Below are 55851 nucleotides of genomic sequence, written 5' to 3'. Positions count from 1 at the left end.
AGGAGGAAAGAGGGGCTGTCTTTCCTATCTTGTGTTTTTTCAAGTCTGTAATGTTATGGAAGTTGTAAATGCTGACAAGTGAGAGTGAAAAAAGACAAAGATTTGAATCCTTGTCTTTTAGCTTATAAACGTATTAGTGAAACAGATCTACAATGGTATCCCAAACTGTCTGGGCTTTTTCTTTAATCTTAGCATCTGAAATAGCTTTGCCTGCTTCATCGACCAGATTTTGTGCTCGTCCACGAATATCTGCTAATATATCATCCGACTGCGTACTAGTATCACTTGTAGTTTGTTTCCGTGTGTTTTCTGGTTCAATACCATTCAACTTATAGGCATTTTCAACTGTAAAGGTACTACCTGGTGTATAAGGAAGAATTGTTTCCGCCATACTTCTAAAAATGTGAGCAGCACCATTCGAAGTCGAACCTGCCAGATAATGATTTTCGTCCGTAGTCGGGAAACCAAGCCAATGACTTATCACCACATCAGGCGTATATCCGATAACCCACTGGTCACTTGTATATACTGGGTTAAAAGCTGCTTCAGTTGTACCAGTTTTCCCAGCCATAACATAGTCATCTGGCGAGGAGCTTATTCCTGTACCGTTTGTAAAAGTACCTAACATCATACTGGTCATTTTATCGGCTACTGACTTATCTATTATACGTTTTTGAGAATTTTTGTGAGTTGCAATGACTTGGCCACTCGCATTTTCAATACGAGTAATAAAATGCGCTTCAGGTATCAAACCTTCATTTGCAAACGCTGCATAAGCCTGCGCCATTTGTAGCGGACTTGTCTCCACCCCACCACCTAGAGCTACACCTAGCACACGATCAACATTCGTTAAATCAAGTCCGAATCTTTCACCTGATTCAAAAGCCTTATCGATACCAAGTTGCTTAACTGTCGCTACAGCAGGAAGATTTAGAGACTCGGCTAAGGCTTGATACATTGGAACTTCTGGTGATGTTTTGATCCCAGCGTAGTTGTCAACCTTATAGTCTCCATATTCCATGGTATGATTATCCAATTCTTTATTTAAAGCCCAACCCGCTTCGACTGCTGGTGTATAGACTACTAAAGGTTTAATCGTTGAACCTGGACTTCTTTTGGTCTGGGTTGCATAGTTAAAATTTCTGAAACCTGTCTTATCATCCCCTGCCACTCGACCAACAACTCCTCGAACTCCACCCGTTTTTGGCTCCAAAGCGACACTACCAGACTCTGCATGTGTCCCATCTTCAGCTGTCGGAAAGAGCGAAGTATTTTGATAGATAACCTGCATATTTGCTTGGTAATTTTGATCTAGCTCCGTATAAATTCGATAACCGTTATTAACGATTTCTTCCTCTGTTAGATTATACTTTTCAATAGCTTCATTAACAACTGCATCAAAATAGGAAGGATAACGGTAGTCTGATATTTTCCCTTCATAACTATCTTTCAATTGAGAAGCCATATCAACACTTGCTGCTTCTGCTTCCTTATTTTTATCAAGGTAACCTGCAGCCACCATATTTTGCAAGACAGTATCTCTTCGATTAGTTGAATGCTCAATAGAATTCAGAGGATTGTACAACTCTGGGCCTTTAAGCATACCTGCTAAAGTGGCGGCTTCATCAAGAGTTAATTCCGATGCTGAAACACCAAAGTACTTTTTACTAGCATCCTCAACACCCCAAACTCCATTACCAAAGTAGGCATTGTTCAAATACATGGTTAGAATTTCTTTTTTACTGTATTTTTTGGTTAATTCTAAAGCAAGAAAGAATTCTTTAGCCTTTCTCTGAACAGTTTGGTCTTGTGAAAGATAAGCATTTTTCGCTAACTGTTGGGTAATTGTAGAACCACCACCCGAGCGACCAGCTGTTAGGATTGCTAGGAAAAAGCGACCATAGTTAATTCCACTATTTTTATAGAAGCTTCTATCTTCTGTCGCAATAACAGCATTCTGCAAATCTTCACTAATTTCCGAGAGCTCAACATAGGTTCCTTTTTGGCCTGACAAGGCACCAGCCTCATTCTCTTCTCTATCAAAAATCACCGTTCGTGTTTTCAAAGCATTCTGCAAGTCTGTAACATTTGTCGATTTAGCCAAGGCAAATAGATAAACCCCAACAAACAAGCTTGCACTTAGTCCAAGAATTAGAAAGATTTTGGTCAGATGATAGCGACGCCAAAATTTTCGAATGGGTCCGACTTGCCCAACTTTCTTTCGCCCACCTCTTGACCGTCTTAAATTAGTCGAGGTATTTTCTTCATTATCAGCTTCGTCATTAGCTTCGTCGATTTCTATTTCTTCCATTTCAACTTCTTCTTTTTTAAATAAAGAAAGAAACTTTTCAAATAATGTATCTAATTTCATGCGTTTATTTTATCATCTTCCTCATAGGAAGACAAGAATTTAGCTAGTTTCTCTATCCAAATAATCTATTTTTTGTTACAATATCTGTATGAAATTTACCTTTGTTATCCCTGATTCTCTTCCTGAAATGACTGTCAAAGTCTTCTTGGAAGAACAACTACTCATTCCGAGAAAAATACGGCATTTCTTGAGAATTAAAAAGCACATTCTCATCAATCAAGAAGAAGTCCACTGGCATCAAACTGTCAAAGCTGGTGATGAATGCCAACTGATTTTCGATGAGGAGGATTATCCTACAAAAGAAATTGTTTTGGGGAATCCTAATCTTGTCCAAGAAGTCTACCAAGACCAACATTTGATTATCGTTAACAAACCTGAAGGTATGAAGACTCACGGCAATCAACCAGATGAGATTGCTCTTCTCAATCATGTCACCGCCTATGTAGGCCAGACTTGCTATGTCGTTCATAGACTAGACAAAGAAACAAGTGGACTCGTACTATTTGCTAAAAATCCATTTATACTGCCCATCCTCAATCGATTATTGGAGAAAAAAGAAATCTCCCGCGAATACTGGGCTCTGGTTGAGGGAAAAATAGGAACTAAAGAGCTTGTCTTTCGAGACAAAATCGGTCGCGATCGTCACGATCGTAGAAAACGGGTGGTGGATTTCAAAAATGGTCAATATGCTGAAACTCATGTAACTCGATTGAAACAATTTCAAAACAAAACTAGTCTCGTTCGTTGTCGATTAAAAACAGGACGTACTCATCAGATTCGAGTTCATCTATCTCACCACGTTCATCCAATCCTAGGAGACCCGCTCTACAACCCACACTCAAAAACTAAGAGACTAATGCTTCATGCATTTAAACTTTCCTTTGTCCATCCTCTGACCTTAAACAAATTAAGCTTTACTGCGCTATCAGATACATTTGAAAGAGAATTAAACCAAAATGGATGACACTTTCATCCATTTTTTCTTATAGATACCAAAAAAGCAAGACCAGTTGGCCTTGCTTTTATCAACTCAAGAATTATTTAGCGATTTTAGCGAAGTATTCAAGAGTACGTACAAGTTGTGCAGTGTATGACATTTCGTTGTCGTACCATGAAACAACTTTAACCAATTGTTTACCGTCAACGTCAAGAACTTTAGTTTGAGTTGCGTCAAACAATGATCCGTAAGACATACCTACAACATCTGAAGATACGATTGGATCTTCTGTGTAACCGTATGATTCATTGGCTACTGCTTTCATAGCTGCATTCACTTCATCAACAGTAACGTTCTTTTCAAGAACAACTACCAATTCAGTTACTGAACCAGTTGGTGTAGGAACGCGTTGTGCAGCTCCGTCAAGTTTACCGTTCAATTCTGGGATTACAAGACCGATAGCTTTAGCAGCACCAGTTGAGTTAGGTACGATGTTAGCAGCACCAGCGCGAGCACGACGGAGGTCACCTTTACGGTGTGGTCCGTCAAGAATCATTTGGTCACCAGTGTAAGCGTGGATAGTAGTCATCAATCCTTCAACAACACCGAAGTTATCTTGAAGAGCTTTAGCCATTGGAGCCAAGCAGTTTGTAGTACATGAAGCACCTGAGATAACTGTTTCAGTACCGTCAAGAACGTCGTGGTTAGTGTTAAATACAACTGTTTTAACATCTGATCCACCAGGAGCAGTGATAACAACTTTTTTAGCTCCACCTGGGTGCAAGTGTTTTTCAGCAGCTGCTTTAGTAGCAAAGAAACCAGTTGCTTCAAGAACGATTTCTACACCGTCGTTAGCCCAGTCAATTTGTTCTGGATCACGTTCAGCAGAAACTTTAACGAATTTACCGTTAACTTCAAATCCACCTTCTTTAACTTCCACAGTTCCGTCGAAACGACCTTGAGTTGTGTCATATTTCAACAAGTGTGCAAGCATAACTGGATCTGTAAGGTCGTTGATGCGAGTAACTTCAACACCTTCTACGTTTTGGATACGGCGGAAAGCAAGACGACCGATACGTCCGAAACCGTTAATACCAACTTTAACTACCATTAGTGATTTCCTCCTTATGAAAATCATGAAAATTTTATTGTGAAAAGAGTAACTTGAATCACTACAAATCACCTTTCAACATACCTATTATATAACTATTTGAGTTTAATTGCAAGCGCTGGCCTTGTTTTTCTGATAAGCTTTGGTAATATTTTCATTTCTTTACTTAGCCTCGCAGCCTACTCCAATTCTATGCATTTCTTAATAAAAATATATTCTCTAAGCATAAAAAACCGAGGTTTACCCTCGGTTTTGGCTGATAATCAATTATTTACGACGTCCTGGTCTTTCTTTGTAACCATAGTAAGCATCTTCGATGATTTCTTGCATATGGTCAACCATTGGAAGACGTGGGTTTGCAGGTGAACATTGGTCTTCATAAGCAAGGAAGGCTAATTCACGTGAATGTTCTTTCCATTCTTTTTCGTCAATACCTTGTGCTTTGAAGTTCATTTGGATACCTACGCGCTCTCCAAGTTCGTAGACAGCTTTTGCGTAAGATTCCACCCCTTCTTCTGGTGTAGAAGCTGGAAGTCCAAGCATACGAGCGATATCTTGATATTTCTCATCTGCACGGTAGTAGTTGTACTTAGGCCATGTAGCTGCCTTAGCCGGGCGAGTACCATTGTAACGGATAACGTATGGAAGCAAGATTGCATTTGTACGTCCGTGAACTGTGTGGAATTGCGCACCAATCTTGTGAGCCATTGAGTGAGAAATACCTAGGAAGGCATTGGCAAAGGCCATACCAGCGATTGTTGAAGCGTTATGCATTTTCTCACGTGAGTGGAAGTCTGCATTCTTAACTGAGCTTTCAAGGTTTTCGAATACAAGTTTGATTGCTTGAAGAGCAAGACCATCAGTGTAGTCGCTAGCCATTTGTGATACGTAAGCTTCAGTTGCGTGAGTCAATACGTCCATACCAGTATCTGCAGCAACAAATCCAGGAACTGTCAATACCAAAGCAGGGTCTACGATTGCCACAGTTGGTGTCAATGAGTAGTCAGCAATTGGGTATTTACGGTTGTTTGCTTTATCAGAGATAACGGCAAATGGAGTTACTTCAGATCCTGTACCAGATGTAGTTGGGATCGCGATGAATTTAGTTTTCTTACCAAGCAATGGGAATTTGAAGGCACGTTTACGGATATCCATGAATTTTTGTACAAGGTCACGGAAGTCCACTTCTGGTTGCTCGTAGAAGAGCCACATTACTTTTGCAGCATCCATTGGTGATCCACCACCAAGAGCGATGATTGTATCTGGTTTGAAAGAGCGCATAATCTCAGTACCACGTTCAACTGTAGTGATATCTGGATCTGGTTCTACATCTGCAAAGATTTGGTAAACAACCTTATTGCGACGAAGGTCAAGTTGTTCGATGATACGATCAAGGAAACCAAGCTCTACCATAGCGTGGTCAGTAACGATCATGACACGCTCAACGTCACGACATTTTTGAAGGTATTGAATTGAATCACGTTCAAAGTATGTTTTTGAAGGAAGTTTCATCCATTGCATGTTATTTCTCCGTCTTCCGACTTTTTTGATGTTCAAGAGGTTAATGGCGCTAACGTTATCCCCAACTGAGTTACGTCCGTAAGAACCACATCCGAGTGTCAATGATGGCAAGAAGGCATTGTAAACGTCCCCGATACCACCGAAAGTAGAAGGTGAGTTACAGATAACACGAATAGCTTTAACAGCTTTACCAAATTCTTTAGTCAATTCTTCATCAGCAGTATGGATGGCAGCTGAGTGTCCAAGACCGTTAAATTCAACCATTTGACGAGCTTTAGCAATACCATCTTCACGGCTTTCAGATTTCAAAACTGCGATAACTGGTGACAATTTTTCACGAGTCAATGGCTCGTTTTCACCAACTTCTTTACATTCTGCAGCAAGAATGTTTGTTCCTTCTGGAACAGTAAATCCTGCTTGTTCCGCAATCCAAGTTGCCGGTTTACCAACGATGTCAGCATTCAATTTTGCACCAGCACAGTTTTTGCTGTTTGCTTTCACGCCGAAGCAGAACTCTTCAAGAAGTGCTTTTTCTTTTTTGTTTACAAAATAAGTGTGGTAAGATTTGAACTCTGCTACAAATTCATCGTAAATTTCTTTATCAATGATAACCGCTTGTTCAGATGCACAGACCATACCATTATCAAATGATTTAGACATTACGATATCGTGAGCAGCTTGGCGGATGTTAGCTGATTTTTCAACATAAGCTGGAACGTTTCCGGCACCTACCCCAAGAGCTGGTTTACCACATGAATATGCAGCTTTAACCATGGCATTACCACCTGTTGCAAGGATTGTTGCAACACCTTCGTGGTTCATCAATGCGCTAGTTGCTTCCATAGATGGTTCAGTAATCCACTGTACACAGTTTTCAGGAGCACCTGCTTTAATCGCTGCATCACGAACGATTTGAGCTGCGTGAGCTGATGATTCTTGAGCTGATGGGTGGAATGCAAAGACAATAGGATTACGAGTCTTCAATGAAATCAACGCTTTAAAGATTGCTGTTGAAGTAGGGTTTGTTGTTGGAGTGATACCACAAACAACACCAACTGGTTCAGCGATAAGAGTCAATCCTGTTACATCATCTTCTTCGATAACACCAACTGTTTTAGTGTGGCGCATGTTGTTTACTACGTGCTCACAAGCAAATAGGTTTTTAGTTGCTTTATCTTCAAATACTCCACGTCCTGTTTCTTCAAAGGCATGTAAAGCCAATTCTCCGTGAGCATCAAGTGCTGCAACTGAAGCTTTTGCTACGATATAATCAACTTGATCTTGGTCAAGTTTACGCATTTCTTCAAGGGCAACTAAAGCTTTTTGCACCAAACCATCGACATGCTTTTCAGCAGCGAGTTTCTTTTCTTCTGGTGTTACAGTTTTTTTATCAGCCATATTTTCCTCCATAGCTTTCAAGGACTGTAAGTCCTTTGTTAATTTTTTCACAAGTTTATTATAACTCTTTTTTAAACGTTTGTAAACAGTTTCATAGACATTTCACAAACTTTTTTTATTTGTTTGTGAAAACAATTTCAAATATACCCACACATGCACTTTTTCACTTAAAGTTTGTGAATTATTCCATAAAAGTTTTATTTTTCACAAACTTAGTTGTAAAACAGTCTTGTAAGCCGTTTTTATTTCCATGTAAGCGCTTTCTGTTGTTCTGGAAGAATACCTCCTTCTAGGAGGAGGTTATTGTGCTTGTTGAAATAAACCTTGTTTGAAGTCCCCTTCATAGACTACTTCTTGTTCGGTAGTCAGTTTTCCTTTTCCTTCAGCTTGGCCATTTACAAAGTCTCCCTCATATACCCAACCTGCTTTAGCTTGGTAGGTACCTTTGCCATTGAAGGCACCATTGCTAAATTCTCCAGTATAGGTATCACCGTTTGAGAAGGTAACAGTGCCCTGACCATTCATCTTACCACGAACTAGGCTCCCGTCATAAATAATAGCATCGTTATCAAGCTTAAGAACGCCCTGTTTTGGAAGATTGGTCAGAAATACGAGACCTGCACAGACAACAATGACGATCACTGTCGCAATTTCTAAACGGGGACGTGTTAAATAGACACTATATTTTTCATAGAGTTTTTTTAAATTTTCCATGTTCACTCTCATTTTCTAAGCGACTTAACCAAGCCTGACAACCTGTTAAAACTCGGTCATAAGTTTCTTCAAAATCACCTGTATACCAGGGATCTGGAACGCTTTCAGATGCAAAAGGCTGTATCTTGTATTGTTGATCCTGTGGACACATCTGACGCAAATCAGCGAGATTAGACTCATCCATCCCAATGATATAGTCAAAATACTCAAAATCTTTTTTAGAAATTTGTTGGGAAGTTTTTGAAGTATCATAAGGACCGCCATGACTTCGAAAGATTCCTTGCGTTCCTTTGTGGATTGAATTACCGTGTTCCCAGGAAGAAGTCGCTCGACTTTGAATCTCATATTTATCGGTCAGGGATTTCATTACAAATTCCGCCATAGGACTACGACAAATATTGCCAAGGCAAACAAAAACAACTTTTTTCATCATTGTCCCTCATCTTCATAGAAAAAGGGGTATAAGATTAACCCCGTTTTATTCTTCAATAGCACTGCCTTCTTCGATAACTGCACCTTCAGGTGTGACAGCTTCTTTGACTGGCAAAACTGTTCTAATTGCACCTAATTCGAAAGTCAAGTATACTCCGTCTACATCAAGTACAATCGTTTTGTTTTCAGTATCAACTTCGTCAACTGTACCGTAGAGACCACCGATAGTGATGACTTCGTAGCCTTTTTGAAGTTTGTTGAGGCTCTCCATACGTTTTTCAGCTTGTTTTTTTTGAGAACGTTGCATGAAAAACATCAAGCCAAACATCAAAACAAGCATAATCAAGAATGTTAAATTCCCACCCATTATTTTTTCTCCTTTGTAATTCAGATAAAACTACTATATCAAATTTCACTTGTTTTTACAAGATTGCACCTTGATTTTAGGTCAATAAAAAACCAGAGCAAATGCCCTGATTTTTCTTATTTCAAGTTGTTTACAAGTTCTACTAAGTTTTCAACTGTAAATCCATATTCTGCTAAAACTTTTGGTGCTGGTGCAGACGCTCCAAAGGTATCAATACCAAGAACTGCTCCATCAAGACCAACGTATTTATACCAGTTTTGAGTTGCTCCCATTTCGACTGCTACACGGCGACGAACTGCATTTGGTAAGATTTCTTCTTTGTAGGCTGCATCTTGTGCATCAAATACATCTGTAGATGGCATGCTGACTACGCGCACCTTACCACCTTGACTTGCCAATTCTTTAGCGGCTGCAACAGCAAGATTAACCTCTGAACCAGTCGCAATCAAGATAGTGTCGAAGTCTGCTGCATTTTCATAAACGACATAAGCACCTTTCGCAACCTTGTCAAAGTCTGTTCCTTCCTCAACAGTCAAGTTTTGACGAGTCAAGACAAGAACAGTTGGTGTTTTCTCACTTTTGACTGCTTGATACCAAGCTGCTTGTGTTTCACGTGCATCAGCAGGACGGAAAACATTGAGGTTTGGAATCGCACGAAGACCTGCCAAGTGCTCAATCGGTTCATGAGTTGGTCCATCTTCACCAACTGCGATTGAATCGTGAGTGAAGACATAAGTCACTGGAAGACCTTGTAAGGCTGACAAACGAACTGCTGCTTTAAGGTAGTCTGAGAATACGAAGAAAGTTCCACCATAAACTCGAAGTCCCCCGTGAAGAGCCATTCCGTTCAAGACAGTACCCATTGCAAATTCACGAACACCAAATTGGATGTTACGATTTAAGCGATTTGCATCGTCCTGAAGTCCGTCAGTTTTGATGTAAGTCATATTTGAATGAGCAAGGTCAGCTGATCCGCCAAGGAAGGTTGGTAACTTAGCTGCCACTACATTCAAGGCATCTTGGCTTGAATTACGAGTTGCTTGAGAGAAGCCATTTTCTAAAGCTGGGAAGTCTGCTGGAGTCACTTCAACTGGATCATGTCCATCAATAATGGCTTCTACTTCTGCTGCCAGTTCTGGATGAGCTTCTTTATAATCAGCAACTAATTTTACCCAAGCTTCATAAGCTGATGCGCCACGGTCCGCAACATTTTCCTTGAAATCAGCATAAACTTGTTCTGGGATTTCAAATGGCTCATAGTCCCAACCGAGGGCTTGGCGAGTTGCTGCAGTTTCATCTGCTCCAAGAGGGGCACCGTGTACAGCATTAGTTCCTTGTTTGTTTGGAGAACCATATCCAATAACCGTCTTCACTTCAATCAAAGATGGTTTGCCTGAAGCCTTAGCTGTTTCGATAGCAGCATGAATAGCTTCAAGGTCTGTTCCATCCTCAACCAAGGCTGTATGCCAACCGTAGGCATTGTAACGATCGCGAACACTTTCTGTGAAGGAATCTTTTGTCTCACCGTCCAAGTTGATATCATTTGAATCATAGAGAACAACCAATTTGTCAAGTTTCTGCAAACCTGCATAAGAAGCAGCTTCACTTGATACACCTTCCATCAAGTCACCATCTCCACAGATAACATATGTGTAGTGATCAAAGATGTTATAACCTTCGCGGTTATACTTAGCTGCAAGGAAACGTTCTGCTTGTGCAAAACCTGTCGCAGTCGCAATCCCTTGTCCTAGAGGGCCTGTTGTTGCGTCAACCCCTGCTGTATGACCAAATTCTGGGTGACCTGGAGTTTTAGAGCCCCATTGACGGAAGTTCTTTACCTCATCCATGCTCACATCTTCAAAACCAGAAAGGTGAAGAAGGGCATAAAGAAGCATTGATCCGTGACCAGCTGAAAGAATGAAACGGTCGCGGTTAATCCAGTTTGGTTGAGCTGGATTGATACGAAGTTCTTTAGTGAAAAGGCTGTAAGCCATCGGTGCTGCACCCATTACCACCCCTGGGTGACCTGAGTTGGCTTTATTGATAGCGTCAATACCTAGAAAACGAATCGCATTAACAGATAGATTTGACATAGAATTTCCTTTCTCTTTGAGGTGATAGGTCTATCACATATTCTATTTGTACTATTATATGAAAATTATCCGTATCGTGCAACATACGGATAACCTCCAGAAAAAATTTTTATATTAAAGCAAGGCTTTGAATTGGATATTTGAGTCTTGTTCGAAGCAATCATCAAAACCACGTGGGTGATGATATTCTACTAAGTGTTGGTCTTGAGGATAAGTGTATTTACCACCAACTTCCCAGATAAATGGATGGAAATCGTATTGCAAACGATCTTTTCTCATTTTCCAAAGTTCTAGGATTTCATTGGTAGAAGCCATGAAGTTAGACCAGATATCATAGTGAACTGGGATAATGACTTTAGCACGTAGATTTTCTGCCATGCGAAGTAGGTCGATAGAGGTCATTTTATCTTGGATACCTACTGGGTTTTCACCATAGTTATTCAAAGCAACATCAATTTTGAAGTCTTTGCCATGTTTCGCAAAATAGTTTGAGAAGTGAGAATCTGCACCATGATAGATGGTTCCACCTGGTGTTTCAAAGACATAGTTAACAGCCTTTTGAGCCATTTCTTCATCAGTAACAGCTAAACCAGCAAGTTCGCCACCTGTCTCGTCAGCACCGTTCACTGGTAGCGTTACCAAGCAAGTACGGTCAAATGATTCTACCGCATGAATCTTCATGTCTTTTAGTTCAATAGTATCACCTGGTTTGACAACGATGATGCGTTCTTTTGGAACACCCCATCCTTCCCAGATTCGTCCACAATGGTAAGGACCGATAAACTTAACATGCTCTAACTTAGGATTGTTGAGAATTGCTGCAGCTGTGTATGGGTCGATATGGTCACTATGGAAGTGTGAAACCAAGTAGTAGTCGAGTTCATTGATAGCAAATGGATCGATAACCATTGGCTGAACACGTAAGTTTGGTTGCAATTTACGAACACCTGCCATATTTGCCATTTGGTGCCCACGAACCATATCTTTCACTTTTTTGGTTGATTTTCCACGGTTTGACCAAAGGTCCATGACAACGTTAGCACCACCTGGTGTCTTAATCCAAGTACCACAGTTGCCTAGCCACCACATGGCAAAGTTGCCTTCAGGAACGACTTCTTCTTCGATTTCTTCGTTCAACCATGTTCCCCACTCTGGGAAAGTAGCTAAAATCCATGATTCTCTCGTAATTTCTTTTACGTTTGGCATTTGAAATCCTCCATATTTTGTTCAAGTATTTATTTCATACTTAGTATAACACCGACCGATATATTAAAAAAGACCAAGAAAAACACAGGCTTGTGTTCATCATTGGACTGTGATGTTTATGATTCATCTAAAAAAGCTTGGATAACTAATTCTTGGTTGATTAAAAGTTGAATTTCTTCTTGTAATTTTGCCGCTGCATGTTTATCAGATATATAGGTGCCGATAATGGTTGATAGATTATCCTTGAAGGTTCGACCGTCTTTTCTAAGAACCTTATTCTTCATAAAGTCTGTTATGCGTAAAATATCTTCTGCCTCAAGTATAGGATTTACCTTTAGCACTGGGAAGCGACTCTCAAGTTCATCGTTGGTTGTGATCAGTAAATCAACCTGAGTAATATCCTCCACGCTTTTGAACTGCTCAGTTGTAAAGACAGCCCCAATCTGTTCATTTGGAAGATAGAAGCGACATTGTTTGAGTAAGAGTTTAGAAACGCCCACTCCTTCATCACACACAATATAAATCTTCTTGGTATTGTTTTGAATAGATGGAGTATACCTTAAAAAACCTCCAACGTGAATGGTCAAATAGGCAATCTCATCATCCGTCAATCGAATCTGCCAGGTTTCTTCTAGTACTTCAGCACATTTTTTTGTAATTACGAAAAGTTCACTATACTTGGAACGAATCTGCCGAGTTAAAGGATTTTTTGAGAAGATCCCATAATTTTTTCTAAATAGTAGAGCCTTACAATGAATCACAAGATTTCTCAGTAAATCTTCTTTCTGTTCAATCTCCATTCTGGTTTGGGATTCAAAATACCAAATAAACTCTTCTAAAGCCATTCTCAAATGCTGAAAATCTTTACTTTCTGCATGGATGTCTCGATCTTTTCGATAGGATAACAAAAGAATGGCTAACAGAGATCTATCTAATTCTGAAAATGAGATTCCAAATGTTTCAAACAAGCGCTCTCCTAGTTTTTTAGATACCTGATATTCAATTCTCTTTCGAATCAATGAAAACTCTTGCTCAATTTCTTGGTGTTTGTCCTGATTACGAGTAACAGTATCACATCCAAGTAGCAGATAGGGGAGGACCTGTAACATAAAAGTGACTTCGTGATGGTTTATTTTTTTCCCCAAATCCTGCTCAACCAATGGAACCTGTTTTTTAAGAAATTGATTGACCTCATCGGAAAGAAGCATCTCACCGTCTAATCGTTCCTTGATTTTTTCCTCTAAAATAGCAACAAAGGCTGGATTTTCCTCCATAAAGATATGATAGAGAAGGGATTGAAGATACTGGATTTTATTAAGAGGATGTGCATTTAGATAGTAACCGCGAGATTTACTAACTTGAAGCGTTACTTGATACTGCTCTAGTGTCAGCTGGTAACGAATAGTATTTAAATCATTTAGGACCGTATTTCGAGAGACTTCTGTTAATTCCATGAGTTTTTCAAGCGTGATTCTCTCTTTGGAAATACCAATCAGAAGGAGCATCAGCTGCATCCGCTCGTTGGCACTCATGATGTAATCATAAGAATCAACTTCGTCTAATAATTGACGACAAGCTTCTCTTTGTTCATCGGTCAAGTAAATACCAATCCGAGGCAGACTGATGATATGCAACTTCTCATCATTCAAAGCATCATTGATTTTATCAATGTGATAGTAGATTTTTCTTCGAGATTGAGCTAGATCTTTTGAAATCGTCATAATCGTTTTGGACGTTTCTTGATCCATCAAATATTGAAGCAAGTCACAGCTCGCCTTATCTAAAACCATAATTCATACTCCTCTATTTGTCAATCGCTTCCAAAACAACTTTATAATGGTATCACATTCGTACAGACTTTGCAATTATATGCTGTAAACTCTTAACAGTGGATACTGACAACTACAAAAGCGAGGCTTGGATCGAAAGGTCCTAGCCTCTTTTCAATTCAATTTCTTATTTCTTTTGACCGTAATAAGCATTTGGTCCATGTTTACGTTGGTAGTGTTTTTCTAGGATGTACTGAGGAGCAGGTTCAACTCTTGGATTGATTTGCTCTGTAAAGCGATTCATCTTAGATACTTCCTCTAATACAACAGAGTGATAGACAGCATTCTCTGGGTTTTTGCCCCAGGTGAATGGACCGTGATTACGTACGACAATCCCTGGTACTTCAACAGGGTTGAGACCACGACGTTCAAACTCTTCTACGATAACTAGGCCAGTGTCTTTTTCATAGGCTACTTCTACTTCATCCTTAGTCAAACTACGAGCGCAAGGGATTGAACCGTAGAAATAATCCGCATGGGTTGTTCCATAGAAAGGAATATCACGACCTGCCTGAGCCCAACCAACGGCTTCAGTCGAATGGGTATGGACCACACTAGCAATCTCTGGCCAAGCCTTATATAACTGCACATGAGTTGGAAGGTCAGAAGATGGTCTTAAATCTCCTTCTAGAACCTTGCCATCCAGGTCAGTTACCACCATATTTTCAGGTGTCAATTCGTCATAATCTACACCTGATGGTTTGATAACAATGACACCGAGTTCGCGATTGACTTCCGATACATTGCCCCAGGTAAATTTAACAAGTCCATGTTTTGGCAATGATTGATTGGCATCACAGACTCGTTTACGCATATCATTAATTACTTGATTCATCTTACATCAGACCTGCTTTCTTAATAAGTGGGTAGAGAAAAGCTTGCGCTTCTTGAATGGCTGCGCGTGTTTCTTCTACAGTTTCACAATTTTCAGACCACATTTCGATTAGGAAAGGTCCATTATAATTGGTTTGCTTTAAAATATCGAAAGCTTCTTCCCATTTGACACAACCTTGCCCGAAAGGTACATCTCGGAATTGTCCCTTTGAACTTTCTGTCACTGCATAAGTATCCTTGAGATGGAGAGCTGCGATGGCATGATGGCCAAGATAAAATTCACTGTAGACATCATTATGCCAGGCAGACACATTCCCAATATCTGGATATACAAAGAGGTATGGAGAGTCAATTTCTTTCTCTATAGCCAAGTATTTTTCGATGCTATTGATGAAAGGATCATCCATAATTTCGATGGCAAGTACCACCTGAGCTTCTTCTGCCCAGTCACAAGCTTTTCTCAAATTTTTAATAAAACGTTGGTGTGTTTGGGTAGACTTTTCCTCATAGTAAACATCGTAACCAGCTAATTGAATCGTACGAACTCCCAAATCCTGAGCTAATTCGATACATTTTTTCATGAGTTCCAGAGATTTTTCCTCTAGAACTAGATCATTTGATCCCAATGGGTAACGACGATGGCCTGAAAAACAGATAGAGGGAATACGAACACCAGTTTCATAGATCGCTTTGACAACTTCCAAGCGCTCTTCCTTGCTCCAGTCAAGTCTTGCTAAGCGCTCATCACGTTCGTCAATAGACATCTCGACAAAATCAAAGCCTAACTCCTTGGCAAAATTTAAACGTTCTAGCCAAGTAAAGTGAGTCGGGGTTGCCTTTTCATAAATTCCAATTGGACGTGCCATGGTTTACCCCCAAATTCGTTTGATTTCATCCTTGAAGGCACGCGCTGCTCCTGCTGGATCCGCAGCCTCCGTAATTCCACGACCTGCGATAAAGGTAAAGACATCAACGCCTTCAAAGAGTTTGAGAGTATCTACATCTAGACCACCTGTTACAGAAACACGGAAGCCCATGTCAATGAGTTTTTTAACCTTATTAAGGTCTTTTTCACCCCAAGTTTCACCAGCAAGAAGGGCATCACGAGATTGGTGATAGATAGCTTGTGAGATACCTGCATCTAGCCAAAGCTGAGCTTGTTCAAAAGTCCAATCACCATAAAGCTCGATCTGGATTTCGCCTCGGTCCCCACGTTCAGCCTTGATAGCCTTTAGAGCGGCTTCCATAGTAGGGATGGTTGCACAACAGATACAAGTCATCCAATCTGCTCCACGAACGGCATTATTTTTGGCAACTGTTCCACCAGCATCAGCACATTTTGTGTCTGCTACAATAATCTTATCTGGGAAAAGGCTACGTAAGACTTCAACCAGTTCACTTCCAACTTGAAGCAAGCAAACAGTTCCAGCTTCGATAATATCTACTTCCTGACCAACAGAAACAGCTGCTTTAATCGCTCCTTGCAAGTCTGAATGGTCTAATGCAACTTGTAAATTAGGTATTCTTTTTGTCATTTCTTTATTCCTCTTTCTAACTTTCCAAATCCAATCCTTCGAGATAAGGGCTATCCTTAGATTCTTCAATCATCGCCAAGACATCTTCTTTAGTTTGGCAAGCCTGTAAACGTGCAATAGAATCTTCTAATTCAAACAAGGCAATGATTTGTGGAATGGCTACACTTGTGTGAATTTTTGAACTTGTTGCTGCTAATGCAAGCAAAACAGAGACCTCTTTCCCATCTGAAAATACAACAGGATTTTGTAAGGTAATCAATGAAAAGGCATCTCTTTGCACTCCAGCTTCTGGTCTAGCATGGGGCATGGCCATACCTGGCATTAAGATATAGTAAGGGCCATACTCTTCAGTTGATTCGATAATAGCATCGTAATACTCTGGCAAAATTGCCCCACTTTCAATCAAGGGATCTACTGCTACCTTGACTGCTTCTTTCCAATCCTTAGCCTCTAACCCTAGTCGGATCGAGTCATTGTCAATTAAAGCTTGTTTTAAATTCATATCTGCCTCCTTTATTTAAAGAGGGAGAAGGACAGAAACGATAACTCTCAGTTTCTGTCCAGCCCCCTCCAACCTTTTACTGTAGTGCTTGACTGAGTTTTTCAGTGATTTCTTTATCATCCATCAAGTTGTCAAGCCCGATTAACTTCCCATTAGTCCGACCTTCCAATTCTTGGATTAAATGAAGAGAAGCGATTACGATGTCATAGCCTGCTGCTAAACCTTTTGCTTCACCAACACTGCATGAATTGACTGTAAAGTCTGTTTGATTAAGCTTACGGAGGGCATTTTCAACCTTCATCTTGATAACCATAGATGAACCCATTCCATTTCCGCACGCTGCTAATACTTTAACCATTTTATTTTCTCCTTTTCTAGATACTAAGCTTCTTCTTGAACTTCACCGTTATAGTATTTTTCTTTATCTTTTGCTTTGGCAAATTGAAGTTGAGGAATAACAAGCAAGAAGAGACACACAAGTACATAACCAACAATACCGAGGTATTTGAAGATATAGCCAAATCCAAGCCATGGGAATTCAAAGTCGATATTTCCATGGTAACCACCGTAAGATGCTAAGTCGAGAAGGGCCACACAAAGAGCTCCTAGAGCAACTTGAAGGACACCTGAGATGAAAGATAGGATAACGGCTGCTTTCCATCCGCCACGCTTATCAGCATAGACCGCGATGGCGGCATTATCAAAGAACACTGGTACAAATCCTGTAATAATAAGGACAGGGTTTTTAAAGACGATGAGCAAGACAATTGTGATCAATTGACCAATCAAACCAAAGGCAAATCCTGACAAGACCGCATTTGGTGAACCAAATCCATAAGAAGCCGCAACGTCAACCGCTGGGAATGAACCTGGCAACAATTTGTTTGAAATACCTTGGAAGGCATTTGTCAACTCAGATACGAACATGCGGACACCTTGCATCAAAACGAACAAGTAAACTGAGAAGGTGAAGGCTGTTTGGATAATGTACATAAAGAAATCTTGTTTAGCAGGATTGAATAGAGTTCCTGAAGTGATGACTTCTTTATTAGACATAATGTCTGGACCCAAGATTAAAAGAATAGCTCCGAAGAATACGAGCATCAAGGTAGCAGAGGCAACAACTGTATCATGGAAGATTGAGAGGAACTTAGGCAATTTAAGATTGTCTAGACTTTCTTCTTTCTTGCCAAAGCGTCCTGCCACTTTATCTACAAACCAGATTGCAAATTGTTGTTGGTGACCAATCGCAAATCCGCCACCACCAGTCAAACGTTGAGTTGCCTCAACAGTCATATTTGAACTAACTGCCCAGTAAAGGCCACAGATGATACCGATTGCTGCTGTACCATAAGCATTTCGCAATTGTGGGACTAAGAATAGAACCATAAGAGATACAGTCGCAGCTTGTTGTACCATGATGTGACCAGTAATAAAGAGGGTTCTTACTTTCGTAATCTTGCGTAGAGCTACAAGCAGGATATTTACTCCAAAACCGATCAATAGAGCTGTAGTTGCAGTTCCGACGAAATCTGGAAACTCAGCTGCAATTTTGTTGTTTGCTGCAGCCAGTCCAAAGTAAGGGTCAATAACCGCTGCACCAATTTGGAATTTGTAGTTAAGGGCTGCCAAGATTGGACGGAAGGTTGTAACCAAACCACCAGCACCCACGTTGAGCAACATATAGCCTACTGTTGCTTTAACGAAACCTGAGAAAACGTCATGAGCAGGTTTTTTCAAAAGTGCATATCCTATCAACACCAATAAACCTACGAAAAATGCGGGATTCTGCAAAATATTGCTAGAAAACCAATTTAGAACACTTGAAATGACTTCCATAATTGTTCTCCTTTTGAATTGTTTTTGTAAGTTTATTATATAATGTGAAAACGGAAACAAAAAGACCAAGAATTACACAGCGGACTGTTCACTCTTGGACTGTATGATTTATGATATTTTAATAATCGTCCGATTTTCTCGTAGCTAGATAAACGGGAAGAATTGTTTCATAAGATTCCAGTAGGGCTTCTAGGATTTCTTCTTCAGATGAATTTTCTGTCACTGGAACATCTATCTTCACCAAAACTTTTCGGACTTCCTGATGGGATAGTTTTTCTCTTAAAATTTGACGATTTTCCTCAGTAGCCTCAATCTTGTGACTTTCTCCATTTGAGTAAGCTAGATAGTAAATCCCGTCTACCACTGGAACTTCTAAAACCTTGGCTTGTTTGTCTAATGTTCGCTCATCCTTCTTACGTTCAATAAAACTCACTTCTAGTGAAACTCCAAAATCAGAAGGACTTCCATACAAACGAAGGGCTAACATAGGCTCCGTCACTTCCCCTTCACGCTGTAAATAAGCCCAGAAATGTGGTCGCAAACGTTGGGCTTGATTCATCCACTGACTCGTTCCTTGCAGTATCCATTCTGGATGCCTTGCTTGAAAAGCCTTGGCCAGTTCTGTAAAAGCTTTCCTAGCTTCCTGTCCCTTACTCCTCAAATAAAGCATTTTCTCCGCATCTTGTCCTGCCTTCTCTGGTTTTTGATACTGCAAACCAGAGAAAGCTAGATAGTCTCTCATTGTATTCAACATAGGATTAACCTCCCTTAGCTAGCAAAAAATCAGGGAAGCCCTGATTCTCTATTTTATTCTGTATCAACAACGACATAGCGATTTGGTTCATCGCCTTCTGAATAACTAGTGACACCTTCCATACGTGAAATAATACGATGGATAATTTTACGTTCGCTGCTAGACATTGGATCAGTCACCTGACTACGCCCCTCTTCTAGGACACGTGTAGCTAACTTCTGTGCATAACTTTGCAAGACTTCTGCACGGTGTTCTACATAATCATTAACATTGATGGTAATATAGAAGGTTCTTGAATAGCGGTTATAAAGATAATTTTGCGCTAAAAGCTGGAGAGATTTCAAAACCTTACCATGGTAACCGATAATACGGCCCGGTTCATTAGTATCAATTTGCATATTGATAGAACGGCGATTTGAGGTACTTGAAATTGCTCCCTCAACATCCATATCATCAATAATACCTTGAACATAGTTGGTCACTTCTTCGACCACCTGGTCAATATCATAGGTCGGTTCAATCTTCAAACCTAGATTTTCTAAATCATCATTCTGCTCGACTTCTTCCTGCTCTTCCTGCTCTTCCTGCTCTTTAGATTCTTCTGGCAGTAAATCTTTTAGAATGGCAATATGACCAGTCTCCTCTAAAATTGTACTAGCCTCTTTCTCATTTTTTAGAATTTCGGCCTTAACCTCTTCAGAGATCCCTTGTCCTTCTTCCTCGATTCTCTTGATTGCTTCAACAACATGCCCTAAGTCTACGGTTGCCTCACTAACAGTCTTAACTGGTTCATTCTTGGCATTAACTTCCTTAGGAACCCCCTTGACTGCTTGCTGATTTGCCTTAACGACAGTTGTCTCACTAATAGCTTCGATATCCACTTGCGCTGGTTTCTTCCCAAAAAGACCAAAGAATCCTTTTTTCTCCCTTGATACGACCTTAATATGCGCCTTCATTCTCGGAATATTTAATTCCTTCAATCCCGTCTGGATCGCTTCTTCAACCGTTGAACCTGTAAATAATACCATTACAAGATTCCTCCTTACTTTTTCTTTTTCTGTGCTTTCTTGAGAGCTTTTCTCTTCTTGATTTCTAAATCCTTCTTAGCCTGTACTCCCGCCTCACGCTCTGCAATAATCTTGAATGGATTGTTGAGCAGATAGGTTTGGAGCACCTGATAAGCATTGGATACCGCCCAGTATAAGGCAACCCCACTTGGTGAATACATGGCAAAGAAGAAAATCATGACTGGCATTGCATACATCATTCCTATCATGGCGCCATTTTTCTCAACCATGGCCTTATTGGATAACCAGGTGCTAAGGAAAGTAAAGATAGCTGCCAAAATAGGCAAAACAAAAGTCGTATCAACACCACCAAGGTTAATCCATAAGAAATGACCCGTTTTTAGAAATTCTACCCTACTCAAAGCTTGGAACAAGGCCAACAAGACTGGCATTTGGATTAAGATTGGCCAAAGAGAAGCTGACTGTTTGACACCATGTTGCTTGAACAACTGACGCATTTCTTGATCCAACTTGGTACGGCTCTCCATATCCCGTCCCGGATAACGTTCTCGCAACTCCTTAACCAGTGGTTGTACTTCTTGCATCTTTCTAGATGCCACCATTTGTATCTGAAAGACTGGTAAAAGAATGGTTCTGATTAGAAGGGTAAATAAAATAATCCCCAAACCAATACTTGTATCAAATGATAAAAAGCGAATGATTTCAGCAAAAAAATAAACAAATTTACTCCAAAAATCTGTTGATTCAGCTGTAATCTCACTCGGCGTACCACTAGCCGTGCAGGCGCTCATCACAAACAAAGCAAGCACCATTAAGCTAGTCAACTGTAATTTCTTTTTCACTCCCATTTCCTTCCTGGTAAATCTTTGATAACTTTAATACGTGAAGTAGATTTTTTTCCATTTCCGCGTAGTCCAAGATTTCAACACCTTTTCGAGCAATCACAACAAAATCTACGTTTTCAACCAGCTGATTTTTATGTTCAATCAGAATATGTCGAATTCTTCTTTTGATCCGATTCCTCATGACAGCGTTTCCTAATTTTTTACTGACAGATAGACCAACTCGAAAATGCTGTTCATTATTTTCTAATCGATAAATAACAAATTTACGATTAGCAAAACTCTCCCCTTTTTTAAATATTGCACTAAAATCTTTCTCTTTTTTTACACGAAAGCGTTTTTTCAAAACTCAACTCCATCTATTAAAACTACTACTATTATACCATAATTTTTCAAAAAGCCAATCATAGCAAGGTTTTAGCCCATTTTACAGAATGAAAAAACTGGTTTTATCCTTTAAATCATCTTATTTTTGAACAAATTTACAAATTTGAACATGCTATTTTCTTTATTTTCTCTTGAGATAAAACAAAAGTCACCCTTTGGAGTGACTTTTGTAGGAGATTATTATGAAAAAGTTAGGATTTCTATTAAATAAAGTTAGGAGGTCTTTATTTAATGATTATAGTATACCTGTCTATCCTTAAACCCAACTTAAACAGATTCAATTTCTTTTTAATTTTTAAAACTATGGATTGGAGCTGGGATTTGCCCCCCACGTGCAATGAAGTCAACAGACGAGGCACCGTTAACTTTCATGACCGGAGCCGTTCCTAGAAGGCCACCAAATTCAATCATATCGCCTTCTTTTCCTTTTGGAATAATACGTACAGCAGTTGTTTTCATATTGATGACTCCGATAGCAGCTTCATCCGCAATCATTGCTGCAATTGTTTCTGCAGGTGTATCTTCAGGAATGGCAATCATATCCAAACCAACTGAACAGATAGCCGTCATAGCTTCTAGTTTTTCCAAATTAAGGGAGCCATTTTGCACAGCAGCAATCATTCCCTCGTCCTCAGAAACTGGGATAAAGGCACCAGACAAACCACCGACTTGGTTGCAAGCCATAACTCCGCCCTTCTTAACTTGGTCGTTCAAGAGAGCCAAGGCAGCAGTCGTTCCATGAGTTCCAACTGTTTCCAGTCCCATCTCTTCAAGGACACGGGCTACAGAATCACCCACTGCTGGAGTTGGAGCCAAACTCAGATCGACAATTCCAAAATCAACTCCAAGTCGCTCACTAGCCATTTGACCGACTAATTGACCAATGCGGGTAATCTTGAAGGCTGTCTTTTTAACAGTTTCAGCAACAACATCAAAGCTCTGACCACGAACCTTTTCCAAGGCACGTTTAACAACACCTGGACCAGAAACACCGACATTGATGATGACATCTGCTTCTCCTACACCATGAAAAGCGCCTGCCATAAAAGGATTGTCCTCTACCGCGTTGGCAAATACAACCAATTTAGCCGCCCCCATATCAGATAAAGAAGCTGTTTCCTTGATAATGCGCCCCATATCCGCTACTGCAGTCATATTGATGCCCGATTTTGTAGAACCGATATTTACTGATGAACAAACCTTATCCGTTTCTGCTAAGGCACGAGGAATAGAGTTGATGAGAATCTCATCGCCTTTTTGATAACCCTTTTGTACCAAGGCTGAAAAACCACCAATGAAGTCAACACCAATTTTTTTCGCAGCTTTATCTAGTGCTTTAGCTAAGACTACATAATCCGTCGCATCGGTAGCAGCACCAATCAAGGAAATTGGAGTTACTGACACACGTTTATTCACAATAGGAATTCCTAACTCAGCCGCAATTTCATCTCCAACAGCCACTAAATTAGCTGCTTTTGTAGTAATCTTTTCATATATTTTGTCCGCAGCACGATTGATATCTGGATCGATACAGTCCAAAAGGGAAATCCCCATGGTAATGGTTCTAATGTCAAAGTTTTGCTCCTCAATCATTGCGATTGTTTCGGTAACTTGTCTAATATCCATAAATACCTCCTAGATATTGTACATAGCATCAAAAATAGCCGCACTTTGAATATTGATTTTGACATTCAAAGTCTGACCAAAAACCTCAAATTCGTTTCTAAGATGAGTAAAATCTTGTTTTTCATCACTAGATACCACAGCCATCATAGTAAAGAATTCGTCCAAGACTGTTTGTGAGATATCATCAATATTTAAGCCTAATTCAGCAATTTTTGTCGCAACACCTGCAACAATTCCAGATTTATCTTTACCAACAACAGTAATAATAGCTTTCATGATTAAACTCCATTTCTAACACAGAACGATATCCATTTTGGACAAAAATAAAATGAAAAAGGAGGATAGAGTAACTAAATCACTTAATAGTGAATAATTATCCAAGTTGAAACCCTAAAAAAAATCTCTTAGTTGATCTTGTACCAGGCTAATATTTTTTACCAAGTCGCTAGTTTAGAACTTAAAACTGATAATTTATTGGCACATAATCTCTTTATAGAATATTTTTGAAAAAATGAACATTGTTGATTTTCTTTTTCAATAGTATAGCATATTTCTTACTAAAATACTCAAAAACGCCTGCTTACGAAATTGTTCTTAAGTAAAAAACAATTTCGTAAACAAGCGTCTACCTTACCATCTTATGATGAGTGTTCCCGCTAGGACATAAGTCCTAGCGGTAGACCAGAGCTAGACTAAGAGCACAAGACTCCATCATCATAACACTCAACAAAATTGATGATTTTATACTAATTCGATGATCGCCATTGGCGCTGCATCACCACGACGTGGTTCAGTCTTAAGGATACGAGTGTATCCACCGTTACGCTCAGCATAACGAGGTGCGATTTCTGAGAACAATTTTTGAAGTGCTGTAGTAGAAGTGTACTTATCAGTTGCTTCATCATAGTTTTCAGATGCGATTTCATTACGTACGAAAGCAGCTGCTTGACGACGTGCATGCAAATCACCACGTTTACCTAGAGTAATCATTTTTTCAACAGTTTTACGGATTTCTTTAGCACGAGCTTCAGTTGTCACGATTGATTCGTTGATCAAAAGGTCAGTTGTCAAATCGCGAAGCATTGCTTTACGTTGTGAGCTAGTGCGTCCTAGTTTACGGTAAGCCATTTATTCCTCCTTTATTTATCTTTTAATCCAAGACCCAAATCAATGAGTTTGACTTTCACTTCTTCCAAACTCTTGCGTCCAAGATTTCTTACTTTCATCATCTCTGCTTCAGATTTTTCTGTCAAATCATGCACAGTGTTGATACCGGCACGTTTCAAACAGTTGTATGAACGCACAGACAAGTCAAGTTCCTCAATCGTACGTTCCAAAATACGGTCGTCCGATTCAGTATCAGCTTCTTTCATCACTTCTGCTGACTTAGCAATCTCTGTAAGATTTGTAAACAAATCAAGGTGCTCTGTCAAGATACGTGCTGAAAGCCCTAAAGCATCTTCTGGAATAATTGTTCCATTAGTCAAGATTTCAAGGGTTAATTTGTCGAAACCATCATTGCTACCTACACGAGCAGGTTCAACTTGATAGTTGACTTTTGTAACTGGTGTATAAATAGAATCTACAGCAAGTGTTCCAACTGGTGCATTATCTTTTTTGTTTTCATCAGCAGGTACATATCCACGACCACTGTTAACAGTCATTGTCGCTTTTAGAGAAGAACCTTCACCGATTGTAAAGAGATAATGATCTGGATTTACAATTTCAATGTCGCTATCTGTCAAGATATCTCCAGCTGTAATTTCAGCAGGACCTTGCACATCTAGTTCAATGATCTTTTCGTCTTTAACGTAAGATTTTACTGCAATACCTTTGATGTTCAGAATGATTTGCATCACGTCTTCGCGAACACCCGGAACTGTATCAAATTCATGCAATACACCTTCGATATTGATAGATGTTACAGCAGCCCCTGGAAGAGAAGCTAGAAGTACACGACGAAGAGAGTTACCAAGTGTTGTACCGTAACCACGTTCAAGCGGTTCGATTACAAACTTGCCATAATCTTTATTTTCATCAATTTTTGTTATATTTGGTTTTTCAAACTCGATCATTTAGTTACTCCCTCTTAAACGAAAAGCAGTGTAAGGTTATGATTATACACGGCGACGTTTTGGAGGACGAGCACCATTGTGTGGCACTGGAGTCACATCACGAATTGCTGTTACTTCAAGACCAGCGGCAGCAAGAGCACGAATAGCTGACTCACGACCAGAACCTGGACCTTTAACAGTAACTTCAACTGACTTAAGACCGTGTTCTTGTGCAGATTTAGCAGCAGCTTCAGAAGCCATTTGAGCAGCAAATGGTGTAGATTTACGAGAACCTTTGAAACCAAGAGCACCAGCTGATGACCAAGCAATTGCATTACCATGCACATCAGTAATCATAACAATAGTGTTATTAAATGTAGCGTGAATATGAGCAATACCAGATTCGATATTCTTTTTCACACGACGTTTACGTGTTGGTTTAGCCAAGACTTTTACCTCCTATATTATTTTTTCTTACCAGCAATCGCAACAGCTTTACCTTTACGAGTGCGAGCGTTGTTTTTAGTGTTTTGTCCACGGACAGGAAGTCCACGACGGTGACGGATACCACGGTATGAACCGATTTCCATCAAACGTTTGATGTTCAAGTTAACTTCACGACGAAGGTCACCTTCAACTTTGATTGCATCCACTTCACGACGGATAGCATCTTCTTGATCTGGTGTAAGGTCGCGAACACGTACATCTTCTGAAATTCCAGCAGCTGCCAAGATTTTCTTAGATGTTGGAAGTCCGATACCGTACACATAAGTCAATGAAATTACTACGCGTTTGTCATTTGGAATGTCAACTCCAGCAATACGAGCCATGTTTTCTCCTTTCTATCTTATCCTTGACGTTGTTTGTGTTTTGGATTTGCTGGGCAAATTACCATAACACGACCATTACGACGAATTACTTTACAGTATTCGCAAATTGGTTTGACCGATGGTCTTACTTTCATTTCTTATCCCTCCAAGTTTTTCGATTATTTAAAGCGGTAAGTGATACGTCCACGTGTCAAGTCATATGGACTCATTTCGACAGTAACACGATCTCCCGCTAAAATACGAATATAGTTTTTACGAATTTTACCAGAAACTGTTGCTAAAATCTGATGTCCATTTTCAAGTTCAACCGTAAACATTGCATTCGGCATAGTATCAACTACTTTACCTTCAACTTCAATCACATCGTCTTTTGCCACGCAAAAGTACCTCCATAAATTTCGATTTGATGCCTCTAGACACAGAGACAACAATTATAAGTCAGACTAATTCAGTATAACATTTGTAGAGACATTTTGCAAGCATGAAAAACGCTTTTATTTCAATTTTGTCAATACTTTTTCGATATCTGCAAAGACATCATTGATATCTTGGTTTCCCTCGATATCATGTACTAAACCTTTTGCACGATAGTGGGCAATAATTGGTTCACCTTGGGCAATATTAACATCCAAACGACGTTTTACTGTTTCAGGTTTGTCATCTTCACGTTGATAGTAGTCTTCTTCTTTGTAATCAACTGGTGGGTTGAAAACTTTGTGGAAAGTTTCGCCAGTTTCACGGTGAATGATACGACCACTCAAACGCTCCAAAAGACAATCTGGATTTACTTCGATGTTAATAACACCTTCAAGCTCAATCCCTAATTCAGCTAAAGTTTTATCCAAGGCATGAGCTTGTTCAATTGTACGTGGGTACCCGTCCAACAAGAAACCAGTTTCTTTAATATCATCTTGTGAGAGACGCTCTTTCACGATACCATTTGTAACTTCATCTGGAACCAACTCGCCTTTGTCGATATAAGACTTAGCTAAGACACCCATTTCAGTTTGGTTAGCCATTGCCGCACGGAACATATCACCTGTTGAGATATGAGCAACATGGAATTGTTCAACAATTTTTGCTGCTTGTGTACCCTTACCTGCACCAGGTAAGCCCATAATCAAAAGATTCATGATTCAAACTCCTTTTTTGTTTTTAAATAGAAGCAAAAATTCATTTCAACTCCTATTTAAAAACAAAATAGAAGAGAGGAGATAAAAATCTGACAAGGTCTTTGATTTTTAAACTCCACTCTCTGAGCAATAGTGAATTTTCTTTTCTATTACAATTATTCTGTTGTATTCATGAAACCAACATACTTACGTTTCAATAAATAACCTTCCAACTGTTTAATTCCTTCAATACCTGTTGAGATAATGATCAAAAGACTTGTTCCCCCAAAAGCAACGACTTCTGAAAGACCGAATAAATCCTTAGCTACAATAGGTAAAATAGAAATAACACCTAGGAATAGGGAACCGACTGTTGCGAGACGACGAAGAAGTTTTGACATATACTCTTCTGTCCCTTTACCAGGACGGACACCGTGGATATAAGCACCGCTCTTTTGCAAATTTTCTGCTGCCTTCTCTGGATTAATCTGTACAAATGTATAGAAGAATGTAAAGAGGATAATCAACAGAGCGTACAGAGCGATACCTGTAGGGGCTGTTGTAGATAGCAACTCCTGAGCACTACGTACCCAGGCCCAATCAAGACCAGATGCACTTACAAATTGTAAAATTGCCGCTGGTGCTGCAGTAATCGAGCTAGCAAAGATAACTGGAATAACTCCTGCAGGGTTAATCTTCAATGGAAGATAGGAACTTGACGGTGCTCCTTGTGCTACCTTAGTATACTGAATTGGTATCTTATATTCAGCTTGTTGAACATAAGTTGTAAAGTAAACAATCAATAAGACTGCTATGATTAAGATAGCAACAAAAATGAGGGATGAAGTCAAGCGACTGCTTGGTACATTGACAAAGTAGTCAACATAAATTCCCTTGATCATATCAGGAATTGAAGCAACAATCCCCGCAAAGATGATCATGGAAACACCATTTCCATAACCCTTATCAGTAATTTGCTCTCCCAACCAAGTTACAATCATACTACCCGCTGTTAGGATTGCTCCAATCACAAGGAAAACTTGTGGTGTTAAAGGAACAGTCAAAAGTTTGGCTCCAGATAAAGCATTAAAACCAGCAGTAATTCCGATAGATTGCACGAATGCAAGAACAAGGGCAATATATCGAGTTGCCTGGTTCAACTTTCTACGACCAACTTCCCCTTGTTTGCCCCACTCTACAAACTTCGGTAATAAATCCATTTGTAAGAGTTGGACAACGATAGAAGCAGTAATGTATGGACTAACACCAAGTGCAAAAACTGAAAAGTTTTTCATGGCATTACCAGACACCAAACTTAACATATTTAGAAAAGATAGACCACTCAAAGCATTCAAGCTATTGGCATTCACCCATGGAACCGTAATGCTAGTCCCGATACGGAAGACAAAGACGATAAAAATTGTAAAAAGAATTTTTGATCGAACTTGCTTGACTTTGAAGGCTTCTCTCAATAATTTAAAAAACATAGGTCACCTCTCTTAGATGACTTCTACTGAACCACCTTTAGCAGTGATAGCTTCTTCAGCTGATTTAGAGAATTTAGCTGCTTTTACAGACAATTTCTTAGTCAACTCACCGTTACCAAGAATTTTGATACCTGATTTTTCAGCTTTAACAATTCCTGATTCGATAAGAACAACTGGAGTTACTTCTGCACCATCTTCAAAGACGTTCAATTGGTCAAGGTTAACAATTGCGTATTCTTTAGCGTTGATGTTAGTGAATCCACGTTTTGGAAGACGACGGAACAATGGAGTTTGTCCACCTTCAAAACCAAGACGTACTCCGCCACCGCTACGAGCTTTTTGACCTTTTTGACCACGACCAGATGTTTTACCGTTACCTGATGAAGTACCACGACCAACACGGTTACGAGTTTTACGAGAACCTTCTGCAGGTTTCAATTCATGAAGTTTCATTATATATTTTCTCCTCTTTTGTAAAATGCTAGCGCCGATAAGAGAGAAAAGGTTGTCTCTCCTATCAACTCGCCTATACGTTTGTCATCAAAGATGACTATATCTAGTTTTAGGGGATGGTATACTGCACATCCCCTAAAATTTAATTAGTTTACTTCTTCAACTGTTACCAAGTGAGATACTGCAGTGATCATACCACGTACTGCTGGGTTATCTTCTTTAATAACAGAGCTGTTCAATTTGCCAAGTCCAAGTGCTACAACAGTTTTACGTTGTGATGGAATGCGTCCGATTGGAGACTTAGTCAAAGTAATTTTAATTTGAGCCATTTTATCCCCTTTCTTATGCCAAATCAGAAACTGAAATACCACGAAGGGCAGCAACTTCTTCAGCGCGTTTCAATTGTTTCAAACCTTCAACAGTTGCGCGAACAATGTTGATTGGAGTATTTGAGCCAAGAGATTTAGATGTAACATCAGCTACACCTGCCAACTCGATAACGGCACGAACAGCACCACCAGCGGCAACTCCAGAACCTTCTACAGCTGGTTTCAACAATACTTTAGCTCCACCGAATTCTGAAATAACTTCGTGTGGGATTGTTGTTCCAACCATAGGAACTTCGATCAAGTTTTTCTTAGCATCTTCTACTGCTTTGCGGATTGCTTCTGGAACTTCTTGAGCTTTACCAGTACCAAATCCTACGCGACCGTTGTGGTCACCAACGACTACAAGAGCTGCAAAACGAAGACGACGTCCACCTTTAACAACTTTAGTAACACGGTTAACAGCAACTACGCGTTCTTCTAATTCAACTGCATTGTCTTTAAATGCCATTTTCTAGTGTCCTCCTATTAGAATTTCAATCCGTTTTCACGAGCTGCATCAGCCAAAGCTTTCACACGTCCGTGATATAGATATCCACCGCGGTCGAACACCACTTCTGAAATACCTTTAGCGTTTGCACGTTCTGCAACGAGTTTACCGACAGCAACGGCTTGTTCAGTTTTTGTTCCTTTTGAAACTTCTTTGTCAAGAGTTGAAGCACTTGCGAGCGTTACACCCGCTACGTCATCAATAACTTGAGCGTAGATGCCTGTATTAGAACGGAATACGTTCAAACGTGGGCGATCAGCAGTTCCAGAGAGCTTTCCGCGAACGCGACGGTGGCGTTTTTGGCGGAGTTTGTTTTTATCTGGTTTAGAAATCACAGTTTTCACCTCTTTAGTTTTAAATCGTGTGCTATGCACAAAGTTGGAAATGATATTGGTGGCTGAAAATCAACCACTCAATATTATTTACCTGTTTTACCTTCTTTAAGACGAACATATTCGCCAACGTAACGGATACCTTTACCTTTGTATGGTTCTGGTGAACGAAGGCTACGTACGTAAGCAGCTGTTTGACCAACTACTTCTTTTGAAATTCCGCTAACAACGATTGTTGTTGGGTTTGGAAGTTCAAAAGTAATTCCTTCTGGAGCTTCAACTTCGTCTGGATGTGATTTACCAACAGCCAAAACAAGTTTTGATCCTTGAAGTTGTGCACGGTAACCAACCCCACGCATTTCAAGTTGTTTCTTGAATCCTTCTGATACACCAATAACCATGTTGTTCAAAAGAGCACGAGTAGTTCCGTGGATAGTTTTCATTTCTTTTGAATCGTTTGGACGGTGAAGAGTTACTTCAGTACCTTCCACACGAATTTCAATATCTTTTGAGAACTCACGAGTAAGTTCTCCTTTAGGTCCTTTTACAGTTACAACGTTGTCATTGTTAGTGATTTCAACACCAGCAGGCAACACAATAACTTTATTACCAATACGTGACATGTTTTTATTCTCCTGTTAAATTGTCAGGCCAGAACGGCCAGTTTTCACGGGGTTAAATCGATTTCTCGATTTAAAGGAACATTTAGGTTTCAATTTCAAAGTGAATCTAGGCATCGTCTCGCAGGCATAACTTTGGGTTAGGCTAGAGACGATAACGAAGAGTCACAAAGAAATTGGGAGCTAAATATTACCAAACGTAAGCGATAACTTCTCCACCAACGTTCTTTTGGCGTGCTTCTTTATCAGTAAGCAAACCTTCAGAAGTTGAAAGGATAGCAATTCCAAGACCGTTAAGTACTTTTGGAAGGTCTTCACGTTTTTTGTAGACACGAAGTCCTGGTTTAGAAACACGTTTCAAGTTTGTGATAACTTTTTCACCGTTTGGTCCGTATTTAAGGAATACACGGATGATGCCTTGTTTGTCATCTTCGATGATTTCTACGTTCTTAACAAAACCTTCGCGTTTAAGGATTTCAGCAATCCCTTTTTTGATGTTTGATGCAGGTACTTCAAGTACTTCGTGTTTTGCTTGGTTAGCGTTACGAATACGAGTTAGGAAGTCTGCGATTGGGTCAGTCATAACCATTTTATTTTTCTCCTCTTACTAGTAGTTTGCAAGTTGCACTTGCTAGTTAATACATGATACAAAGAGCGTAACAGCAAGAGCAAAAATAGGCAATTTGATGCAGGAGCGATGCTCCAAAGCAAATTGATCTTTTTTGCCAAAGCTGTAGCTCGTGTTCAAATTGGCAAGCCCAACTGAACCCGGGCTAAACTCTGTGTGAAAAAGATAAACTTTTCTAGAAACTAAAGTTTCTTCGTCAAGTTTCCTATTTCACTTGGAGTTTTGACGCCCTTGATATCTTAAATTACCAAGATGCTTTTGTTACACCAGGGATTTGACCTTTATATGCCAATTCACGGAAGCAAACACGGCAAAGTTTAAACTTGCGGTAAACTGAGTGTGGACGTCCACAACGTTCACAGCGAGTGTATGCTTGAGTAGAGAACTTCGCTGGGCGTTTGTTCTTAGCAATCATAGATTTTTTAGCCATTAGTTATACCTCCTATATTATTTTGCAAAAGGCATTCCAAGGCCTGTAAGCAATGCACGTGACTCTTCGTCAGTGTTAGCAGTAGTTACGATAACGATGTCAAGACCACGAGTTTTGTCAACGTCATCAAAGTTGATTTCTGGGAAGATCAATTGTTCTTTCACACCAAGTGTGTAGTTTCCGCGTCCATCAAATGATTTTGTTGGAACACCGTGGAAGTCACGCACACGTGGAAGTGAAACTGAAACCAATTTATCCAAGAATTCGTACATACGTTCACCACGAAGGGTAACTTTTGCACCGATCGCTACACCTTCACGAAGACGGAAGCCGGCGATTGATTTTTTAGCTTTAGTGATAAGTGGTTTTTGACCTGAGATAAGTGCCAATTCTTCAGCAGCTTTTTCAAGGCTTTTAGCGTTTGATACAGCTTCACCAACACCCATGTTCAAAACGATCTTATCTACTTTAGGCACAGCCATCACTGATGAGTAGTTGAATTGTTCTGTCAAAGCAGGAACTACTTCATTAAGATATTTTTCTTTTAAACGATTTGCCATTATACTTCTCCTTTCCTTCGTGATTAATCAAGCACTTCGCCTGATTTTTTGTTGTAGCGAACTTTTTTACCGTCTACAAATTTGTAACCAACACGACCAGCTACACCGTTTTTGTCCAAAACTTGAACGTTTGATACGTGGATAGCTGCTTCCTTCTCGATGATACCACCTTGAGGAAGTTCGTTAGTTGGACGTTGGTGTTTCTTAACGATGTTAACACCTTCAACGATAACTTTGTTTACTTTTGGAAGGGCAGTAAGGACAACAGCTTCTGTTCCCTTATCTTTACCAGCGATTACGCGAACTTTGTCGCCTTTTTTTACAAACATTTTTTTCTCCTTTTATTCTTACGCCCAATGGGCACCCTGGCTAAGCCAGGGGACTGTATTTGTTTGTTTTTGCTCTGTGAAAATTAAAGTACTTCTGGAGCAAGTGACACGATCTTCATGAAGCCACCTTCACGCAATTCACGTGCAACTGGGCCAAAGATACGTGTTCCGCGAGGAGTTTTATCTTCACGGATGATAACTGCTGCGTTTTCGTCAAATTTGATGTATGAACCATCAGCACGACGAGCACCTGATTTAGTACGAACGATAACTGCTTTAACAACGTCACCTTTTTTAACCGCACCACCAGGAGTAGCTTGTTTTACAGATGCCACAATAACATCACCGATGTTCGCAAATTTACGTTTAGAACCACCAAGAACTTTGATAGTCAAGATTTCGCGTGCACCGCTGTTGTCTGCGACTTTCAAACGAGTTTCTGTTTGAATCATTTCAGTTTTCTCCTTTCAGGTTTGATTAGATGATAACCGCTTCTTCAACGACTTCTACAAGACGGAAACGTTTTGTAGCTGAAAGCGGACGAGTTTCCATGATACGTACGATATCGCCTTCTTTGGCAACATTGTTTTCATCATGTGCTTTGTATTTTTTAGAGTAGTTAATACGTTTACCATAGACTGGGTGGTTACGTTTTGTTTCAACTACAACTGTGATTGTCTTGTCCATTTTGTCAGATACAACACGTCCAACAAGAACTTTACGATTATTGCGTTCCATTGAAATTTCTCCTTCCCTAGTCTATTATTTCGCTTCAGATTGAACTGTTTTGATACGAGCGATTTGTTTTTTAACTTCTTTCAAGCGAGCTGTTTGTTCTAATTGACCAGTAGCAGCTTGGAAACGAAGTTCAAACAATTCTTTTTTCAATTCGTTTTCGCGCTTCGCGAGTTCTTCTTGAGAAAGACCACGAAGTTCTTTAACAAATTCTTTTACTTCATTAAGTTTCATGCCTTCTCCTTATTCTGCTTCACGTTTTACGAATTTACATTTAACTGGCAATTTGTGGCTTGCAAGACGAAGCGCTTCGCGAGCGATCTCTTCAGATACACCAGCAACTTCAAACATTACTTTACCACGTTTAACTGGTGCTACCCAACCTTCAGGTGCCCCTTTACCAGATCCCATACGAACCCCGATAGCTTTAGCTGTGTATGATTTGTGTGGGAAGATTTTAATCCAAACTTTACCACCACGTTTCATGTAACGAGTCATGGCGATACGAGCAGCTTCGATTTGGCGGTTAGTGATCCAGTGGCTAGTTGTAGCTTGAAGACCGTATTCACCGAATGCTACTTCTTTTCCACCTTTAGCTTCACCGCGCATTTTACCACGGAATTCACGACGGTGTTTAACACGTTTAGGTACTAACATTGGTTATTTACCTCCTTTAGTGTTTTTACGAGCTGGAAGAACTTCACCACGGTAGATCCATACTTTAACACCAAGTTTACCGTATGTAGTGTCTGCTTCTTCCCAAGCGTAATCGATATCTGCACGAAGTGTGTGAAGTGGAACAGTTCCTTCAGAGTATCCTTCAGCACGGGCGATATCTGCACCGTTCAAACGACCTGATACTTGAGTTTTAATTCCTTTAGCTCCAGCACGCATAGCACGTTGGATTGCTTGTTTTTGTGCACGACGGAAAGCAACACGTTGCTCCAATTGACGAGCAATTCCTTCACCAACAAGGTGAGCATCCAAATCAGGTTGTTTGATTTCGATGATGTTGATGTGTACTTGTTTTCCAGTCAATTTGTTAAGTTTAGCACGGAGTGCATCAACGTTAGCACCACCTTTACCGATAACCATACCTGGTTTAGCAGTGTGAAGTGAAACGTTAACTTTGTTTACTGCGCGTTCAATTTCAATAGTTGAAACAGCTGCGTCAGCAAGTTCTTTTTGAACGAATTTACGGATTGCAAGATCTTCATGAAGGTAATCCGCGTATTCTTTTTCAGCATACCATTTGGCATCCCAATCACGGATGATGCCGACACGCATACCAATTGGATGTACTTTTTGACCCACGATTTTACCTCCTTATTTTTCTGCAACAGCTACAGTGATGTGAGCTGTACGTTTGTTGATTGGTGAAGCTGAACCTTTCGCACGTGGACGGAAACGTTTCATAGTTGGTCCTTCGTTTGCGAATGCTTCAGATACTACCAAGTTAGCTTTATCCAAACCAAAGTTGTTTTCAGCGTTAGCTACAGCTGAGTTCAAAACTTTCAAGATGATTTCAGCAGCTTTGTTTGGAGTGAATGTCAAAATTGCGATTGCATCGGCTACGCTTTTACCACGGATGTTGTCAAGAACAAGACGTGATTTGCGAGGTGAAACACGTACTGTGCGAGCCATTGCTTTAGCTGAAGTAATTTCTGCCATTTATGTTCTCCTTATTTTCTACGTGTCTTCTTGTCGTCTGCGGCGTGACCTTTGTAAGTACGAGTTGGTGCGAATTCACCAAGTTTGTGACCTACCATGTCTTCTTGGATGTAAACAGGTACGTGTTTACGTCCATCATAAACTGCGATAGTGTAACCAATGAAACTTGGGAAGATCGTTGAACGACGTGACCAAGTTTTGATAACTTTTTTCTTTTCGTCGTTAGCTTGAGCTTCAACTTTTTTCATCAAATGCTCATCGACGAAAGGTCCTTTTTTAAGACTGCGTCCCATTTTTATATTTTCTCCTTTAAATTTTGTACCACAGCGGCTTGCGCTCACAAGGAGCGCTACCGAGCTGGCGGAATTTCCTAGTTGCTTAAGCGACTAGTTTTAAATTATTTCTCGTTGCGACGACGAACGATAAGTTTGTCAGATTTCGCTTTCTTGTTACGAGTTTTAAGACCAAGAGCAGGTTTGCCCCATGGAGTAGATGGTGCTTTACGACCAACTGGCGCTTTACCTTCACCACCACCGTGTGGGTGATCGTTAGGGTTCATTACAGAACCACGAACTGTTGGGCGGATACCTTTCCAACGGCTACGTCCTGCTTTACCAAGGTTTACAAGTCCATGTTGTTCGTTTCCGACAACACCAACTGTAGCACGACAAGTTCCAAGAATCATACGAACTTCGCCTGATTGAAGACGAACAAGAACGTATTTACCTTCTTGTCCCAATACTTGAGCAGAAGCTCCAGCAGCACGAACCAATTCACCACCACGACCTGGTTTCAACTCAATGTTGTGAACCAAAGTACCAACTGGGATGTTAGCAAGTGGAAGAGCGTTACCTACTTTGATATCTGCTTCAGGACCTGAAACGATACGTTGACCAACTTCAAGACCTTTTGGAGCGATGATGTATGCTTTCACACCGTCAGTGTAGTGTACAAGAGCGATGTTTGCAGAACGGTTTGGATCGTACTCGATAGTTTTAACAACTGCTTCAACGTTATCTTTGTTACGTTTAAAGTCAACCAAACGGTAGAAACGTTTGTGTCCACCACCTTGGTGACGAACTGTGATACGACCGTTGTTGTTACGACCAGCCTTGTTCTTCAAAGCAACAAGCAAAGTTTTTTCTGGTGTGCTTGTTGTGATTTCAGCGAAATCCAAAGAAGTCATATTACGGCGACCGTTTGTTGTTGGTTTATAAACACGAATTCCCACGATATTTCCTCCTTAGATTATTCAGCTTCAGCAGCAAACAACTCGATTGCTTTTGAATCAGCTGTAAGTGTGATGATAGCTTTTTTAGTTTTGTTAGTAAAACCAGTGTAACGTCCAACACGTTTAGCTTTAGGTTTTACGTTGATTGTGTTAACATTTGCAACTTTAACACCTTCGAAAGCAGCTTCAACAGCTTGCTTGATCAAAAGTTTGTGCGCACGAGTGTCAACTTCAAATACATATTTGCCTGCTTCAAGTTGAGCCATTGAGCTTTCAGTGATAACAGGTTTTTTGATAACATCATACAAATTCATTATGCAAGAACCTCCTCGATTTTAGAGATAGCTGCTTGAGTAACAAGAAGTTTGTCACTATTTGCGATGTCAAGAACACTTGCAGTTGTAGCAGTCGCAACTTTCACGTTTGGAAGGTTACGAGCTGAAAGAGCTGCGAATTCGTTTCCTTCTTCAAGAATAACAAGGACTTTAGAATCGATGCTCAAAGCTGCAAGAACTTTTGCAAATTCAGCAGTTTTTGGAGCTGTAAATTCAAGAGAATCAACGGCTACAAATTTGTTTTCAGCAACTTTTTCTGAGTAAACAGATTTTAGTGCAAGGCGACGAACTTTTTGAGGAAGTTTGTACGCATAGCTACGTGGAGTTGGTCCGAAGACGATTCCACCACCACGCCATTGTGGAGAGCGGATAGAACCTTGACGAGCACGTCCAGTTCCTTTTTGACGCCATGGTTTGCGTCCGCCACCTGAAACGGCTGAACGGTTTTTAACAGCGTGAGTTCCTTGACGAAGGCTAGCACGTTGGCTGATGATGACATCAAACACAACAGATTGGTTTGGTTCGATACCAAAGATTGCATCGTTAAGAACAACTTCGCCCGCTTGTTTACCAGTTTGGTCGAATAATGTTACATTTGCCATTTTGACTGTATTCCCCTTCCCTTATTATTTACCAGCTTTAACTGCTGATTTGATAGTGATAAGAGATTTCTTAGCACCTGGTACGTTACCTTTGATAAGGATAACGTTCTTTTCTGGAACAACTTGTACAACTTCAAGGTTTTGAATTGTTACACGGTCGCCACCCATACGTCCTGCAAGGTTTTTACCTTTGAATACGCGGTTAGGTGCAACAGGTCCCATAGAACCTGGACGACGGTGGTAACGAGAACCGTGAGCCATAGGTCCACGTGATTGTCCGTGGCGTTTGATAACACCTTGGAAACCTTTACCTTTAGAAGTACCAGTTACGTCAACAACATCTCCAGCTGCGAAAGTTTCAACTGTGATTTCAGCACCAACTTCCAAGCCTTCAACGTTTTTGAATTCACGAATGAAGCGCTTAGGAGTCGTGTTAGCTTTTGCTACATGTCCTTTAGCAGGTTTGTTGCTCAATACTTCGCGTTTGTCATCGAAACCAACTTGGATAGCGTTGTATCCGTCTGTTTCAACAGTTTTAACTTGAAGAACAACGTTTGGAGTTGCTTCAATAACTGTTACAGGGATCAATTCGCCAGCTTCAGTGAAGATTTGAGTCATTCCCACTTTTTTCCCTAAGATTCCTTTTGTCATGAGAAAATAGTTCCTTTTCTATATTTTTTATTCAAAAAGTTTTTAACGAGCGTTTTTTATGCTCAAGTTATCAAGCTTTAAATTAAAGTTTGATTTCTACGTTTACACCACTTGGAAGATCCAATTTCATCAAAGCGTCAACTGTTTTTTGAGTTGGGTTAACGATATCGATCAAACGTTTGTGTGTACGCATTTCAAATTGTTCGCGAGAGTCTTTGTATTTGTGAGTCGCACGAATGATTGTGTAGAGGCTACGCTCAGTTGGAAGTGGGATTGGACCCGCAACTTGTGCACCTGTACGAGTAGCTGATTCTACGATTTTTGCAGCCGCTGTGTCAAGCGTACGGTGTTCGTAAGCTTTCAAACGGATACGGATTTTTTTGTTTGCCATCTTTTTCTCCTTTTCGTCTATTTAAGATAATAGGCTAGCTCCACAAGAAAACCGACGCGAGTTGCGTGGCAATGCAACCGAGCGTGTCGCAACCTCTTGCATCAAAGCTAAAGCTGTAATTTACAGCACCATAATAGAATAACACAAAGCCCCTGCGATTGCAAGGGATTTGACAGGTTTTTTTAAATTTTTTAGATGAAACTGTTTTCTTATTCCATTTTAATAAATTTTCATATTTAAGTGCTAGATTATCTGTCTTTTCTTCTATATAATGTTAGTTTTAATTTGAAATTTATCATCTGATTGATCTACCAAGATATCCGCTCTTGTCTCGGTTTCTTTATAGTATTGTAGATACTGCTCTCGTCTCATCTGCTGACTAGCCAATATAAAGGATGCATCACGATTTCTCACAGTCGTATCTCGAGCTAGTCGCCTCTTTAATTCGGTCTCCTCATCTGTGTAGAAACAAATGGTTTTGTCAAAAAGTTCCTTGGGTAAAAAACCCACAGACATCCCTTCGACAATCAAAATCGTTTTTTCTCCAGATAAGATCTCACTAGCCTTCCAAGGTTCTTCTATTGTCAAGACATCCATACCCGCCTGTAGAGCAAGAATATCTCTTTGTAAACTTGCCAGCTCATGTGCTACCGGTAAACATGCTGTCACCTTTTGGTCTGGTGTCTCTTTAGGTACCACTAAATGTCGTCCCGAAGTAATGTAGGGATCTGTCTCTAGTAAATTTACCTTTTCAGCATCCAATACTTGGTACAATTCTTGAGCAAAAGTTGATTTTCCTGAAGCGCCGTGACCGTAGATACCCAGTGTTTTTACTTTTCCCAACTCTATTTCTGATACTAGTCTTTCTATTAACTCTTTTTTCTTCATTCTCTCTTCACCTGTTCATAGCTTTCTTTTCCATCGTTAAGCTTGTCCCAAATGACTACCTGCCCACTTTGGAGAGACTTTTGCACATCGATAATCCGTTGGTTGGAAGAGCCACGGAACTGAAGCATGAGATTACGCTTACTTTTATCATAGCGACCATCTACCAGGATATCAATCAGGGATAAAAGTTCTAGTTTATCAGGCGTCTCCAACATCATTTCTTCCCAGGTGTATCCTGTCCAAGACCAGATGTCTTTTTCTGGCAATTCTTTCCGAATGCGTTTGACTAGTGGCAAAAGAATACCTGTATTGAGGAATGGCTCTCCTCCTAGCAAGGTTAAGCCTTGAACATAAGGCTGGGCTAAGTCTGCCATGATTTGTTCTTCCAACTCTGGCGTATAAGGAATTCCTGCATTGAAAGACCAGGTCGCTACATTGTAACAGCCCTCACAGTGAAACATGCAGCCGGCTACATAGAGAGAATTGCGCACCCCTTCTCCATCCACAAAGTTAAAAGCCTTATAGTCAATGATGCGCCCTTGACTAAGCTCCTCACTCTTCCACTCGCCTGGTTTTGGTGTATTCCATGTCATGCTTTCTACTCCAAGTCTATCCAATACCGCTCCGTTCCATTTCGAACATCCTCTAACTGCCCTCCATTAGCTAAGATAACAGCTCTGCTGGCAGGATTTTCCGCGCTACAATTCACCAGAGCACGATGGATGTTCTTTTCTTTAGCCACTTGTAGACCTTGACGGAGAGCTTCCTTGGCATATCCTTTGCCTCTTTCGGAAGGGCGGATAGAATAGCCAATATGGCCAGCATAATTCAGTAAACCCTCATTCAGTCTCAATCGTAAATTTAAAAAACCTAAAGCACGGCCTGATTCATCAAACAAAACGAACTGAATTGATGGAACGCGATTTTCCAGCAATCCTATTCCCATTTCTTTATTTCGGCCAGTTTCTAGCCAGTCCTCGTAAGAGAAATTCTCAATATCCCAAAATCCGCCATTGTGGGTCGATTGGGTCTCTTCAAACTCCTCTATCATATCTACAACAGCTTCCTTATCTGCCAATGTTGGTCTACGTAGTATCATCTTTACCTCCAACTATGAGAAAAGCGAGAGCGAACTCTCACTTTTTCTTATTCTTATTTAAAAATTGCTCTCTTAGGCTAGCCACTCGGTCTTTTTTATTAACTCCACCCTTTGAATGTTTTTCGTGGAATCGTTGAACCAAGGCCTTTCCCTTATCATCTAATTGATATTTTCCCATTCTATCTCTTTCTAATTTCTTACTTCATGTCCTGCTGTTTTAATAGTTGAACCGTTCATATGTTTGACACGCGCAGCAATTTCCTTGTGGCGTCCATTAACCATCGGACGCGCTTGTGGGTTTCCAAGATAGCCACAGGTCCGTTTAACAACGTCTACTGTTTTTGGATCACTATTGCCGCAGTTAGGACACGCAAATCCTCTCTCAGTTGGATCAAAGTCTCCTTCGAAATCACACTTGTAGCAACGATCAATCGGAGTATTAGTTCCTAGATAACCTACTCGATCATAAGCATAGTCCCAAACAGCTTCCAAGGCCTTTGGATTTTGTTGAAGAACAGGATACTCACAGTAGTGGATAAAGCCACCTGATGCTCCCGCTTCTGGATAAACCTTCTCGAAATCCAATTTTTCAAAAGGAGTTGGATTTTTACGGACATCATAATGGAAGGAATTTGTGTAGTACTCTTTATCTGTGATGTCTGGAATAGAACCAAATTTCTCTGTATCCAAACGGCAGAAACGGTCTGTTAAACTTTCAGATGGTGTTGAATAAATAGAGAAGTGATAGCCATATTGGTCTGACCACTCTTCTACTCGATGTTTCATGTCTCGAATGATATCAAGGGTGAATTCTTTAGCTTCTGGATTGGTTTCCCAATTGTTGCCAAAGAATACTGTTGCCACCTCATAAAGTCCAATGTAGCCAAGCGAAACAGTAGCACGGCGATTCTTAAAGAGTTGATCAACACTTTCTTCTTTCCCAAGACGACGGCCAAAAGCTCCGTATTGATAAAGAATTGGTGCATTAGCTGGAGTGGCTTCCTTGGTTCTTTCCACACGATAAACTAGAGCATCTTCAGCAATATTCATACGCTCATTGAAAATTTCCCAGAACTTGTTTAGGTCGCCTTCAGACTCGAGGGCGATACGAGGAAGATTGACTGTTACCACACCTAGGTTCATACGACCAGAATTGACTTCAACTCCATTTTCATCCTTCCATCCTTGAAGGAATGAACGACATCCCATCGGAACCTTGAAAGAACCTGTCAACTCGATAATTTTATCGTAAGACAAAACATCTGGATACATGCGCTTAGTTGCACACTCAAGGGCCAACTGCTTGATATCGTAGTTAGGTGAGCCTTCCTCCAAGTTAAGTCCTCTTTTAAGAGTGAAGATGAGTTTAGGGAAGATAGCTGTGCGGTGTTCTGAACCTAACCCCTTGATTCTAATGTTCAGGATTGCCTTTTGAATTTCTCGTTCAAAACGATTGGTTCCTAGACCGAAACCAAGGGAAGTAAAGGGTGTTTGTCCATTTGATGTAAAGAGGGTATTAATCTCGTACTCTAGAGATTGCATGGCATCATAGATGTCTTTTTGGGTTTTCTTCCAGGCATATTCTTCGCGCTTGTCAGGCAGTACCCATTCCTCTGCATCTTTGAGGTGTTTTTGGTAATTTTTTTCTGCATAAGGAGCCAAGACTTCATCAATACGGTCTGCTGAACAGCCTCCATACTGACTTGATGCAACGTTGGCGATGATTTGCGATATCTGAGCAGTCGCAGTCTGAATAGACTTAGGACTCTCTACCTCAGCATTCCCAATCTTAAAACCATTTTCCAACATGCCCTTGAAATCAATCAGACAGCAGTTGGTCATCGGAGTGTAAGGGCTATAGTCCAAATCGTGATAGTGGATATCCCCTTTTTGGTGGGCATTAGCCACATGCTTAGGAAGCATTTGAAGACCGATTGATTTCCCAACAATCCCCGCCGTCAAATCACGCTGGGTATTAAAAACATCACTATCTTTATTAGCATTCTCATTGACAACTGCCTGGTCTTTGTTGAGAAGTTTATGGATACTGAAGTTGATATCTGTTGCTTTTGAGCGCTCAAAATCCCTTTGAGTTCGGTAAGTGATATATTCCTCTGCCAAGGCATATTCTTTAGCTTCCAATAACTCATGTTCTACGATATTTTGGATTTCATAGATTTTTACACCTTGAGGAAAGCGACTATGAATCTCTTCTACAATACGTTCAACTAGAGTATTAAGACGCTTTTCGACCAAGGGGGTTACATCCATGACTTTTTCCGCAGCCTTATGCAAGGCTTTGTCAATCTTATCTACATCAAAAATAACGCGTCTACCGTCGCGCTTTTCAACAAATAAGGTTGGATCTGGGTTTGTTTTCTCTTCCAATACAATCATATCCAGGCTCTTTTCTTAAATATTCTTTCTTAAAGTATTATATCACTATAAAAATAAAAATCAATATCTAGTATTAAAATTCATATTTTCATAAAATTTACACTAGATATTGATTGTTTTATTTTAATTTGTAAAGTTTAAAGTCTTTGAATTCACTTTGAACTGGTTGATAACTTTCTGCCAGAAGCTGTTCTACTTCCGTCCAGAGAGCTGTTTTGGTATTGACCACAATCACTTTAGGCTGATTATCACGTAAATCATTAACAAGTTTGCTACGATTTGCATCAAGGCCAGTATATAATTTTGGTGATAGCAACTGACTAGCTGCTAAACGTTCACTAGTCTTATAACCATTAGTAAGATCATCCCATATATAAATACGATCTGTTGCCTGTGTTTGTCCTTTAACCGTAGTTTCTATACGAGTTCGTTCTTGATATTGTTCTGAGTGAAGAACATAACGGGCTACCAGAGGAGCCAAAAATAGGTAGGCCAAAGCTAACACTGGCAAATAGACATTACCCTGAAGAAATATTGCCCATATTGAGGGTACTTCTCGATGTCTTCTACGGCGATTGGCTCCTTCTAATTCCCCAGTTCGAATGTGAGTCAATAGAAGAATGGACAAGAACGGAAGAAAAGTAGCTAGACGACTACCGTGAATCGGTTCTGTAGAGAAAATTTCCAATCCTAGTAACAATAGGATTGCTACTGAAGCAAAAATAGATAAGACATATTGCTTGCTTGGTTTAGACTGGAAAAGCCCTGTAAATACGAATCTTAATCCTCCAAGACCAATTGTTAATAATCCATAAAAAAGGAGGTTGTCCAGCAAGGCTGGATTGGACATAAACTTCAAACTATCTACTGGATAGAGAATTTGACTAATAGCATTCCCGAAACTCCCATTATAAGCCGTATAGTAACCAATTGGATAAAAGAAAAGTGAGAACCCAAGACCAGCTGCAAAGAATTGATAGAGTCCATGAATCAAGCGACCACGCCCGATATTAAAGGCTAACAAAGCAAAGAACAAGACCAGAGCATATAGAGCTGTAACTAGAGGGGCAAAGAAAAATGCTAGAGCCAGGCTAATCCCAATACGCACAAAACCTTTGTCATGATTATACTCTACCAAATACCTTGTTACTAAACTAAGAGCGTAAAATAGGAACGGAAGGGCCAAAATGGTGGCATAGCCACCGCCAAAGCTAAGTCCTCCAGCAAGAAGATAAAAGATGGTCAACACTTGTTGCGACTGCTTGTTCTCCTCCGTCAAGGTATAAGTTGAACGGAAAAGAAAAATCCCAGCACCCACTAGAGCAAGCCAAGTAAAGGCTGCAAACAAAATACTACCCTTGCTTAGATACTGTAAAAAGTAATAGAGAAGGCCACTCGTTCCAAAATAGTCTGTGTAGATATCTCCCCCCTGATGCATAGCCCATCCCATATAAAAATCTTGTGCCTGCTCTGGGCTAGTTAGTCCTAGCAAGAAAGGAAGAACTACAGATACAAGTACAACTAGAGTGCTCCAGATTAGGATCTTAAATAATGGTAAGGGAGCAAATGAACTTGGTTCATCCTCGAAGCGCTCCTCTCTTCCAACTAAATCATCCTGAATTCCCGTCCAAGATGGAGTTGGTTCCTCTTCTAATCTGCCATATACGTTCATTCATACTCTCCTATGTTTTAATTTGTTCTAGTATATCAAAAAGTCTAAAGCTTGTCAGCCTGTGGTGGCCATTTGTCTAACTTTTGACAGAGACTAGTGAAGCGCTCAATCTCATAAAAACGATGATAGGAAGCATTTTTATAGTGGTCTAAAAAATTTTTTTCTTCTACCGTCAGCATAATCATTACTCCTTTTCTCTTTATTCGAAAAAAGAAGAAAAATCTAAAAAAACTGAATTCCTAAAACAGAATTCAGCACTTTGTCTTTAGTCAGCCTTTTTTTCTAAGTTTTTAGAAATACTTCTGTTTTTACCTTCTAGATACACCATAAGAATGGAAATATCTGCTGGGTTTACACCTGAAATACGGCTAGCTTGGCCGATGGTTTCTGGATTGATGAGTTTGAACTTCTGACGAGCTTCAGTCGCGATAGAGTCAATATCATCCCAGTCGATGTTGGCTGGAATACGTTTTTCTTCCATACGTTTCATCTTGGCAACCTGATCCATGGCTTTTGAGATGTATCCTTCGTACTTGATTTCCGTTTCAATCAATTCGATAATTTTGTCATCCAACTCTTCAGCAGCAGGTCCGATAAAGGCCACCACATCTTGGTAAGAGACTTCTGGACGGCGGAGGAACTCCTTGGCAGTGACTGCATCAGTCAATGGTTTGAATCCCATCGCTTCGACCTTGGCGTTAGTTTCCTTGACCGGCTTGAGTTTGATGCTGTCTAGACGCTTCATCTCATTGTCAAATTGATTTTTCTTGATCTCAAAGCGTGCCCAACGTTCATCATCCACAAGACCAATCTCACGTCCCATCTCTGTCAAACGCATATCAGCGTTGTCATGACGGAGGATGAGACGGTATTCAGCACGACTGGTCAAGAGACGGTAGGGTTCAATAGTTCCCTTGGTCACCAAGTCATCAATCATCACCCCGATATAACCGTCACTGCGCTTCAAAATCAACTCAGGCTTGCCTTGGATTTTCAGAGCAGCATTGATACCAGCGATAATCCCTTGCCCAGCAGCTTCTTCGTAACCTGACGTTCCATTTGTCTGGCCAGCAGTGAAAAGTCCTGAGATTTTCTTGGTTTCCAGAGTTGCACGCAACTGATGAGGCAAGACCATGTCATACTCAATGGCATAACCTGTTCGCATCATCTCAGCATTTTCCAAACCTTTGATGGAATGAACTAGCTCACGTTGGACATCCTCAGGCAGACTGGTTGAAAGTCCTTGGACATAAACTTCCTCTGTATTGCGCCCTTCTGGCTCTAGGAAGAGTTGATGGCGTTCCTTGTCCGCAAAGCGCACAATCTTGTCCTCAATTGACGGACAGTAACGAGGACCCACTCCCTTGACCACACCTGTAAACATAGGCGCACGGTGGAGATTGTTTTGGATAATCTCATGACTGGTACCGTTGGTGTAGGTCAACCAGCATGGCACTTGGTCCTTGACATAGTCCTCATCACGTGAAGTATATGAGAAGTGATTAGGCGCTTCGTCTCCTGGTTGAATCTCTGTCACGTCGTAATTGATAGAAGAAGCCTTGACACGTGGAGGTGTCCCTGTCTTGAAACGACCAATTTCGAGTCCTAATTCCTTAAGGTTATCAGCAAGGTTAATCGAAGCTAGGCTATGGTTAGGACCTGACGAATACTTGAGGTCTCCGATGATGATTTCCCCACGAAGGGCTGTCCCTGTCGTCACAATAACAGCCTTGGCAGCATATTCTTGATGGGTAGCTGTACGCACACCGACAACCTTGCCATCTTCCACCAAAATCTCATCAATCATGGTTTGACGAAGGGTCAGATTCTCTTGATTTTCAACTGTCTTGCGCATTTCCTTAGAGTAAAGCTCTTTGTCAGCTTGCGCACGAAGGGCACGGACAGCTGGCCCCTTCCCTGTGTTGAGCATCTTCATCTGGATGTAAGTCTTGTCAATGGTTTTGGCCATCTCGCCACCTAGGGCATCGACTTCACGCACGACAATCCCTTTGGCAGAACCACCGATAGAGGGATTACAAGGCATGAAAGCCAGCATTTCAATGTTGATGGTCGCAAGCAAGACCTTACAGCCCATACGGCTGGCAGCCAAGGAAGCCTCAACCCCAGCGTGTCCCGCACCAATTACAATAATATCGTATTCTTCCGTAAAATTATAAGTCATTTCTTAACCTTTCAAAAATTTCTCGCAAATAAGGAACTAACTTCTCCTCCTCTAGAGCTTGATCCATGGTAACCCATTTAAAATGCGTATGCTCTTCAGGATCTAATCTGATAATTGGCTTCTCCCCAACCCACTCTGCTTTATAAACTAAGCGAGTAAAGACAGTATCCTTAGAGGTATCCAGTTGACTATCTTCGTGAAGAAGTTTGAGCGAACTGCTGTCTAGCCTAACTCCCGCTTCTTCAATACATTCTCTAAGAGCTCCATCTCGCGGAAGTTCACCCTTTTCAACCCCGCCACCAGGAATATCCCAGTAAGTCGGATAAACGTTGGGTTGTCCTCTTTTAATTTCCGAACGCTGAATGAGTAAATAATCACCACCACTATGAACAAGTACATGGGCAATAAGCTTAACCATCCTTTTCTCTCCTATTCCTCAAGATGAATGTGTCTTAATTGGTCATCCCAATCTGGCAGGGCTGTTTTTAAAAAGGCTGGAACTAGATTGATACCCTTAAGCTTGTCTAAGTCAATCCACTCACAAGGCTGCAGTTTCTCATCTTCCTGCATGGTCAATGGAGCTTCTTCAAGTAAATTCACCAGGTAATGAAACTCGATGTTGTGATAGGAAACTCCGTCTTCTTTAAAACGATTTTCAACCACAAAAGCTAGCTGCCCAGCTTGAACTTTGACACCCAGTTCTTCCCTCACTTCACGGACTACCGCGTCTTCCGTGCTTTCATTGACTTGAATCGCGCCGCCAATAGTATAATACTTGCCCTTGTCTTTGGTAACTAGGAGCTTGCGATTTTGAAGAATCAAGGCTGTCGCCCGAACGCCAAAAACTGTGTTCCCCACCTTTGTCCGAAAGTCTTGTTGAGTCATTTTTACCCTTTCCCTTAAACGACACAAAAACAGTCAAAACTCCAAAGAAGTGCAGGACAAAAAGCCTGCAACATCCATGAGCTTTGACCATCATTTCTATTGCTTTTATTATTGTAGCAAAATGAGAAAATTTGTCAATCTAAATGTACTGACAAACCTTGCCATCACGGTAGGCATTGTCAATCAAACCGCCACCAAGACATTCTTCACCATCGTAAAAGACAACTGCCTGTCCTGGTGTGATTGCGCGTTGCGGTTCCGCGAAAATGACCTCTGCCTTGTCTCCTTTGACATGTACTGTCACCTTAGAATCAGGCTGACGGTAGCGGAATTTAGCCGTACATTCGAGCGTAAATTCCTCTGGCATGTCACGAGTAAAATGGACTTGACTAGCCTCAAGACTGGTTGACATAAGTGAATCATGGTAAAATCCTTGGCCCACATAGAGGATATTTTGGCTCAAATCTTTTCCGACAACAAACCAAGGGGCATTATCACCACCGTGTTGACCACCGATACCAAGTCCTCCACGCTGACCGATCGTATAATACATCAGTCCTGCATGCTCACCCATATCGCGACCATCTACAGTCATCATGCGACCAGGCTGAGCTGGCAGGTAGTTGCTGAGGAAGTTTTTAAAGTTCTTTTCCCCGATAAAGCAAATCCCTGTCGAGTCTTTCTTCTTAGCAGTCGCCAGACCTGCTTCTTCTGCGAGTTTGCGAACTTCAGGCTTTTCCAAATGTCCCAATGGGAACATGGTTTTTTGAAGTTGTTCTTGCGAAAGTTGGCTGAGAAAATAGGTTTGGTCCTTGCCATTGTCCACACCACGAAGCATGTGAACAGTGCCATCCTCATCACGCGCTACTCGAGCATAATGCCCCGTCGCTACATAGTCTGCACCCAAGGTCATGGCATAATCCAAAAAGGCCTTGAACTTGATTTCCTTGTTACACATAACGTCTGGATTTGGCGTACGTCCTGCACGGTATTCCGCTAGGAAATACTCAAAAACGCGGTCCCAGTACTCTTTTTCAAAATTGACAGAGTAGTAAGGAATGCCAATCTGGTCTGCCACCGCAGCCACATCCTTGTAATCTTCGGTCGCCGTACAGACGCCGTTTTCGTCTGTGTCGTCCCAGTTCTTCATGAAGATACCGATCACATCGTAGCCCTGCTCCTTGAGCAAAAGAGCCGTCACTGACGAATCAACACCACCACTCATCCCCACGACAACACGTATTTTAGAGTTATCACTCATGGTAAGTCTCCCATCTATTCGTTTATTCACGATTGAAGGTCGTGTGTGCTTCACGATTGAAGGTCGCTTGAGCAGTATTCATTATAACATGCTTGGTTGGAGAAGACAAGAAAGAGGCTGATAATCTACCAAGCTCTGATTTTATTGATAAAAACTTTAGTCATCATCGTCTCTATAAAAATATTTTCTATACACTCTTGATAATACCAAAATTAATGCCAATATCATACCAAGAGCTATAATGATAGAATTTATTAGATTTATTTTAGTATATCCAATCACTAGTCCAATAATTGGACTAGTAGACATGCTTAGATATAATAAAAATGAAAAAAAATGAATCTCACCAATTCCTGCAAAAAAATGTTTCATTTTAAATATCCCAATTTTATCTTTCGTCTTTATAATCCTCTAGCAAATCTATTGACTTCTCTTTTTTTTGAAAAATCTTGACAGCAAATTTACTCCACTTAATGCCACTAAAATTTCAAGGGGCAAAAAATAGTAATCCCATATCAAATGAGAAATCAGCAATGATAAAAATAGTATACAATCAAAAGAAGTATTCTTAAAATATTCTGTACTTACATAATACAGAAATGCTACAAGCACTGAAATTAAAATAACCATTATAATACTATTATCCTATCCTTTTCACTAACGCTACTTCCAAAATTTAATTTTTTTATGACTTAGTAACGCAATTCCAATTAGCAATACACCTAAAATAAATAAAAATATCTCCCAAAATTTATTCTCAGTTTTAATGAAAGGTATAAGATACATACTAACCAATATGAAACTTACTCCTAAAAGGGCAGAGACCACTCTGACTTTATCACTTAGTTTAAACATATTTGATTCCCCATAAAATAAGCAGTGACTACGTTTACTGTAGCATTTCCCCGTAATAAAGAACTTCTTTATGTAGAGATAATTTCCCATCAAGACACCTCATTTCTTCTTACTCAATAGCAACATCATTATTTGGTGATATGAGTTTCATGAGATGTCTCCTCTTTAACGTTGCATGGTTAGGATAGTTCTCTAATCAGTAATCGTCGACTGCGTTTAAAGCACTTTGTTACCTAGATAAGATATCCTTTCACTATTTGATTTTAAAGAGAACTAAGATTTAATCATATCTATCACACTTCTTATTTTTAAATAATTCATACTCTTTTTCTCTGATAAAGGGAAGTGAAAAATTAGAAAAAATTAGTAGAATTGAAAACAGATATTCGTCTTTTGGTATCACTAAAACATAACCTAAAAATACATAGACCATCAAATCTAGTACAAAAAGAGAAAATATCCTCCTTTTCATTGCCTTACTTGTCTTAAAGATTCTGTTTAATAGAACCTTTATCGTAGTATCTACACACATTTTTATCAAAAAGATAAGAGTCAGTACATGATCATCAACTGTACCATGAAGAATAAATGGAAATATAGTTACTATAAAACTAGAAATCTCTAAATATTTTATCCAAGGAGATTGAGACATCTTACTTTTAAACTGACTGATTTTCCTATATTCACTAGCTAATCTAGTATCAAAATCTTTACCAATTATATTAAAGATTAAGAACTCCAGGATAAAAATACTGATTAATACGATATAAATAGAAACCTTTCCTGGGAAATATTTATTGATTAAAATCGGGAAACTCATTAACAGAACCGAATTTATGGCTAGACAGATAGATACTATTTTATTTTTCACAGAATATAGAGGTAGTGATACTATTGAATAGAGAAATGCTAAAAAAATAAGCAAGAAATACTCAGTACTGCTAATTAACGGCGCCCTTAATGATAAAAATAGATAGGCACCCCACACGATGATATGCGCTTTACGAATTGACTCTACACTACTCATCCTTTTCCTCTTATCTTTGGTTCCATTTTTAAACTATGTCAACCTTTTTCACAACTTTATTTCGACTTTCTTTTTTACTTTTTACATTGCTATGATACAATATTTTTAACAAAATTTTATTGTTTGTTAACTTTTTTCACGAAAAGGAGAACATTATGCGTTATGATTTCGGAAAGGTCTATAAAGAAATACGCGAGTCAAAAGGATTGACCCAAGAAGAGGTCTGTGGAAATGTCATCTCAAGAACCAGCCTATCAAAGATTGAAAGCGGCAAGGCAACTCCCAAATATGAAAATATGGAATTTCTTCTCCGTCAAATCAATATGAGTTTTGAAGAGTTTGACTACATCTGCCATCTCTATCAACCGAGCCAACGAACAGAAATCATGCAAACTTATCTCAATATGACTTCTATCATTGGCAGTAGTAGTCTAGTTAATTTTTTTGAAACATGCCAAGACTATCTCAAGACCCACTACGACCTGCCTATAGAAGAAATAAGGGATATGCTAGAAATTGTCATTCATATCCGTCAACATGGTACAGAGCAACTGTCAGACCAAGTAAAACAGACTATCACAAAACTTTGGGAAAAAATTGAAAAACAAGATACATGGTATGAGAGTGACCTGAAAATCCTCAATACCATTCTTTTCAGTTTTCCCATTGAACACCTCCATCTCATCACTGGAAAAATATTGCAACGCTTGGAAGTCTATAAAAACTATCAACATTTATATGAATTACGAGTGGCAATCCTACTCAATCTGTCCACCATCTACTTGTACAATCAAGATAAAAATACCTGTCAACAAATCTGCTACACCTTACTAGAGGACGCTAAGAAAAAGAAAAGATACGATATTTTGGCAATCACTTATGTTCGAATAGGTATTTGCACTGGTAATAATCATCTTATTCAAAAGGGCTTCTCCCTTATGGAGTTAACTGATGAAACCTCAATGCTATCTCACCTCAAAAAGGAAGTAGAGACCTGTTATCAAGCAAAGGAAATATAAAAAAGTCGAGGAAATCCCTCGACTTTTGCATCTTATTTTGTTCGTCAGTTCTTAGTACCAACCGTTGTTAAGCCAGAAGTTCTTAGCTGCAGTCCATGAACCGTAACGTCCTGCAACGTAGGCATCTGCTACACGTTCTTGGTTTTCAGCTGAGTAGTCACCGTTCAAATATGAATCTGTCAATTGGTAACGTCCGATGTAACGTCCGTTTGTAGCTGTGTAGCTACCGCCTGATTCTTTTTGAGCGATCCATTCTTTAGCTTCTGCTTCAGATCCGCTTACAGTTGAAGTTGATGATGAAGTTTCTGTTGTAGCAACAGTTTCTTCTGCTACAGTTACGCTTGCTGCTGGTGCTTCATAAGTTGTTGTTTCAGTAGCTGCAAGTGCTGCTACTGGAGCTTCTGCTGTCGCAGCTGAAGTAGTTGAAGTTGCTGGTGCTTCACCATCAATAACCAATACTTGGTCTACATAGATCAAATGAATATCTTTAATCTTATTTTTTTCTGCCAATTTTTCAACAGTTGTATTGTATTTTTCAGCGATTCCTGATAGAGTGTCACCTGATTTTACTGTGTAAGTTGTTGTTTCTTGTGCAAAAGTAAGTGATGGTGCAAGGAAAGCAAGCGCTGCTGCTACTCCTACAAGTCCTGTTTTAATTTTGTTAGTTGTTGATTTCATATTAAAAGATTCTCCTTCTTTCTTATATTTCCATCATACCCTACTATTATTACTGTTTCTTGACGGTTTTATGTAGAAATGTTACAAGACTATGTTTTATTTCACTTAAATAGCCTCTTTTTGTTACAAAAGGCTTGATTTTATAGGCTTTATGGGGATTTTAGATATTTTATCATGGAATTGAGCGCTTGTATCTAATCTTTGATATAATAGAGTTAAGAATCTTTTTAAGGGGAAACAGATGCAATCACTTCGTTTTCAATCTGTCTTTGATATCATTGGCCCAGTCATGATTGGCCCATCTAGTAGTCACACGGCAGGAGCTGTTCGTATCGGTAAAATCGTCTCTTCTATCTTTGACGATACTCCAACCGAGGTCGAGTTCCAGCTTTTTAATTCTTTTGCAAAAACCTATCGAGGGCACGGAACTGATCTCGCCCTTGTCGCTGGAATCCTGGGAATGGACACAGATGATCCAGAAATTCCAAATAGTTTAGAAATTGCCCATAAGCGTGGAATCAAAATCGTTTGGACCATCCAGAAAGACAGTAACGCTCCTCACCCAAATACTACGAAAATCACTGTTAAGAATGAGCACAAGACCATCAGTGTGACAGGAATTTCAATCGGTGGTGGAAATATCCAGGTAACAGAGCTCAATGGCTTTGCCGTATCCCTCAACATGAACACCCCTACCATTATCATCGTTCATCAGGATGTTCCTGGTATGATCGCTCACGTAACAGAGGCCCTCTCTCGCTTTGACATTAACATCGCCCAAATGAATGTAACCCGAGAAAAAGCTGGTGAGAAAGCCATTATGATTATCGAAGTTGATAGTCGCAACTGTGACGAATCTATCGAAGAGATTCGTAAAATTCCTCATTTGCATAATGTCAATTTCTTTCAATAGGAGAAAATATGTTTTACTCTATCAAAGAATTAGTCGAACAAGCCGAACTTGATTTTCAAGGCAATGTTGCTGAGCTCATGATTACGACCGAGTTTGAGCTAACAGGTCGTGAACGTGAAGAAGTTCTCCTTCTCATGGAGCGCAACCTTGAAGTCATGAAAGCTTCAGTTGAGCTTGGTCTTAGTGAAAAAAAATCTCGTAGCGGTTTGACAGGTGGAGATGCTGCCAAGCTTGACCACTACATCAAAAAAGGAAAGACCCTATCAGACTTCACTGTCTTGTCTGCAGCCCGTAATGCTATCGCCGTTAATGAACACAATGCCAAGATGGGACTGGTCTGTGCAACACCTACTGCTGGTAGTGCAGGCTGCCTTCCAGCCGTTCTCACTGCTGCTATTGAAAAGTTGGATTTAACCCATGAGCAACAACTAGACTTTCTCTTTGCTGCTGGCGCTTTCGGGCTCATCATTGCTAACAACGCTTCTATCTCAGGAGCTGAAGGAGGCTGCCAAGCAGAGGTTGGCTCTGCTTCTGCCATGAGCGCCGCTGCTCTGACCTTAGCTGCTGGAGGAAGTCCCTATCAAGCTAGTCAGGCCTTGGCTTTTGTCATTAAAAATATGCTCGGTCTCATTTGCGACCCTGTTGCAGGCTTGGTTGAAGTTCCTTGCGTCAAGCGTAACGCTATGGGAGCAAGCTTTGCCTTTATCGCAGCCGATATGGCCCTAGCTGGTATTGAATCCAAAATTCCAGTTGATGAGGTCATTGACGCCATGTATCAAGTAGGTTCTAGCCTACCAACTGCCTTCCGTGAAACTGCTGAGGGAGGCCTCGCTGCCACACCGACAGGCCGTCGCCTTCAAAAAGAAATCTTCGGCGAATAATTTCAAAATAACTAGGAGAGTATATGTCATCAATTTCTGCTATTTTTTTCGATTTAGATGGAACACTCGTGGACAGTTCTATCGGCATTCACAATGGTTTCACCTATACCTTTGAGCAACTGGGAGTGACAAGTCCGGATGCCAAGACTATTCGTGGTTTTATGGGTCCTCCGCTAGAAACCAGCTTTGCCACTTGCTTACCAACTGAGCAGATTGAGCAAGCTATCCAGCTTTATCGCTCCTACTATAAGGAAAAGGGTGTTTACGAAGCCCAACTCTTTCCACATATCAAAGATTTACTCGTAGAACTAGCTGAGCATTATCCTCTCTATATCACTACTACGAAGAATACACCAACCGCAGTTGACATGACTAGCAATTTTGGGATTGACCACTTCTTTGATGGCATTTATGGTTCAAGCCCTCAAGCCCTACACAAGGCAGATGTCATCCGTCAAGCTTTGACAACTCATAACTTGGAGCCAGAAAAAGTTGTTATTATCGGAGATACCAAGTTTGATATGATTGGCGCCCAAGAAACTGGCATTAAAAAATTAGCGGTTACTTGGGGATTTGGCGATGAAACGGAGCTCATGACCTATCATCCTGACTGGATTGCTCACCAGCCGGCAGACATTTTACAGCATCTACAATTAAAACGTTAAACAAAAGACTCCCAGCCTAAAAGTTAGGTTTGGGAGCTTTTTGTCTGATCTTAATGAGGAGAATGACATTCCCCGTACTCGTCCAATTATTCAAAAGGGGAAACTTCTTCGCTTTCAACTTCTTTAGGTCTATTGATTGTTACTATTTCTACTTCCTTACTTGGCATGGCTAGCAGAACTAATAGAGCAAAACGTCCGACCATTGGAACAAAGTGAAGGAAGATAAAGGCCCAGTGGAAACCTCCATCACGCAAACGGCGAATCTTTAACGCTAAAGTAGGCAACAAAAGGAGTAGAGCCAAAATGGCATAAATACTGACAACCAATATAACTAAAGTAAAGTTCCGAGCAGGACCTTGGTTTATATCTTCATTGAAGATAAGGATATACAGGGGTAGGAACAAGATATGATTCATCAGCCAAACCCACCAATACTCTGGACGTGTTGAGCGTCCTACAAAATCTACATAACCTTTTAAAAAATTTATATAAGCCCTAAACAAGATATTTCTCCTTTTTAACAACTGTATACTATAAAGCAGCCTCATTGTTCTAAAACACTCCCAAATCTATTTTTAGATATGGGAGTGTTAGATATTTGCTTAACAATATAAAGAAAACTCTAAAACAGTTTCACTTGTAAAAAAACAGGCTCTATAATTTCTGTAGTGGGTAAAACCACCATAGGAATTATGGAGCCTATTTTGTTGTAGAAAAAAAGTCCCATAAGACCTATAATGAAAAGCGACCAAACCATCATTAGAAAGAATCTTATG

Annotated in this window: 72 protein-coding genes; 5 read left to right on the top strand and 67 right to left on the bottom strand. The window is 40.2% G+C overall.

Going from position 1 to position 55851, the window contains the following annotated elements:
- Nucleotides 1–133: 133 nt before the first annotated feature.
- A complete protein-coding gene (gene pbp2a / locus QM877_RS08645) occupies nt 134–2371 on the bottom strand; it encodes a penicillin-binding protein PBP2A (RefSeq protein WP_414318154.1) in 2238 nt (745 codons plus the stop codon).
- 88 nt (nt 2372–2459) lie between these two features.
- Here pbp2a and QM877_RS08640 point away from each other — a divergent pair, with 88 nt between their 5' ends.
- Nucleotides 2460–3335, top strand: a complete 876-nt coding sequence (locus tag QM877_RS08640; RefSeq protein ID WP_414318153.1) for an RluA family pseudouridine synthase — start codon at nt 2460–2462, stop codon at nt 3333–3335.
- A 73-nt stretch (nt 3336–3408) separates the two neighbouring features.
- Here QM877_RS08640 and gap read toward each other — a convergent pair whose 3' ends face one another.
- The 64 genes from gap to QM877_RS08320 all read right to left on the bottom strand — a co-directional run bounded on the left by gap (nt 3409) and on the right by QM877_RS08320 (nt 50919).
- Nucleotides 3409–4419 (bottom strand): type I glyceraldehyde-3-phosphate dehydrogenase, encoded by a 1011-nt coding sequence (gene gap / locus QM877_RS08635; RefSeq protein ID WP_045762475.1) that lies wholly within the window; start codon nt 4417–4419, stop codon nt 3409–3411.
- Between the two features lie 267 nt (nt 4420–4686).
- Nucleotides 4687–7338, bottom strand: coding sequence for a bifunctional acetaldehyde-CoA/alcohol dehydrogenase (gene adhE, locus QM877_RS08630; RefSeq protein ID WP_301559940.1), 2652 nt, complete (start codon nt 7336–7338; stop codon nt 4687–4689).
- A 300-nt stretch (nt 7339–7638) separates the two neighbouring features.
- Nucleotides 7639–8052 (bottom strand): MORN repeat-containing protein, encoded by a 414-nt coding sequence (locus tag QM877_RS08625; protein WP_049504892.1) that lies wholly within the window; start codon nt 8050–8052, stop codon nt 7639–7641.
- The gene (locus QM877_RS08620) at nt 8027–8482 is read right to left on the bottom strand and encodes a low molecular weight protein-tyrosine-phosphatase (protein ID WP_414318157.1); all 456 of its coding nucleotides are present in this window, start codon (nt 8480–8482) and stop codon (nt 8027–8029) included. The genes QM877_RS08625 and QM877_RS08620 overlap by 26 nt, the downstream gene beginning before the upstream one ends.
- Nucleotides 8483–8530: 48 nt before the next feature.
- Entirely contained in the window at nt 8531–8851 is a 321-nt protein-coding gene (gene yajC / locus QM877_RS08615) for a preprotein translocase subunit YajC (protein ID WP_000509386.1), read from the bottom strand.
- A gap of 116 nt (nt 8852–8967) precedes the next feature.
- Nucleotides 8968–10944 (bottom strand): transketolase, encoded by a 1977-nt coding sequence (gene tkt, locus QM877_RS08610; protein WP_414318152.1) that lies wholly within the window; start codon nt 10942–10944, stop codon nt 8968–8970.
- Nucleotides 10945–11058: 114 nt separating this feature from the next.
- Nucleotides 11059–12150 (bottom strand): L-ascorbate 6-phosphate lactonase, encoded by a 1092-nt coding sequence (gene ulaG / locus QM877_RS08605; protein ID WP_140834575.1) that lies wholly within the window; start codon nt 12148–12150, stop codon nt 11059–11061.
- Between the two features lie 116 nt (nt 12151–12266).
- A complete protein-coding gene (locus QM877_RS08600; RefSeq protein ID WP_414318151.1) occupies nt 12267–13940 on the bottom strand; it encodes a BglG family transcription antiterminator in 1674 nt (557 codons plus the stop codon).
- Between the two features lie 166 nt (nt 13941–14106).
- Nucleotides 14107–14814, bottom strand: coding sequence for an L-ribulose-5-phosphate 4-epimerase (locus QM877_RS08595; RefSeq protein WP_075230987.1), 708 nt, complete (start codon nt 14812–14814; stop codon nt 14107–14109).
- Between the two features lies 1 nt (nt 14815).
- On the bottom strand, nt 14816–15679 hold the full coding sequence (locus tag QM877_RS08590) for an L-ribulose-5-phosphate 3-epimerase (RefSeq protein ID WP_414318150.1): 864 nt from the start codon (nt 15677–15679) through the stop codon (nt 14816–14818).
- 3 nt (nt 15680–15682) lie between these two features.
- Nucleotides 15683–16348, bottom strand: coding sequence for a 3-keto-L-gulonate-6-phosphate decarboxylase UlaD (locus tag QM877_RS08585; protein WP_049548839.1), 666 nt, complete (start codon nt 16346–16348; stop codon nt 15683–15685).
- Nucleotides 16349–16364: 16 nt separating this feature from the next.
- Nucleotides 16365–16850 (bottom strand): PTS sugar transporter subunit IIA, encoded by a 486-nt coding sequence (locus QM877_RS08580; RefSeq protein WP_001049925.1) that lies wholly within the window; start codon nt 16848–16850, stop codon nt 16365–16367.
- 76 nt (nt 16851–16926) lie between these two features.
- Nucleotides 16927–17208, bottom strand: a complete 282-nt coding sequence (locus QM877_RS08575) for a PTS sugar transporter subunit IIB (RefSeq protein ID WP_000241466.1) — start codon at nt 17206–17208, stop codon at nt 16927–16929.
- A gap of 23 nt (nt 17209–17231) precedes the next feature.
- Nucleotides 17232–18689, bottom strand: a complete 1458-nt coding sequence (locus QM877_RS08570; protein ID WP_060956301.1) for a PTS ascorbate transporter subunit IIC — start codon at nt 18687–18689, stop codon at nt 17232–17234.
- A gap of 118 nt (nt 18690–18807) precedes the next feature.
- Nucleotides 18808–19443 carry an HI_0552 family protein gene (locus QM877_RS08565; protein ID WP_414318149.1) on the bottom strand — a complete coding sequence of 212 codons (636 nt, stop codon included), beginning with the start codon at nt 19441–19443 and terminating at the stop codon, nt 18808–18810.
- A gap of 53 nt (nt 19444–19496) precedes the next feature.
- On the bottom strand, nt 19497–20471 hold the full coding sequence (gene jag / locus QM877_RS08560; RefSeq protein WP_414318148.1) for an RNA-binding cell elongation regulator Jag/EloR: 975 nt from the start codon (nt 20469–20471) through the stop codon (nt 19497–19499).
- Nucleotides 20472–20485: 14 nt separating this feature from the next.
- A complete protein-coding gene (locus tag QM877_RS08555; RefSeq protein WP_414318147.1) occupies nt 20486–21313 on the bottom strand; it encodes a YidC/Oxa1 family membrane protein insertase in 828 nt (275 codons plus the stop codon).
- Nucleotides 21288–21659: a ribonuclease P protein component gene (rnpA, locus tag QM877_RS08550; protein ID WP_414318146.1), complete on the bottom strand. Its 372-nt coding sequence runs from the start codon at nt 21657–21659 to the stop codon at nt 21288–21290. The genes QM877_RS08555 and rnpA overlap by 26 nt, the downstream gene beginning before the upstream one ends.
- Nucleotides 21660–21988: 329 nt before the next feature.
- Nucleotides 21989–23326, bottom strand: coding sequence for a PFL family protein (locus tag QM877_RS08545; protein ID WP_045762468.1), 1338 nt, complete (start codon nt 23324–23326; stop codon nt 21989–21991).
- A 9-nt stretch (nt 23327–23335) separates the two neighbouring features.
- A complete protein-coding gene (locus tag QM877_RS08540) occupies nt 23336–23602 on the bottom strand; it encodes an ACT domain-containing protein (protein WP_000644115.1) in 267 nt (88 codons plus the stop codon).
- A 465-nt stretch (nt 23603–24067) separates the two neighbouring features.
- On the bottom strand, nt 24068–24454 hold the full coding sequence (gene rplQ / locus QM877_RS08535) for a 50S ribosomal protein L17 (RefSeq protein ID WP_000331493.1): 387 nt from the start codon (nt 24452–24454) through the stop codon (nt 24068–24070).
- An 11-nt stretch (nt 24455–24465) separates the two neighbouring features.
- Nucleotides 24466–25401 (bottom strand): DNA-directed RNA polymerase subunit alpha, encoded by a 936-nt coding sequence (locus tag QM877_RS08530; protein WP_000568996.1) that lies wholly within the window; start codon nt 25399–25401, stop codon nt 24466–24468.
- Nucleotides 25402–25443: 42 nt separating this feature from the next.
- Nucleotides 25444–25827, bottom strand: a complete 384-nt coding sequence (gene rpsK, locus QM877_RS08525) for a 30S ribosomal protein S11 (protein WP_001118385.1) — start codon at nt 25825–25827, stop codon at nt 25444–25446.
- Nucleotides 25828–25844: 17 nt separating this feature from the next.
- The gene (gene rpsM / locus QM877_RS08520; protein ID WP_000090783.1) at nt 25845–26210 is read right to left on the bottom strand and encodes a 30S ribosomal protein S13; all 366 of its coding nucleotides are present in this window, start codon (nt 26208–26210) and stop codon (nt 25845–25847) included.
- Nucleotides 26211–26227: 17 nt separating this feature from the next.
- Entirely contained in the window at nt 26228–26344 is a 117-nt protein-coding gene (gene rpmJ / locus QM877_RS08515) for a 50S ribosomal protein L36 (protein WP_001808836.1), read from the bottom strand.
- Nucleotides 26345–26368: 24 nt separating this feature from the next.
- Nucleotides 26369–26587, bottom strand: a complete 219-nt coding sequence (infA, locus tag QM877_RS08510) for a translation initiation factor IF-1 (RefSeq protein WP_001029883.1) — start codon at nt 26585–26587, stop codon at nt 26369–26371.
- A gap of 117 nt (nt 26588–26704) precedes the next feature.
- Complete coding sequence (locus tag QM877_RS08505) at nt 26705–27343, bottom strand: adenylate kinase (protein ID WP_001050432.1); 639 nt, start codon at nt 27341–27343, stop codon at nt 26705–26707.
- 155 nt (nt 27344–27498) lie between these two features.
- Nucleotides 27499–28809, bottom strand: a complete 1311-nt coding sequence (gene secY, locus QM877_RS08500; RefSeq protein WP_315640121.1) for a preprotein translocase subunit SecY — start codon at nt 28807–28809, stop codon at nt 27499–27501.
- A 12-nt stretch (nt 28810–28821) separates the two neighbouring features.
- Nucleotides 28822–29262 carry a 50S ribosomal protein L15 gene (gene rplO / locus QM877_RS08495; RefSeq protein WP_000766079.1) on the bottom strand — a complete coding sequence of 147 codons (441 nt, stop codon included), beginning with the start codon at nt 29260–29262 and terminating at the stop codon, nt 28822–28824.
- 146 nt (nt 29263–29408) lie between these two features.
- Nucleotides 29409–29591 (bottom strand): 50S ribosomal protein L30, encoded by a 183-nt coding sequence (gene rpmD / locus QM877_RS08490; RefSeq protein WP_000057243.1) that lies wholly within the window; start codon nt 29589–29591, stop codon nt 29409–29411.
- Between the two features lie 13 nt (nt 29592–29604).
- Complete coding sequence (gene rpsE / locus QM877_RS08485) at nt 29605–30099, bottom strand: 30S ribosomal protein S5 (RefSeq protein WP_000874203.1); 495 nt, start codon at nt 30097–30099, stop codon at nt 29605–29607.
- A gap of 17 nt (nt 30100–30116) precedes the next feature.
- Nucleotides 30117–30473 carry a 50S ribosomal protein L18 gene (rplR, locus tag QM877_RS08480; RefSeq protein WP_000624044.1) on the bottom strand — a complete coding sequence of 119 codons (357 nt, stop codon included), beginning with the start codon at nt 30471–30473 and terminating at the stop codon, nt 30117–30119.
- 83 nt (nt 30474–30556) lie between these two features.
- Nucleotides 30557–31093, bottom strand: coding sequence for a 50S ribosomal protein L6 (gene rplF, locus QM877_RS08475; protein WP_000086625.1), 537 nt, complete (start codon nt 31091–31093; stop codon nt 30557–30559).
- A 187-nt stretch (nt 31094–31280) separates the two neighbouring features.
- Entirely contained in the window at nt 31281–31679 is a 399-nt protein-coding gene (gene rpsH / locus QM877_RS08470; RefSeq protein ID WP_000245504.1) for a 30S ribosomal protein S8, read from the bottom strand.
- 283 nt (nt 31680–31962) lie between these two features.
- Nucleotides 31963–32148, bottom strand: a complete 186-nt coding sequence (locus QM877_RS08465) for a type Z 30S ribosomal protein S14 (protein ID WP_001085699.1) — start codon at nt 32146–32148, stop codon at nt 31963–31965.
- A gap of 17 nt (nt 32149–32165) precedes the next feature.
- A complete protein-coding gene (gene rplE, locus QM877_RS08460) occupies nt 32166–32708 on the bottom strand; it encodes a 50S ribosomal protein L5 (RefSeq protein ID WP_000013542.1) in 543 nt (180 codons plus the stop codon).
- 23 nt (nt 32709–32731) lie between these two features.
- Nucleotides 32732–33037 carry a 50S ribosomal protein L24 gene (gene rplX, locus QM877_RS08455; protein ID WP_000497691.1) on the bottom strand — a complete coding sequence of 102 codons (306 nt, stop codon included), beginning with the start codon at nt 33035–33037 and terminating at the stop codon, nt 32732–32734.
- Between the two features lie 83 nt (nt 33038–33120).
- Entirely contained in the window at nt 33121–33489 is a 369-nt protein-coding gene (rplN, locus tag QM877_RS08450) for a 50S ribosomal protein L14 (protein ID WP_000616548.1), read from the bottom strand.
- Nucleotides 33490–33514: 25 nt separating this feature from the next.
- Nucleotides 33515–33775, bottom strand: a complete 261-nt coding sequence (gene rpsQ, locus QM877_RS08445; protein WP_000440801.1) for a 30S ribosomal protein S17 — start codon at nt 33773–33775, stop codon at nt 33515–33517.
- A 24-nt stretch (nt 33776–33799) separates the two neighbouring features.
- Nucleotides 33800–34006, bottom strand: coding sequence for a 50S ribosomal protein L29 (rpmC, locus tag QM877_RS08440; RefSeq protein ID WP_000772918.1), 207 nt, complete (start codon nt 34004–34006; stop codon nt 33800–33802).
- Nucleotides 34007–34015: 9 nt separating this feature from the next.
- On the bottom strand, nt 34016–34429 hold the full coding sequence (gene rplP, locus QM877_RS08435) for a 50S ribosomal protein L16 (RefSeq protein WP_000960948.1): 414 nt from the start codon (nt 34427–34429) through the stop codon (nt 34016–34018).
- A gap of 3 nt (nt 34430–34432) precedes the next feature.
- Complete coding sequence (rpsC, locus tag QM877_RS08430; RefSeq protein ID WP_000529936.1) at nt 34433–35086, bottom strand: 30S ribosomal protein S3; 654 nt, start codon at nt 35084–35086, stop codon at nt 34433–34435.
- A 12-nt stretch (nt 35087–35098) separates the two neighbouring features.
- Nucleotides 35099–35443: a 50S ribosomal protein L22 gene (rplV, locus tag QM877_RS08425; RefSeq protein ID WP_000818137.1), complete on the bottom strand. Its 345-nt coding sequence runs from the start codon at nt 35441–35443 to the stop codon at nt 35099–35101.
- 11 nt (nt 35444–35454) lie between these two features.
- Nucleotides 35455–35736 carry a 30S ribosomal protein S19 gene (gene rpsS, locus QM877_RS08420; protein WP_000533766.1) on the bottom strand — a complete coding sequence of 94 codons (282 nt, stop codon included), beginning with the start codon at nt 35734–35736 and terminating at the stop codon, nt 35455–35457.
- A gap of 104 nt (nt 35737–35840) precedes the next feature.
- Nucleotides 35841–36674, bottom strand: coding sequence for a 50S ribosomal protein L2 (rplB, locus tag QM877_RS08415; RefSeq protein WP_000512914.1), 834 nt, complete (start codon nt 36672–36674; stop codon nt 35841–35843).
- A 17-nt stretch (nt 36675–36691) separates the two neighbouring features.
- The gene (locus QM877_RS08410; protein ID WP_001055347.1) at nt 36692–36988 is read right to left on the bottom strand and encodes a 50S ribosomal protein L23; all 297 of its coding nucleotides are present in this window, start codon (nt 36986–36988) and stop codon (nt 36692–36694) included.
- Nucleotides 36988–37611 (bottom strand): 50S ribosomal protein L4, encoded by a 624-nt coding sequence (gene rplD, locus QM877_RS08405; RefSeq protein WP_000024549.1) that lies wholly within the window; start codon nt 37609–37611, stop codon nt 36988–36990. Before rplD ends, QM877_RS08410 begins: the two co-directional genes overlap by 1 nt.
- A gap of 24 nt (nt 37612–37635) precedes the next feature.
- Nucleotides 37636–38262, bottom strand: a complete 627-nt coding sequence (gene rplC / locus QM877_RS08400; RefSeq protein ID WP_414318145.1) for a 50S ribosomal protein L3 — start codon at nt 38260–38262, stop codon at nt 37636–37638.
- Nucleotides 38263–38344: 82 nt separating this feature from the next.
- Nucleotides 38345–38653 (bottom strand): 30S ribosomal protein S10, encoded by a 309-nt coding sequence (rpsJ, locus tag QM877_RS08395; RefSeq protein ID WP_001284513.1) that lies wholly within the window; start codon nt 38651–38653, stop codon nt 38345–38347.
- A 264-nt stretch (nt 38654–38917) separates the two neighbouring features.
- The gene (locus tag QM877_RS08390) at nt 38918–39541 is read right to left on the bottom strand and encodes a uridine kinase family protein (RefSeq protein ID WP_414318144.1); all 624 of its coding nucleotides are present in this window, start codon (nt 39539–39541) and stop codon (nt 38918–38920) included.
- Entirely contained in the window at nt 39538–40134 is a 597-nt protein-coding gene (gene nrdG, locus QM877_RS08385) for an anaerobic ribonucleoside-triphosphate reductase activating protein (protein ID WP_414318143.1), read from the bottom strand. The genes QM877_RS08390 and nrdG overlap by 4 nt, the downstream gene beginning before the upstream one ends.
- A gap of 5 nt (nt 40135–40139) precedes the next feature.
- Nucleotides 40140–40640 (bottom strand): GNAT family N-acetyltransferase, encoded by a 501-nt coding sequence (locus QM877_RS08380; protein WP_414318142.1) that lies wholly within the window; start codon nt 40638–40640, stop codon nt 40140–40142.
- A 37-nt stretch (nt 40641–40677) separates the two neighbouring features.
- Nucleotides 40678–40818, bottom strand: a complete 141-nt coding sequence (locus QM877_RS08375; protein WP_000521611.1) for a hypothetical protein — start codon at nt 40816–40818, stop codon at nt 40678–40680.
- Nucleotides 40819–40829: 11 nt separating this feature from the next.
- A complete protein-coding gene (gene nrdD, locus QM877_RS08370; RefSeq protein WP_414318141.1) occupies nt 40830–43037 on the bottom strand; it encodes an anaerobic ribonucleoside-triphosphate reductase in 2208 nt (735 codons plus the stop codon).
- A 118-nt stretch (nt 43038–43155) separates the two neighbouring features.
- A complete protein-coding gene (locus tag QM877_RS08365) occupies nt 43156–44709 on the bottom strand; it encodes a damage-inducible protein CinA (protein ID WP_414318140.1) in 1554 nt (517 codons plus the stop codon).
- 44 nt (nt 44710–44753) lie between these two features.
- Entirely contained in the window at nt 44754–44888 is a 135-nt protein-coding gene (locus tag QM877_RS08360) for a hypothetical protein (protein WP_265586415.1), read from the bottom strand.
- Between the two features lie 86 nt (nt 44889–44974).
- A complete protein-coding gene (mnmG, locus tag QM877_RS08355; protein ID WP_315640160.1) occupies nt 44975–46891 on the bottom strand; it encodes a tRNA uridine-5-carboxymethylaminomethyl(34) synthesis enzyme MnmG in 1917 nt (638 codons plus the stop codon).
- Nucleotides 46881–47309, bottom strand: a complete 429-nt coding sequence (locus QM877_RS08350; protein WP_414318139.1) for an NUDIX hydrolase — start codon at nt 47307–47309, stop codon at nt 46881–46883. Before QM877_RS08350 ends, mnmG begins: the two co-directional genes overlap by 11 nt.
- 11 nt (nt 47310–47320) lie before the next feature.
- Nucleotides 47321–47776, bottom strand: a complete 456-nt coding sequence (locus tag QM877_RS08345) for an NUDIX hydrolase (protein WP_414318138.1) — start codon at nt 47774–47776, stop codon at nt 47321–47323.
- Nucleotides 47777–47915: 139 nt separating this feature from the next.
- Nucleotides 47916–49037 carry a tRNA 2-thiouridine(34) synthase MnmA gene (gene mnmA / locus QM877_RS08340; protein ID WP_414318137.1) on the bottom strand — a complete coding sequence of 374 codons (1122 nt, stop codon included), beginning with the start codon at nt 49035–49037 and terminating at the stop codon, nt 47916–47918.
- A 156-nt stretch (nt 49038–49193) separates the two neighbouring features.
- Nucleotides 49194–49409, bottom strand: coding sequence for a hypothetical protein (locus tag QM877_RS08335; RefSeq protein WP_414318136.1), 216 nt, complete (start codon nt 49407–49409; stop codon nt 49194–49196).
- 48 nt (nt 49410–49457) lie between these two features.
- Complete coding sequence (locus tag QM877_RS08330; protein WP_414318156.1) at nt 49458–49670, bottom strand: hypothetical protein; 213 nt, start codon at nt 49668–49670, stop codon at nt 49458–49460.
- A gap of 30 nt (nt 49671–49700) precedes the next feature.
- Entirely contained in the window at nt 49701–49892 is a 192-nt protein-coding gene (locus QM877_RS08325; RefSeq protein WP_020899980.1) for a hypothetical protein, read from the bottom strand.
- A gap of 280 nt (nt 49893–50172) precedes the next feature.
- On the bottom strand, nt 50173–50919 hold the full coding sequence (locus tag QM877_RS08320) for a hypothetical protein (protein WP_414318135.1): 747 nt from the start codon (nt 50917–50919) through the stop codon (nt 50173–50175).
- A 155-nt stretch (nt 50920–51074) separates the two neighbouring features.
- Between QM877_RS08320 and QM877_RS08315 the strand changes: the two genes are divergently transcribed.
- Nucleotides 51075–51938 carry a helix-turn-helix domain-containing protein gene (locus QM877_RS08315; RefSeq protein WP_414318134.1) on the top strand — a complete coding sequence of 288 codons (864 nt, stop codon included), beginning with the start codon at nt 51075–51077 and terminating at the stop codon, nt 51936–51938.
- A 51-nt stretch (nt 51939–51989) separates the two neighbouring features.
- Here QM877_RS08315 and QM877_RS08310 read toward each other — a convergent pair whose 3' ends face one another.
- Nucleotides 51990–52616 (bottom strand): LysM peptidoglycan-binding domain-containing protein, encoded by a 627-nt coding sequence (locus QM877_RS08310; RefSeq protein ID WP_414318133.1) that lies wholly within the window; start codon nt 52614–52616, stop codon nt 51990–51992.
- A 241-nt stretch (nt 52617–52857) separates the two neighbouring features.
- Between QM877_RS08310 and sdaAB the strand changes: the two genes are divergently transcribed.
- From sdaAB to QM877_RS08295, 3 genes are read left to right on the top strand one after another with little or no spacing between them, the layout of a single operon-like run.
- A complete protein-coding gene (gene sdaAB / locus QM877_RS08305; protein ID WP_001191178.1) occupies nt 52858–53529 on the top strand; it encodes an L-serine ammonia-lyase, iron-sulfur-dependent subunit beta in 672 nt (223 codons plus the stop codon).
- Between the two features lie 8 nt (nt 53530–53537).
- Complete coding sequence (gene sdaAA, locus QM877_RS08300; RefSeq protein ID WP_414318132.1) at nt 53538–54410, top strand: L-serine ammonia-lyase, iron-sulfur-dependent, subunit alpha; 873 nt, start codon at nt 53538–53540, stop codon at nt 54408–54410.
- A 23-nt stretch (nt 54411–54433) separates the two neighbouring features.
- Nucleotides 54434–55075, top strand: a complete 642-nt coding sequence (locus QM877_RS08295) for an HAD hydrolase-like protein (protein WP_414318131.1) — start codon at nt 54434–54436, stop codon at nt 55073–55075.
- Nucleotides 55076–55161: 86 nt separating this feature from the next.
- Here QM877_RS08295 and QM877_RS08290 read toward each other — a convergent pair whose 3' ends face one another.
- Nucleotides 55162–55578 (bottom strand): DUF805 domain-containing protein, encoded by a 417-nt coding sequence (locus QM877_RS08290; protein WP_414318130.1) that lies wholly within the window; start codon nt 55576–55578, stop codon nt 55162–55164.
- Nucleotides 55579–55851 lie beyond the last annotated feature (273 nt).

It is taken from the genome of Streptococcus infantis (assembly GCF_047463655.1).
In the GTDB taxonomy this organism is placed as follows: domain Bacteria; phylum Bacillota; class Bacilli; order Lactobacillales; family Streptococcaceae; genus Streptococcus; species Streptococcus infantis_Z.
Note: the sequence above shows the minus strand (reverse complement) of the source record. Positions and strands in the feature narration are given on the sequence as shown.

Excerpts from the sequence above, each read along its gene's own strand:
- rplX (WP_000497691.1), bottom strand. The coding sequence starts at position 33,037 with ATGTTTGTAAAAAAAGGCGACAAAGTTCGCGTAATCGCTGGTAAAGAT.
- rplD (WP_000024549.1), bottom strand. The coding sequence starts at position 37,611 with ATGGCAAATGTAACATTATTCGACCAAACTGGTAAACAAGCGGGCGAA.
- nrdG (WP_414318143.1), bottom strand. The coding sequence starts at position 40,134 with ATGACATGGAATACACCAAAACCAGGCGAGTGGAAGAGTGAGGAGCTT.
- QM877_RS08320 (WP_414318135.1), bottom strand. The coding sequence starts at position 50,919 with ATGAGTAGTGTAGAGTCAATTCGTAAAGCGCATATCATCGTGTGGGGT.
- QM877_RS08590 (WP_414318150.1), bottom strand. The coding sequence starts at position 15,679 with ATGGCACGTCCAATTGGAATTTATGAAAAGGCAACCCCGACTCACTTT.
- jag (WP_414318148.1), bottom strand. The coding sequence starts at position 20,471 with ATGGTATTATTTACAGGTTCAACGGTTGAAGAAGCGATCCAGACGGGA.
- rplN (WP_000616548.1), bottom strand. The coding sequence starts at position 33,489 with ATGATTCAAACAGAAACTCGTTTGAAAGTCGCAGACAACAGCGGTGCA.
- QM877_RS08325 (WP_020899980.1), bottom strand. The coding sequence starts at position 49,892 with ATGTTTAAACTAAGTGATAAAGTCAGAGTGGTCTCTGCCCTTTTAGGA.
- QM877_RS08375 (WP_000521611.1), bottom strand. The coding sequence starts at position 40,818 with ATGGGAAAATATCAATTAGATGATAAGGGAAAGGCCTTGGTTCAACGA.
- rpmJ (WP_001808836.1), bottom strand. The coding sequence starts at position 26,344 with ATGAAAGTAAGACCATCGGTCAAACCAATTTGCGAATACTGTAAAGTA.
- QM877_RS08585 (WP_049548839.1), bottom strand. The coding sequence starts at position 16,348 with ATGACAAAAAGAATACCTAATTTACAAGTTGCATTAGACCATTCAGAC.
- adhE (WP_301559940.1), bottom strand. The coding sequence starts at position 7,338 with ATGGCTGATAAAAAAACTGTAACACCAGAAGAAAAGAAACTCGCTGCT.
- yajC (WP_000509386.1), bottom strand. The coding sequence starts at position 8,851 with ATGGGTGGGAATTTAACATTCTTGATTATGCTTGTTTTGATGTTTGGC.
- mnmA (WP_414318137.1), bottom strand. The coding sequence starts at position 49,037 with ATGAGTGATAACTCTAAAATACGTGTTGTCGTGGGGATGAGTGGTGGT.
- rplV (WP_000818137.1), bottom strand. The coding sequence starts at position 35,443 with ATGGCAGAAATTACTTCAGCTAAAGCAATGGCTCGCACAGTACGTGTT.
- rpsJ (WP_001284513.1), bottom strand. The coding sequence starts at position 38,653 with ATGGCAAACAAAAAAATCCGTATCCGTTTGAAAGCTTACGAACACCGT.
- QM877_RS08390 (WP_414318144.1), bottom strand. The coding sequence starts at position 39,541 with ATGAAGAAAAAAGAGTTAATAGAAAGACTAGTATCAGAAATAGAGTTG.
- rpsE (WP_000874203.1), bottom strand. The coding sequence starts at position 30,099 with ATGGCATTTAAAGACAATGCAGTTGAATTAGAAGAACGCGTAGTTGCT.
- rpmC (WP_000772918.1), bottom strand. The coding sequence starts at position 34,006 with ATGAAACTTAATGAAGTAAAAGAATTTGTTAAAGAACTTCGTGGTCTT.
- rpsM (WP_000090783.1), bottom strand. The coding sequence starts at position 26,210 with ATGGCTCGTATTGCTGGAGTTGACATTCCAAATGACAAACGCGTAGTA.
- tkt (WP_414318152.1), bottom strand. The coding sequence starts at position 10,944 with ATGTCAAATCTATCTGTTAATGCGATTCGTTTTCTAGGTATTGACGCT.
- QM877_RS08600 (WP_414318151.1), bottom strand. The coding sequence starts at position 13,940 with ATGGTTTTAGATAAGGCGAGCTGTGACTTGCTTCAATATTTGATGGAT.
- rplE (WP_000013542.1), bottom strand. The coding sequence starts at position 32,708 with ATGGCAAATCGTTTAAAAGAAAAATATCTTAATGAAGTAGTTCCTGCT.
- QM877_RS08530 (WP_000568996.1), bottom strand. The coding sequence starts at position 25,401 with ATGATCGAGTTTGAAAAACCAAATATAACAAAAATTGATGAAAATAAA.
- QM877_RS08310 (WP_414318133.1), bottom strand. The coding sequence starts at position 52,616 with ATGAAATCAACAACTAACAAAATTAAAACAGGACTTGTAGGAGTAGCA.
- QM877_RS08380 (WP_414318142.1), bottom strand. The coding sequence starts at position 40,640 with ATGATACTACGTAGACCAACATTGGCAGATAAGGAAGCTGTTGTAGAT.
- rpsH (WP_000245504.1), bottom strand. The coding sequence starts at position 31,679 with ATGGTTATGACTGACCCAATCGCAGACTTCCTAACTCGTATTCGTAAC.
- rplP (WP_000960948.1), bottom strand. The coding sequence starts at position 34,429 with ATGTTAGTACCTAAACGTGTTAAACACCGTCGTGAATTCCGTGGTAAA.
- secY (WP_315640121.1), bottom strand. The coding sequence starts at position 28,809 with ATGTTTTTTAAATTATTGAGAGAAGCCTTCAAAGTCAAGCAAGTTCGA.
- rpsQ (WP_000440801.1), bottom strand. The coding sequence starts at position 33,775 with ATGGAACGCAATAATCGTAAAGTTCTTGTTGGACGTGTTGTATCTGAC.
- QM877_RS08360 (WP_265586415.1), bottom strand. The coding sequence starts at position 44,888 with ATGCTGACGGTAGAAGAAAAAAATTTTTTAGACCACTATAAAAATGCT.
- QM877_RS08335 (WP_414318136.1), bottom strand. The coding sequence starts at position 49,409 with ATGAAACATTTTTTTGCAGGAATTGGTGAGATTCATTTTTTTTCATTT.
- rpmD (WP_000057243.1), bottom strand. The coding sequence starts at position 29,591 with ATGGCTCAAATTAAAATTACTTTGACTAAGTCTCCAATCGGACGCATT.
- QM877_RS08580 (WP_001049925.1), bottom strand. The coding sequence starts at position 16,850 with ATGAATTTAAAACAAGCTTTAATTGACAATGACTCGATCCGACTAGGG.
- pbp2a (WP_414318154.1), bottom strand. The coding sequence starts at position 2,371 with ATGAAATTAGATACATTATTTGAAAAGTTTCTTTCTTTATTTAAAAAA.
- QM877_RS08465 (WP_001085699.1), bottom strand. The coding sequence starts at position 32,148 with ATGGCTAAAAAATCTATGATTGCTAAGAACAAACGCCCAGCGAAGTTC.
- rplQ (WP_000331493.1), bottom strand. The coding sequence starts at position 24,454 with ATGGCTTACCGTAAACTAGGACGCACTAGCTCACAACGTAAAGCAATG.
- QM877_RS08565 (WP_414318149.1), bottom strand. The coding sequence starts at position 19,443 with ATGTTGAATACAATGAGAGACTATCTAGCTTTCTCTGGTTTGCAGTAT.
- QM877_RS08505 (WP_001050432.1), bottom strand. The coding sequence starts at position 27,343 with ATGAATCTTTTGATTATGGGCTTACCTGGTGCAGGTAAGGGTACACAA.
- QM877_RS08575 (WP_000241466.1), bottom strand. The coding sequence starts at position 17,208 with ATGGTTAAAGTATTAGCAGCGTGCGGAAATGGAATGGGTTCATCTATG.
- QM877_RS08295 (WP_414318131.1), top strand. The coding sequence starts at position 54,434 with ATGTCATCAATTTCTGCTATTTTTTTCGATTTAGATGGAACACTCGTG.
- QM877_RS08640 (WP_414318153.1), top strand. The coding sequence starts at position 2,460 with ATGAAATTTACCTTTGTTATCCCTGATTCTCTTCCTGAAATGACTGTC.
- sdaAA (WP_414318132.1), top strand. The coding sequence starts at position 53,538 with ATGTTTTACTCTATCAAAGAATTAGTCGAACAAGCCGAACTTGATTTT.
- QM877_RS08570 (WP_060956301.1), bottom strand. The coding sequence starts at position 18,689 with ATGGAAGTCATTTCAAGTGTTCTAAATTGGTTTTCTAGCAATATTTTG.
- rpsS (WP_000533766.1), bottom strand. The coding sequence starts at position 35,736 with ATGGGACGCAGTCTTAAAAAAGGACCTTTCGTCGATGAGCATTTGATG.
- QM877_RS08625 (WP_049504892.1), bottom strand. The coding sequence starts at position 8,052 with ATGGAAAATTTAAAAAAACTCTATGAAAAATATAGTGTCTATTTAACA.
- QM877_RS08595 (WP_075230987.1), bottom strand. The coding sequence starts at position 14,814 with ATGAATCAAGTAATTAATGATATGCGTAAACGAGTCTGTGATGCCAAT.
- rplO (WP_000766079.1), bottom strand. The coding sequence starts at position 29,262 with ATGAAACTTCATGAATTGAAACCTGCAGAAGGTTCTCGTAAAACTCGT.
- mnmG (WP_315640160.1), bottom strand. The coding sequence starts at position 46,891 with ATGACTTATAATTTTACGGAAGAATACGATATTATTGTAATTGGTGCG.
- QM877_RS08350 (WP_414318139.1), bottom strand. The coding sequence starts at position 47,309 with ATGGTTAAGCTTATTGCCCATGTACTTGTTCATAGTGGTGGTGATTAT.
- gap (WP_045762475.1), bottom strand. The coding sequence starts at position 4,419 with ATGGTAGTTAAAGTTGGTATTAACGGTTTCGGACGTATCGGTCGTCTT.
- ulaG (WP_140834575.1), bottom strand. The coding sequence starts at position 12,150 with ATGCCAAACGTAAAAGAAATTACGAGAGAATCATGGATTTTAGCTACT.
- QM877_RS08315 (WP_414318134.1), top strand. The coding sequence starts at position 51,075 with ATGCGTTATGATTTCGGAAAGGTCTATAAAGAAATACGCGAGTCAAAA.
- QM877_RS08365 (WP_414318140.1), bottom strand. The coding sequence starts at position 44,709 with ATGAACGTATATGGCAGATTAGAAGAGGAACCAACTCCATCTTGGACG.
- QM877_RS08345 (WP_414318138.1), bottom strand. The coding sequence starts at position 47,776 with ATGACTCAACAAGACTTTCGGACAAAGGTGGGGAACACAGTTTTTGGC.
- QM877_RS08540 (WP_000644115.1), bottom strand. The coding sequence starts at position 23,602 with ATGAAAGCTATTATTACTGTTGTTGGTAAAGATAAATCTGGAATTGTT.
- rplC (WP_414318145.1), bottom strand. The coding sequence starts at position 38,262 with ATGACAAAAGGAATCTTAGGGAAAAAAGTGGGAATGACTCAAATCTTC.
- QM877_RS08410 (WP_001055347.1), bottom strand. The coding sequence starts at position 36,988 with ATGAATTTGTATGATGTTATCAAAAAACCTGTTATCACTGAAAGCTCA.
- QM877_RS08620 (WP_414318157.1), bottom strand. The coding sequence starts at position 8,482 with ATGAAAAAAGTTGTTTTTGTTTGCCTTGGCAATATTTGTCGTAGTCCT.
- sdaAB (WP_001191178.1), top strand. The coding sequence starts at position 52,858 with ATGCAATCACTTCGTTTTCAATCTGTCTTTGATATCATTGGCCCAGTC.
- QM877_RS08545 (WP_045762468.1), bottom strand. The coding sequence starts at position 23,326 with ATGGATATTAGACAAGTTACCGAAACAATCGCAATGATTGAGGAGCAA.
- rplF (WP_000086625.1), bottom strand. The coding sequence starts at position 31,093 with ATGTCACGTATTGGTAATAAAGTTATTGTGTTGCCTGCTGGTGTTGAA.
- nrdD (WP_414318141.1), bottom strand. The coding sequence starts at position 43,037 with ATGATTGTATTGGAAGAGAAAACAAACCCAGATCCAACCTTATTTGTT.